The sequence below is a fragment of the Vibrio sp. T11.5 genome (genome assembly GCF_027587155.1).
Classification (GTDB): domain Bacteria; phylum Pseudomonadota; class Gammaproteobacteria; order Enterobacterales; family Vibrionaceae; genus Vibrio; species Vibrio neptunius.
This window is the reverse complement of record NZ_JAPPTP010000006.1, coordinates 1-57671: the sequence shown is the minus strand read 5'-3', so window position 1 is coordinate 57671 and position 57671 is coordinate 1. Positions and strand designations below refer to the sequence as shown.

At 43.6% G+C, this 57671-nt stretch carries 57 protein-coding genes and 2 tRNA genes (1 of these 59 running past the window's edge); 38 read left to right on the top strand and 21 right to left on the bottom strand.

Annotated features, from left to right (window positions below):
* The 4 genes from OH455_RS08490 to OH455_RS08475 all read left to right on the top strand — a co-directional run.
* Positions 1-19, top strand: partial view of a hypothetical protein gene (locus OH455_RS08490; protein ID WP_269981071.1) — the end only. Its footprint begins 188 nt before the window's first position; 19 of the gene's 207 nt are visible here — the last part of the coding sequence; its start codon lies beyond the left edge, outside the window; its stop codon occupies positions 17-19.
* 388 nt (positions 20-407) lie between these two features.
* Positions 408-728, top strand: a complete 321-nt coding sequence (locus OH455_RS08485; RefSeq protein ID WP_045974873.1) for a (2Fe-2S)-binding protein — start codon at positions 408-410, stop codon at positions 726-728.
* The gene (locus tag OH455_RS08480) at positions 725-2107 is read left to right on the top strand and encodes an FAD/NAD(P)-dependent oxidoreductase (protein ID WP_269981070.1); all 1383 of its coding nucleotides are present in this window, start codon (positions 725-727) and stop codon (positions 2105-2107) included. Before OH455_RS08485 ends, OH455_RS08480 begins: the two co-directional genes overlap by 4 nt.
* The gene (locus tag OH455_RS08475) at positions 2107-3360 is read left to right on the top strand and encodes an NAD(P)/FAD-dependent oxidoreductase (RefSeq protein WP_045974871.1); all 1254 of its coding nucleotides are present in this window, start codon (positions 2107-2109) and stop codon (positions 3358-3360) included. Before OH455_RS08480 ends, OH455_RS08475 begins: the two co-directional genes overlap by 1 nt.
* Positions 3361-3541: 181 nt before the next feature.
* Here the strand turns inward: OH455_RS08475 and OH455_RS08470 are convergent, their stop codons facing one another.
* Positions 3542-3949: a GFA family protein gene (locus tag OH455_RS08470; protein ID WP_269981069.1), complete on the bottom strand. Its 408-nt coding sequence runs from the start codon at positions 3947-3949 to the stop codon at positions 3542-3544.
* Between the two features lie 69 nt (positions 3950-4018).
* Between OH455_RS08470 and OH455_RS08465 the strand changes: the two genes are divergently transcribed.
* From OH455_RS08465 to ompW, 4 genes are all read left to right on the top strand, one after another.
* On the top strand, positions 4019-4636 hold the full coding sequence (locus tag OH455_RS08465; protein WP_443088592.1) for a hypothetical protein: 618 nt from the start codon (positions 4019-4021) through the stop codon (positions 4634-4636).
* Between the two features lie 100 nt (positions 4637-4736).
* On the top strand, positions 4737-5036 hold the full coding sequence (locus tag OH455_RS08460; RefSeq protein WP_269981067.1) for an isoamylase early set domain-containing protein: 300 nt from the start codon (positions 4737-4739) through the stop codon (positions 5034-5036).
* Between the two features lie 217 nt (positions 5037-5253).
* Positions 5254-6507: a peptidoglycan DD-metalloendopeptidase family protein gene (locus tag OH455_RS08455; RefSeq protein WP_269981066.1), complete on the top strand. Its 1254-nt coding sequence runs from the start codon at positions 5254-5256 to the stop codon at positions 6505-6507.
* A 259-nt stretch (positions 6508-6766) separates the two neighbouring features.
* Positions 6767-7414 (top strand): outer membrane protein OmpW, encoded by a 648-nt coding sequence (ompW, locus tag OH455_RS08450; protein WP_269981065.1) that lies wholly within the window; start codon positions 6767-6769, stop codon positions 7412-7414.
* Positions 7415-7488: 74 nt separating this feature from the next.
* Here ompW and OH455_RS08445 read toward each other — a convergent pair whose 3' ends face one another.
* Both OH455_RS08445 and OH455_RS08440 read right to left on the bottom strand, forming a co-directional pair.
* Positions 7489-7965, bottom strand: coding sequence for a PaaI family thioesterase (locus tag OH455_RS08445; protein ID WP_045974865.1), 477 nt, complete (start codon positions 7963-7965; stop codon positions 7489-7491).
* Positions 7966-8153: 188 nt separating this feature from the next.
* A complete protein-coding gene (locus tag OH455_RS08440) occupies positions 8154-8723 on the bottom strand; it encodes a hypothetical protein (RefSeq protein WP_269981064.1) in 570 nt (189 codons plus the stop codon).
* 460 nt (positions 8724-9183) lie between these two features.
* Here OH455_RS08440 and OH455_RS08435 point away from each other — a divergent pair, with 460 nt between their 5' ends.
* On the top strand, positions 9184-10896 hold the full coding sequence (locus tag OH455_RS08435; RefSeq protein WP_269981063.1) for a S8 family peptidase: 1713 nt from the start codon (positions 9184-9186) through the stop codon (positions 10894-10896).
* 59 nt (positions 10897-10955) lie between these two features.
* On the opposite strand, the gene OH455_RS08430 is transcribed toward OH455_RS08435, so the two are convergent.
* The gene (locus OH455_RS08430) at positions 10956-11669 is read right to left on the bottom strand and encodes an SDR family NAD(P)-dependent oxidoreductase (RefSeq protein WP_269981062.1); all 714 of its coding nucleotides are present in this window, start codon (positions 11667-11669) and stop codon (positions 10956-10958) included.
* 268 nt (positions 11670-11937) lie between these two features.
* Between OH455_RS08430 and OH455_RS08425 the strand changes: the two genes are divergently transcribed.
* Positions 11938-12531, top strand: a complete 594-nt coding sequence (locus OH455_RS08425; protein ID WP_269981061.1) for a cysteine dioxygenase — start codon at positions 11938-11940, stop codon at positions 12529-12531.
* A gap of 49 nt (positions 12532-12580) precedes the next feature.
* Here the strand turns inward: OH455_RS08425 and OH455_RS08420 are convergent, their stop codons facing one another.
* Entirely contained in the window at positions 12581-13138 is a 558-nt protein-coding gene (locus OH455_RS08420; protein ID WP_205622470.1) for a helix-turn-helix domain-containing protein, read from the bottom strand.
* Between the two features lie 161 nt (positions 13139-13299).
* On the opposite strand from OH455_RS08420, the gene OH455_RS08415 reads away from it, so the two are divergent.
* On the top strand, positions 13300-13908 hold the full coding sequence (locus OH455_RS08415; RefSeq protein ID WP_269981060.1) for a LysE family translocator: 609 nt from the start codon (positions 13300-13302) through the stop codon (positions 13906-13908).
* A 41-nt stretch (positions 13909-13949) separates the two neighbouring features.
* Here OH455_RS08415 and OH455_RS08410 read toward each other — a convergent pair whose 3' ends face one another.
* The 4 genes from OH455_RS08410 to OH455_RS08395 form a co-directional block, all read right to left on the bottom strand.
* Positions 13950-14957 carry a Gfo/Idh/MocA family protein gene (locus tag OH455_RS08410; RefSeq protein ID WP_269981059.1) on the bottom strand — a complete coding sequence of 336 codons (1008 nt, stop codon included), beginning with the start codon at positions 14955-14957 and terminating at the stop codon, positions 13950-13952.
* A gap of 144 nt (positions 14958-15101) precedes the next feature.
* A complete protein-coding gene (locus OH455_RS08405) occupies positions 15102-16850 on the bottom strand; it encodes an ABC-F family ATP-binding cassette domain-containing protein (protein ID WP_269981058.1) in 1749 nt (582 codons plus the stop codon).
* A gap of 330 nt (positions 16851-17180) precedes the next feature.
* Positions 17181-17771, bottom strand: a complete 591-nt coding sequence (locus OH455_RS08400; protein ID WP_269981057.1) for a GNAT family N-acetyltransferase — start codon at positions 17769-17771, stop codon at positions 17181-17183.
* A 71-nt stretch (positions 17772-17842) separates the two neighbouring features.
* On the bottom strand, positions 17843-18664 hold the full coding sequence (locus OH455_RS08395; RefSeq protein ID WP_269981056.1) for a helix-turn-helix domain-containing protein: 822 nt from the start codon (positions 18662-18664) through the stop codon (positions 17843-17845).
* A gap of 406 nt (positions 18665-19070) precedes the next feature.
* On the opposite strand from OH455_RS08395, the gene OH455_RS08390 reads away from it, so the two are divergent.
* The 7 genes from OH455_RS08390 to OH455_RS08360 all read left to right on the top strand — a co-directional run bounded on the left by OH455_RS08390 (position 19071) and on the right by OH455_RS08360 (position 27115).
* A complete protein-coding gene (locus tag OH455_RS08390; RefSeq protein ID WP_269981055.1) occupies positions 19071-20120 on the top strand; it encodes a hypothetical protein in 1050 nt (349 codons plus the stop codon).
* A gap of 52 nt (positions 20121-20172) precedes the next feature.
* The gene (locus tag OH455_RS08385; protein WP_269981054.1) at positions 20173-21216 is read left to right on the top strand and encodes a hypothetical protein; all 1044 of its coding nucleotides are present in this window, start codon (positions 20173-20175) and stop codon (positions 21214-21216) included.
* 77 nt (positions 21217-21293) lie between these two features.
* On the top strand, positions 21294-21584 hold the full coding sequence (locus OH455_RS08380; RefSeq protein ID WP_019277988.1) for a hypothetical protein: 291 nt from the start codon (positions 21294-21296) through the stop codon (positions 21582-21584).
* Between the two features lie 95 nt (positions 21585-21679).
* Positions 21680-23743 carry a cache domain-containing protein gene (locus OH455_RS08375; protein WP_269981053.1) on the top strand — a complete coding sequence of 688 codons (2064 nt, stop codon included), beginning with the start codon at positions 21680-21682 and terminating at the stop codon, positions 23741-23743.
* A gap of 144 nt (positions 23744-23887) precedes the next feature.
* On the top strand, positions 23888-25708 hold the full coding sequence (locus OH455_RS08370; RefSeq protein ID WP_269981052.1) for an ABC transporter transmembrane domain-containing protein: 1821 nt from the start codon (positions 23888-23890) through the stop codon (positions 25706-25708).
* Between the two features lie 176 nt (positions 25709-25884).
* Positions 25885-26145 (top strand): DUF5062 family protein, encoded by a 261-nt coding sequence (locus tag OH455_RS08365; protein ID WP_269981051.1) that lies wholly within the window; start codon positions 25885-25887, stop codon positions 26143-26145.
* A gap of 589 nt (positions 26146-26734) precedes the next feature.
* Positions 26735-27115, top strand: a complete 381-nt coding sequence (locus OH455_RS08360) for a hypothetical protein (RefSeq protein WP_045977571.1) — start codon at positions 26735-26737, stop codon at positions 27113-27115.
* Between the two features lie 131 nt (positions 27116-27246).
* Here OH455_RS08360 and OH455_RS08355 read toward each other — a convergent pair whose 3' ends face one another.
* Positions 27247-29517, bottom strand: coding sequence for a hypothetical protein (locus OH455_RS08355; protein ID WP_269981050.1), 2271 nt, complete (start codon positions 29515-29517; stop codon positions 27247-27249).
* Positions 29518-30447: 930 nt separating this feature from the next.
* Between OH455_RS08355 and OH455_RS08350 the strand changes: the two genes are divergently transcribed.
* From OH455_RS08350 to OH455_RS08335, 4 genes are all read left to right on the top strand, one after another.
* The gene (locus OH455_RS08350) at positions 30448-31206 is read left to right on the top strand and encodes an isocitrate lyase/PEP mutase family protein (protein ID WP_269981049.1); all 759 of its coding nucleotides are present in this window, start codon (positions 30448-30450) and stop codon (positions 31204-31206) included.
* A 299-nt stretch (positions 31207-31505) separates the two neighbouring features.
* Positions 31506-32537, top strand: a complete 1032-nt coding sequence (locus OH455_RS08345) for a DUF1176 domain-containing protein (protein WP_269981048.1) — start codon at positions 31506-31508, stop codon at positions 32535-32537.
* A 339-nt stretch (positions 32538-32876) separates the two neighbouring features.
* Positions 32877-33761, top strand: coding sequence for a S41 family peptidase (locus tag OH455_RS08340; protein ID WP_269981047.1), 885 nt, complete (start codon positions 32877-32879; stop codon positions 33759-33761).
* Between the two features lie 128 nt (positions 33762-33889).
* Complete coding sequence (locus tag OH455_RS08335) at positions 33890-34792, top strand: AraC family transcriptional regulator (protein WP_269981046.1); 903 nt, start codon at positions 33890-33892, stop codon at positions 34790-34792.
* A gap of 96 nt (positions 34793-34888) precedes the next feature.
* Here the strand turns inward: OH455_RS08335 and OH455_RS08330 are convergent, their stop codons facing one another.
* A complete protein-coding gene (locus tag OH455_RS08330) occupies positions 34889-35488 on the bottom strand; it encodes a LysE family translocator (RefSeq protein WP_045977579.1) in 600 nt (199 codons plus the stop codon).
* 121 nt (positions 35489-35609) lie between these two features.
* Between OH455_RS08330 and OH455_RS08325 the strand changes: the two genes are divergently transcribed.
* Both OH455_RS08325 and OH455_RS08320 read left to right on the top strand, forming a co-directional pair.
* On the top strand, positions 35610-36092 hold the full coding sequence (locus OH455_RS08325) for an Lrp/AsnC family transcriptional regulator (protein ID WP_045977593.1): 483 nt from the start codon (positions 35610-35612) through the stop codon (positions 36090-36092).
* 246 nt (positions 36093-36338) lie between these two features.
* Complete coding sequence (locus tag OH455_RS08320; protein ID WP_206373985.1) at positions 36339-36641, top strand: Fis family transcriptional regulator; 303 nt, start codon at positions 36339-36341, stop codon at positions 36639-36641.
* Positions 36642-36906: 265 nt separating this feature from the next.
* Here the strand turns inward: OH455_RS08320 and OH455_RS08315 are convergent, their stop codons facing one another.
* The gene (locus OH455_RS08315; protein WP_269981045.1) at positions 36907-37770 is read right to left on the bottom strand and encodes a hypothetical protein; all 864 of its coding nucleotides are present in this window, start codon (positions 37768-37770) and stop codon (positions 36907-36909) included.
* Positions 37771-38034: 264 nt separating this feature from the next.
* The gene (locus tag OH455_RS08310; RefSeq protein WP_045977583.1) at positions 38035-38838 is read right to left on the bottom strand and encodes a helix-turn-helix transcriptional regulator; all 804 of its coding nucleotides are present in this window, start codon (positions 38836-38838) and stop codon (positions 38035-38037) included.
* A gap of 99 nt (positions 38839-38937) precedes the next feature.
* Here OH455_RS08310 and OH455_RS08305 point away from each other — a divergent pair, with 99 nt between their 5' ends.
* Complete coding sequence (locus OH455_RS08305) at positions 38938-39654, top strand: glutamine amidotransferase-related protein (RefSeq protein WP_269981044.1); 717 nt, start codon at positions 38938-38940, stop codon at positions 39652-39654.
* Between the two features lie 176 nt (positions 39655-39830).
* Here OH455_RS08305 and OH455_RS08300 read toward each other — a convergent pair whose 3' ends face one another.
* Positions 39831-40763 (bottom strand): ABC transporter substrate-binding protein, encoded by a 933-nt coding sequence (locus OH455_RS08300; RefSeq protein ID WP_045977585.1) that lies wholly within the window; start codon positions 40761-40763, stop codon positions 39831-39833.
* 364 nt (positions 40764-41127) lie between these two features.
* Between OH455_RS08300 and OH455_RS08295 the strand changes: the two genes are divergently transcribed.
* The 5 genes from OH455_RS08295 (at position 41128) to OH455_RS08275 (ending at position 45351) form a co-directional block, all read left to right on the top strand.
* The gene (locus OH455_RS08295) at positions 41128-42300 is read left to right on the top strand and encodes an RNA ligase RtcB family protein (protein WP_269981043.1); all 1173 of its coding nucleotides are present in this window, start codon (positions 41128-41130) and stop codon (positions 42298-42300) included.
* Positions 42297-42935, top strand: a complete 639-nt coding sequence (gene prfH, locus OH455_RS08290) for a peptide chain release factor H (RefSeq protein ID WP_206373991.1) — start codon at positions 42297-42299, stop codon at positions 42933-42935. The genes OH455_RS08295 and prfH overlap by 4 nt, the downstream gene beginning before the upstream one ends.
* A 23-nt stretch (positions 42936-42958) precedes the next feature.
* Positions 42959-43294: a low molecular weight protein tyrosine phosphatase family protein gene (locus OH455_RS08285; RefSeq protein ID WP_269981042.1), complete on the top strand. Its 336-nt coding sequence runs from the start codon at positions 42959-42961 to the stop codon at positions 43292-43294.
* A 160-nt stretch (positions 43295-43454) separates the two neighbouring features.
* The gene (locus OH455_RS08280) at positions 43455-44105 is read left to right on the top strand and encodes an RNA ligase family protein (RefSeq protein ID WP_206369201.1); all 651 of its coding nucleotides are present in this window, start codon (positions 43455-43457) and stop codon (positions 44103-44105) included.
* On the top strand, positions 44089-45351 hold the full coding sequence (locus tag OH455_RS08275; protein ID WP_045977589.1) for an AAA family ATPase: 1263 nt from the start codon (positions 44089-44091) through the stop codon (positions 45349-45351). Before OH455_RS08280 ends, OH455_RS08275 begins: the two co-directional genes overlap by 17 nt.
* Positions 45352-45446: 95 nt before the next feature.
* Here the strand turns inward: OH455_RS08275 and OH455_RS08270 are convergent, their stop codons facing one another.
* The 5 genes from OH455_RS08270 to OH455_RS08250 all read right to left on the bottom strand — a co-directional run bounded on the left by OH455_RS08270 (position 45447) and on the right by OH455_RS08250 (position 49094).
* Positions 45447-46289 carry a nucleotidyltransferase domain-containing protein gene (locus tag OH455_RS08270; protein WP_269981041.1) on the bottom strand — a complete coding sequence of 281 codons (843 nt, stop codon included), beginning with the start codon at positions 46287-46289 and terminating at the stop codon, positions 45447-45449.
* Between the two features lie 9 nt (positions 46290-46298).
* Positions 46299-47525, bottom strand: coding sequence for an RtcB family protein (locus OH455_RS08265; RefSeq protein WP_206369198.1), 1227 nt, complete (start codon positions 47523-47525; stop codon positions 46299-46301).
* Positions 47526-47599: 74 nt separating this feature from the next.
* Entirely contained in the window at positions 47600-48772 is a 1173-nt protein-coding gene (locus tag OH455_RS08260; RefSeq protein ID WP_269981040.1) for a slipin family protein, read from the bottom strand.
* Positions 48773-48953: 181 nt separating this feature from the next.
* Positions 48954-49030: transfer RNA gene (locus OH455_RS08255), tRNA-Lys, on the bottom strand.
* Positions 49025-49094 (bottom strand) — tRNA-Phe (locus OH455_RS08250). The genes OH455_RS08255 and OH455_RS08250 overlap by 6 nt, the downstream gene beginning before the upstream one ends.
* Before the next feature lie 255 nt (positions 49095-49349).
* Here OH455_RS08250 and rtcR point away from each other — a divergent pair.
* The 6 genes from rtcR (at position 49350) to OH455_RS08220 (ending at position 54846) form a co-directional block, all read left to right on the top strand.
* Complete coding sequence (gene rtcR / locus OH455_RS08245; RefSeq protein ID WP_269981039.1) at positions 49350-50942, top strand: RNA repair transcriptional activator RtcR; 1593 nt, start codon at positions 49350-49352, stop codon at positions 50940-50942.
* Between the two features lie 581 nt (positions 50943-51523).
* Positions 51524-52018 carry a hypothetical protein gene (locus OH455_RS08240; protein WP_269981038.1) on the top strand — a complete coding sequence of 165 codons (495 nt, stop codon included), beginning with the start codon at positions 51524-51526 and terminating at the stop codon, positions 52016-52018.
* A 405-nt stretch (positions 52019-52423) separates the two neighbouring features.
* Positions 52424-52780 (top strand): hypothetical protein, encoded by a 357-nt coding sequence (locus OH455_RS08235; RefSeq protein WP_269981037.1) that lies wholly within the window; start codon positions 52424-52426, stop codon positions 52778-52780.
* Positions 52781-52928: 148 nt separating this feature from the next.
* Positions 52929-53456, top strand: coding sequence for an ATP-binding protein (locus OH455_RS08230; protein ID WP_140076768.1), 528 nt, complete (start codon positions 52929-52931; stop codon positions 53454-53456).
* Between the two features lie 156 nt (positions 53457-53612).
* A complete protein-coding gene (locus OH455_RS08225; protein ID WP_269981036.1) occupies positions 53613-53900 on the top strand; it encodes a contact-dependent growth inhibition system immunity protein in 288 nt (95 codons plus the stop codon).
* A gap of 157 nt (positions 53901-54057) precedes the next feature.
* Positions 54058-54846 (top strand): DUF2971 domain-containing protein, encoded by a 789-nt coding sequence (locus tag OH455_RS08220; RefSeq protein WP_269981035.1) that lies wholly within the window; start codon positions 54058-54060, stop codon positions 54844-54846.
* 22 nt (positions 54847-54868) lie between these two features.
* Here OH455_RS08220 and OH455_RS08215 read toward each other — a convergent pair whose 3' ends face one another.
* The gene (locus OH455_RS08215) at positions 54869-55825 is read right to left on the bottom strand and encodes an IS110 family transposase (protein WP_269981034.1); all 957 of its coding nucleotides are present in this window, start codon (positions 55823-55825) and stop codon (positions 54869-54871) included.
* A gap of 323 nt (positions 55826-56148) precedes the next feature.
* Here OH455_RS08215 and OH455_RS08210 point away from each other — a divergent pair, with 323 nt between their 5' ends.
* Complete coding sequence (locus OH455_RS08210; RefSeq protein WP_269981033.1) at positions 56149-56688, top strand: hypothetical protein; 540 nt, start codon at positions 56149-56151, stop codon at positions 56686-56688.
* A 364-nt stretch (positions 56689-57052) separates the two neighbouring features.
* Positions 57053-57433, top strand: a complete 381-nt coding sequence (locus tag OH455_RS08205) for a hypothetical protein (RefSeq protein ID WP_045977233.1) — start codon at positions 57053-57055, stop codon at positions 57431-57433.
* Here OH455_RS08205 and OH455_RS08200 read toward each other — a convergent pair.
* Positions 57423-57554 (bottom strand): hypothetical protein, encoded by a 132-nt coding sequence (locus tag OH455_RS08200; RefSeq protein WP_269981032.1) that lies wholly within the window; start codon positions 57552-57554, stop codon positions 57423-57425. The two genes, OH455_RS08205 and OH455_RS08200, sit on opposite strands and share 11 nt — an antisense overlap.
* Between the last annotated feature and the right edge of the window lie 117 nt (positions 57555-57671).

Below are 57671 nucleotides of genomic sequence, written 5' to 3'. Positions count from 1 at the left end.
CCAAGCATTGGGTGACTGATGAGATGCAATACCGACCAGTGGAAAGGTATCTATAAGTTCTAACGAGAAGAGGCTGAGAGCTGAACTAGGAGACACTGGAGATAGGTTTTACTTTAAAGAGCTTAACGCTCGAAACCTAGCTCATGTCATCGAAAATTAATTTTTCTAATTCACTATTATGAGTCGTGGTCATAAATTTTCTGTATGAATCCTTGTGTTTTTCGGACAGATTATTCTGCCAAACTCTATTTTTGCAGTGGTCTGATGAGATATTGAGTAGTAGCACAAGTATTTCCCACAATAATTGTGATGGCTCTTTTTAAATTGAAAATGCGTCTTTTTTGATCATTTCCCTTAATTTTTTTATGGGTATGATGCGTGTGCGCTTTGTTGCATTGGAGAGGTATATGAATTCTATAACAAAAAGAAACCAAGATATTACTAAGGTGCTCGATAAGCCCTTCACCATCAATGTTGACGGAAAAACCATTCCGGCTGTTGAAGGTGAGAGTGTACTCAGTGCTTTGTTAGCTTCAAACATTCGTCAGTTAATGAAGAATGATTATGGCGCTGAATCAGGCGCATACTGCGGAATGGGAGTGTGCCATTGTTGCTTGCTGCACATTGATGGTCGTCACAAGCAAAGAGCTTGTCAGACGATCGTGAAGCCAGATATGAAGGTGGAAACTAGCCGCAATTTGGTGATGGAACAAGGGGGGGAGATATGACTAATAAAGTCGTGATTGTAGGAGGTGGGCCGGCAGGTATGTCGGCGGCAACCGAACTGGCACGCTTTGGTATTCATACCACCGTCATTGACGAAGCACCGAAAGCTGGAGGGGTTATCTATCGTGGGCCGTGGCGCAAAACAGCGGACATGCCCCACTTAGATGAAAAACTCACCAAGGCGATGGATAAGCTTCAAGAAGATTACCAGAGTAACGCGTCTTCTATCGATTTAAGAACTCAGACAAGAGTACTTGGGCCTTTAGGAGAAAACAGCTTGTTGCTGACGCATGATCACAAGCTTTCTCGCATTGACTATGACCACCTGATATTGGCCACTGGGTGTCAGGAAAGAAGTATCCCTTTTCCGGGATGGCAGCTTCCTGGAGTGATGCTACTAGGCGCTATACAGCTTCAAATCAAGAGTGGTTTAGTTCGTCCTGGGAAGAAGGTCGTGATCGCGGGCAGTGGACCACTGTTGGTGCTCGTCGCTTGTCAGTTACACAAAGCTGGTTGTCAGGTTGAAGCGATTTATGAAGCGGCAAAGTTTTCGTCAATAGCCAAGGAAACATTTGCAATGCTCAATCGCCCTCAGCAAGCGTTAGACGGGCTATCAATGATGTGGTACCTAAAGCAACACAATATCCCTCTCCATTACGGTTGGGGACTTGTAAAAGCAGAAGGCACCGACCAACTCAATGAAGTCACTGTTGCTCCTTATGATAACAACTGGTTCCCAGATCACTCTCAGGCTGTGACTCATGTTGTTGATACTTTAGGTGTGGGCTATGGCTTTGCTGCTCGCTCACAATTAGCCCAGCTCATCGGTCTTAACATAGAGTATGACCACATGAGCGGGGCGATCCCCGCCGTTGATAAATGGCAAAAGAGCAGCCAGGAAAACATTTTCTGCGCTGGTGATAGCGCTAAAATTGCAGGTGCAGACGCTGCCATGCTTGAAGGCAAGATTGCCGCAAAAGCCATTGCTTGTGAAATGGGAAAACTGGGCAGTGCGGATGCAGAGCAATACATAGTTGAGATACGATGTAAGTTATCTCGTCTCTATCGTTTTCGTCAGGCATTCGACAATGCGGGTTTCCGTGAGTTAGGCCTACTTTCTCTACCAGAAGAAGATACGGTGATATGTCGCTGTGAACAGGTTAAGAAAAAAGCGATAGATGAGGCGATAGCTCAAGGCTGCCGCGATATTGTGACTCTAAAAATGCGTACCCGCGTAACTATGGGTGACTGTCAGGGCAAAACCTGCGCTCACTATTGCTACGACAGATTGAAGAAAGAAGGGTTCAGTCAGGAACAAGGCTTAGTACGTCCTAGATTCCCACTTGATCCAATCCCATTTGCAGCGCTGGAGGAAGAATAATGAAAGCGTATGATGTAGTCATTTGTGGTGGCGGTGTTATTGGTGCGTCCATTGCTTATTTCCTTAGCCGACAGAAAGATCTAAAGATTGCCGTCGTTGACTTCAAATATCCAGGGAATGCGTCTCGAGCATCGGCAGGTGGGCTGTGGGCGATGGGCGAATCGACTGGACTTGGTTGTGGTGTCATCCTTTTTAAGACGTTGTCGAAACAAATGCAGGAGTCTGGGGTTAGCGAAGCGCCGGAAATGAATCCTCATATAATGCCAAAACCTTTTTTTGATATGGCGATGATGTCGAACGCTATGTATCCCGCTCTATACGAAGAGTTAGTTGAAAACCACGGTGTTGACTTCAAGTTTGAACGCACTGGGCTTAAGTTTTTGCTGTTCGATAAGTACGATCGTATGTACGCTGAGCAAATCGCAGCAGCAGTACCGGATCGTCATGATCACGTCCGCTGGGTAACTCAAGATGAGCTGCACGCTGAAGAGCCGAATGTTTCCAAGGAAGCCATTGGGGCGATGGAGTTTGACTGTGACCATCAAATTAATCCGTATCGTCTTAATGAAGCGTATTTAGAAGCCGCACGCCAAAATGGGGCTGAGCTGTATCTGAATACCAAAGTGACAGGCATTGAAAGACAAGGCAATCGAGTTACTGCGGTAAAAACCGAGCAGGGTGTGTTGCCGTGTAAAATGATGGTTAATGCTGCAGGTGCTTGGGCAGAGACCATTAGTCAGTGGGCAACCGGTTATAAATTACCCGTGTTCCCGGTGAAAGGACAAGTGATCATCACAGAGAAACTGCCTAAGCTACTGAATGGTTGTCTGACAACCAGTGACTGTTACATCGCGCAAAAAGACAATGGTGAAATCTTGATTGGTTCAACGACTGAAGAGCGCGGGTTTGATACCAGTAACGACATTAAGTACATCAAGCAGTTAGGTCAAGGTGCGATGAAATCCATACCAGCGCTAAAAGATATGAACATCAAGCGTTGTTGGGCGGGCTTGCGTCCGGGGTCTCCAGATGAGCTACCGATTATTGGCCCTGTTCCGGGTGTTGAGGGCTACCTCAATGCATGCGGACATTTCCGCACGGGTATGTTGACGTCAGCGATCACTGGGCGAATTCTTGATGAGCTTGTGAGAAGTTTGCCGACTTGCGTTGATATCTCGCCTTTTTCTTACCAACGCTTCCTAAATAGCGAAGGGGAAATGATTGGCAAATACCAACTGGATCACGCGTTGTAAACACGCTCGCGTGTAATTAGAGCTGAGCCAGCAACCAAGCTGGCTCAGCTTCTGGTTAAGGGCGTCCCTTACTACGCTTATTCAGTAGTCAGTTCGTCAGTAGATATCAAAATCCAGCCTTCTTCACATTCACAGTCAAGCCTAAATCAAGACAAGGTTTGTCGTTCAACACTTCATTCAATTAGTGATGATGTTCCATCTGGCAGTCAAATTTCACCCAGCCGTGTTGCCTTTCTTCGTAAACAGAAAAGCTTGGGGTATGAAAATCTTGTTCTTGAAAAATACCAACAGGTATAACAATAAAATTTCGGGCTGCACTGAGTTTGAGTGACATTGTCGTACTGCATCTAGGACAAAACGAATAGGTGACTTCATTACCTGAATCACTGATGCGAGTGTATTCGACAAGATCTCCGCTGAAAGAAACTTGCTCTTGCTTGAATCTAGCTTGAACTCCGAAAACGCTCCCCGTTCGCTTTTGGCATTCAAAGCAGTGACACACTGACGTTCTCACTGGCTCACCTCGGCAAACCAGATTGACCTGCCCACAACTGCAATCGGCCATACGTATTTTCTGCTCGTGTTCCATTTTATCTCCTTGTCCTTGCTGCTAACATGATGCCACTGTGTTCATGTATTTGATAAGACATACTACAAGATGAAAAAGCGCCTTTTACCTATTCCTCTGATTCTTTTGATTCCGATCTTCTTATTAATAGTAGTCACAATCGCTGGCCTCTACCGATTCAGCCTTTCTGATGAGGAGATCATGGCAAAGTTTCCTAATCAAATGGCGAGCAGTGATGCTGTGATGAAGTCTGTTTTTGGTCTTTCGACTATGAATCCTTGGACGGTGAAAGTACCTGAAAGCCAAGCTTATACGTTTATGGAAGAGCTAAACCCAACGACAGGGCTAGCAAGTGGCACTTATGAAGACGGTGAAGAACGTGGTGTCGTTACTGTTGATACCAGTAAGTTGCTCCAGGTTACCCCGACTATTTATACCTCGATTATGACTGTCTCAAACCAAGGCTCTGGCGTGTTCTACTATTTGGTAACGTTTCACTATGATGAGTTTAGAAAACGCATGATTTCAAAAGAAGCTCAATTCCTAGGGGACCGGATCATCGTAGATTTGCTAGAAAAACAGCAGCACAATATAGTTGTAAGAGTTAAACAACGTGATGCTGATCAATCAATGTCACAAGAGCCTGTCATTTCAACGACTATACTTTTCAAGTTGAATGGGCAGGATAGTCTAGAACGTGTCGAGTAATCAGTGTTCAATACGGTATTGTGCATAGGGTACAGATTGCTTATTCTTTAGCCTAACAAGTGATGAGATGGATTTGTTTTTGTCGTTAATGGAGTTAAACATGATCAATAAGCGATTCTTTAAAACCAAAGATGAAGTAGAAGTGACGTTCGAACTTTCAGAAGAGCAGGTCGGGCAGTCTGTCGCTATCGTAGCCGATTTTTTGGACTGGCAGCCAACACAGATGAAAAAAGGCGCTAAATCAAAATCATATAAATTCAAAACACGTTTACCGAAAGACCGCCAATTCGAATTTCGCTACTTAGTGGATAATGAGAAGTGGATTAATGACCCCAATGCAGATCAATATCAGCCTAATGGTTTTGGTTCAGATAACGGATTGGTTTCAACTTATCAGTAATCTGAATGCATGTGAAAGTGGGTGATTACTATCATTCATAAGTCATACTGATACAGGCGCGTTTGCGCCTTTTTTGATCCAAACATGACATTCCATAGGTGACAAGCTAGGCATAAATTCGTAACATCAGGCCTTTCTTAAAATCAAGTAATAAGGTCAAATTGTGCAATCCAAAAGATTGGCGTCTCGCTTTCGAGAACTCTCCAAGTCGAGAAAAATGATGCTTTTGAGCCTTCCTGTTGTTGCTGCATTGGTTTTATCTGCAACAAACAAAAGCAACCATTATCAGCGCACTATTGATCTTTCGCTGCCTGAATCCAGCATTGTGAATGACTTGTTTACTGACATTCAAGTGGTTCATGACATGCCAAATTACGAGTACGTAATTCAGAAAGGCGACAATCTAAGTTCCATTTTCAGTAAGCTGGGCTTTGGTTACAGCGAACTGATGAAGATTATGGAAACGGATCTTAACTATCTTGCGCTGGATACTTTAAAGCCGGGAAATACTCTCAGGTTTTGGCGAGATACTGAAACGAAGAACTTAGCGAAAATGGAGCTAGAGTTCAGCATCGTCGAACGCGCCGTTTATAAGCGCCACGATGATGGTAGTTATACGTTTGAGGATGTGAAGATCCCCGGCACATGGAAAGAACAGGCGCTGGTGGGAGAAATCGCAGGCAGCTTCTCTCAATCTCTGCACCGTTTGGGGCTGGGAAGTAGTGAGAACGAGCAGATTGTGTCGCTACTCAAAGATAAGCTGAATTTTGCTCGTGATCTTCGTGCTGGTGATGTGTTTGAAGTGGTTTTGTCGAAACAATACGTTGGCGAACAACAGACGGGTAATAAAGAGCTTCAAGCAGTGAAAATCTATAACCGTGGCAAAGAAGTGACGGCTTATCTGCACTCTGATGGTCAGTATTACGACAAAAATGGAAATAGCCTGCAACGCGCATTCCAACGTAAGCCCATTAATGCGAACTACAGGCTGAGCTCTAACTTTAACCCGACACGGAAACATCCAGTCACTGGACGAATAGCCCCGCACAATGGTACTGACTGGGCTGCTCCAACAGGAACGCCGATTGTATCAACGGGTGATGGTGTCGTTGTGATGACGCGTAAACACCCCTATGCGGGTAACTATGTTGTGATTCAGCATGGTAGCCGCTACAAAACGCGTTATCTGCATTTGAGTAAAATTCTCGTTCGAAAAGGGCAGAAAGTATCACGTGGTGAAAGAATTGGTTTGTCCGGTGCAACGGGTCGAGTGACTGGCCCTCATATTCACTATGAATTGATTGACCGTGGCAGGCCTGTTAATGCCATGACGGCTAACATACCAATGGCGAGTTCTGTTCCGAAAAGTGAAATGACCGCATTTAAGGTACGTCGAGATGAACTTGACGCGATGCTGCGACAACAAGAGATTCAACTTGCCAAACAAAGTGAGCCTGAAACCACAGGCTAACCGCAAAAATATCTAAACAAAAAGCTCCTTCGGGAGCTTTTTTTGTCTGTGATACACACAAAGGCTGCATTACATAAATGTCATCATATTGCATTGAAAAGGTGATCAAGTCGAAACAAATGTAAATCGCTAATCAATAAAATTCACAAATTGATTTCCATCAAAAGAGTAAGGTCTTTGTGTGTTAACTTGCAGGCCACAATAAATAAGATTCCCTCAATCATTAATTAAAAGAAAGCCCTACGTAAGGAAATCAACAATGAATAAAACAGTATGTGGTTTGGCAGTCGTTGCTGCCCTTGTTTCCGTTAATGTTCTAGCTCACCAAGAAGGTGATTTTATTGTCCGCGCAGGTATCGCAACCGTAGCACCAAACGACAGCAGTGGTGATGTACTAAATAACGCAGGTTCTGAGTTCGGTGTAGATTCCAACACTCAGCTTGGCCTGACTTTTGGTTATATGCTGACTGACAACATCAGTCTGGAAGTACTTGCGGCGACCCCTTTCTCGCACAAAATTTCAACTAACCTTAATAACTTAGGCGACATTGCTGAGACAAAACATCTGCCGCCAACCTTTATGGTTCAGTATTACTTCGGTGACGCGAGTAGTGACATTCGTCCGTATGTTGGTGCAGGTATCAACTACACGGTTTTCTTTGATGAAGAGCTAAATGGTACGGGGACTGGTGCGGGTTTGAGCGATCTTTCGTTAGATGACTCTTGGGGCCTAGCTGCAAACCTTGGTGTGGACTACATGCTTAACGAAGACTGGTTCCTGAACGCTTCTGTTTGGTATGCCGACATCGATACAACAGCGACTTACAAAGCTGGCTCTACTGAGTACTCAACAGACGTACAAATCGACCCATGGGTATTTATGATTGGTGGCGGTTACAAGTTCTAATGACTGGTTCGACATAATAAGTCGGATGGATTAAGTAAAGCCGGTGACGTGAGTCACTGGCTTTTTAGTCGTGTTTATCTGCCTTCAAACCACTCATTGGGGACTTTGACGGCTACAACCCGGCTTTGACAGCAAAGTGTGTTACCAGAAAACAGTTCGCATTGGAGCTCTATTTTGTTGTCTTTCGCGTCAATGATAGAAGCGATAAGCTGAACGTCATCGTCTATGGGAACCGGTCTGAGGAATTTGACATCCAAACTTCCGGTTGCAAACCAAATCATCTCTCCTGCTCCTATTTCTCTGCCTTGCATTTCATAGCCTTTCGCTATGGCGGTGCAGACACAGTGGCAATCAATGATGGTTGAGATGATCCCACCATTGAGGAAATGCAAAGGCCCAGCACTGTGATGAGCAGAAGGAGTAAAAGTACAGACAGATTCATTGTCTCCATTCCAGTAGCTTTTGATTTGTAGCCCCATCGCATTTTCGGCTCCACAGCCAAAACAATGGTTATTGGGGATCTGTTCCTGAAAGGCGTTATTCTGCTCCATACCTGCTCCTGAGACGTTAGTGTTTTTAGATTTCAAAGAGTTATACACAGTGTAGTTAAGCAGGAGATGACCAGACTTCAAGCTTATCTAGCAATTCTGTGAAGGCTTGCTCAATGCTTTTTCCTGCGGTATCAATCCTGATGACGTCATCAGGCCATGGTTCAAAGCGTTACCATACCTAAAATCACTTAAAGCTTGTTAGCCAGCTTCTTAATGTAATCTTTTGCCAAGGTAGTGTCATCACGACTCAACCATTTGATGCAATCGAATAACTCCCAAATAAGCCCTTGATCGCCGCTAGTATAAGCCGGGAAGTCTTTATGCTTGGGTGCCGGCGCATCAGTAAGGCGGGAGGTGACGATATCTGATTTATCAAATAATACCTTGAAAGGTTTTGAGAGCATGAAAGGCTCTTCAAGATCGAGGCAATGAATTTCAGCGCTGGTCATATCATTGAAGATATATTTTTTAAAAAAAGCACGGTCATTGTGGAAGCCATCGAGACAATAAAAAATGTCTTTGTTATTTTCAAAGGCTTGGTAAGCTCGTTCAGATCTCCGATGGAAACCGTTGGTCGTGAAGACAACAACATCGGCATCAGAAACCCTGTCGCCTGTCTCAGCGGCCAAGGAGCCCAACAATACTGCAGCAAGCACGTCTTCGTCGTCGATAAAAGCGTCAACGACCGAATCGACTAGAGCTTGCTGAAGTGGTAGGTTGGATAAATTGAGGTTTGGTACAGGCTGTCTATGAGGCATATCTCTTACCTATTGGTGATGACAAATAGCCAAAATAATTGAATCTTGGTTCGATTACCACATGTCATAGATAGGCAATCTCATTAGTGTTAAAAAATTTCATTATCTACATTAAATTACCCTTTATTTACATTGGTTTTTTAACGATTCAACAGTATGAGTCAGCATCGAATATTAATTTTTATTGACCATTTTGATATTAAATTTAGACAATTTTTGAACTGATGTTTTTAAATGAATTTATATATTAAGATTATGAATTAAAAGGATAATTAAATAGATATCGTGCGTTATATAAATGTTAATATTATTAATAGAATTTATCTCAAATTTTGAGCGATAAATATCTCGCTTAGTGAGATCTTAAACTCATTTAATTGATTTTGTGAATGATCTTGATTGAGTTGCATTTTATCTTTTGAACGCTTTGTAAGCGTATAATTAAATAGGATGTAACAGAATGATAAACGGATATAAGCTTTCCGCACTTGCTGTCGCTATGATGGCTTCAGCGTCGGTTTCAGTCAGCGTTAGTGCTGAAACAGTTCCAACAAACTCACCTTTCATCAAAGATGTGAAAGGCAACATTGTTGAAGATTACTCGCCTAAGCCAGTACAACCTTTCGCCTTGTTCTCAATGCGTATGATGAGCAACCCATCAGCCGATCGTGGAGACTGGTTCAATGCTTCAGCAAATTATTCCAGCCTTCAAGGTGTGGGTGCCGACTATGTTTATGAGTCATTGCTTCCACCATTAAAGCCACAACCTGTTATTGTTGCGGTTCTTGACTCTGGTGTTGATATTGACCACGAAGATCTTAAAAACAAACTTTGGACCAATGAAGACGAAATTCCAGGTAATGGTATCGATGATGATGGTAATGGCTACATCGATGACGTTCACGGTTGGAACTTCCTTGGTAACTCTTTAGGTGTCAATGTTGATCAAGACACGCTAGAAGTGACTCGTGAGTACAAAAAATACCTCAAGTTAAAAGAGGGTAATCACTGGATTCCGCGCAAAAAACGCGAATACTACAAGGGCGTGGAAGCGGACTATCTAGAATCAGTTGAGTACAACCAGACTTCTCTTAATCAAGTGACGGAAGCAACTGAGCAAGCGAATCAGTACAAAGATAAGATCAGTCAATTAACCGATCACAAAGACTTTACGGTAGACGGTCTACAAGTCTTGCTTGACCACTCAAATACTGAAGTCGTTGAAGCCGCTAAAGGGTTACTTGGCGTATTTGAATCTTGGTATTCTTTTGATTACCTAGAATCACGCAGAAGTCGTTATCAAGAGTCTCTAGATTATCACTACAACCTAGAGCTTGATACACGTCGTGACATCGTGATGGATAACATCAATAACCCTTGGGAGAAAGGGTATGGCAACAATGATGTGAAAGGCCCTGTTGGCGCTCATGGTACTCACGTAGCTGGTATTATTGCTGCTGAACGTCGCAATGGCATTGGTATCGATGGCCTTGCTGATCATGCGCAAATCATGGCAGTTCGTATGGTACCAAATGGTGACGAAAGAGATAAAGATATTGCTAACGCGGTTCGCTACGCTGTCGACAATGGTGCCAAGATCATCAACATGAGTTTTGGTAAGAGCTACTCGCCACGTAAGTACATCGTAGACCACGCATTCCGTTACGCAGCGCGTAAAGGTGTACTGATTGTACACTCTGCAGGTAACAGTCGTAACGACAACGATATTAAGCCTAGTTTCCCGAACCGTTTTGCTAAGCACTCTTGGTCTAAGCCAATCTCAACATGGATGGACATCGGTGCATCGGCGAAATATGCGGATGATTCATTGGTTGCGAGCTTCAGTAACTTTGGTCAAGAGACGGTTGATGTCTTTGCCCCAGGTTACCGTGTTCTGTCTTCAACTCCAGACAACAACTACGCTGCGTACAGCGGCACGAGTATGGCAGCGCCAGTCGTTTCTGGTGTCGCTGCTATGGTATGGTCACACTATCCAGACCTGTCTGCGGTTGAGCTTAAAGAGCTGCTGAAGAGTAAGGCGCGCACTTACCCAGAATTATTGGTTAAGAAGCCTTCTACTCCTGAAGAACTTGTCCCGTTCAGCACACTGTCAATCTCTGGTGGTGTTGTTGATGCGGAAGCGATTTTTGAAGAGTTAGAAAGTCGCAAATAACTTAATGTAAAAATGCTAAGGGCTACAGTGGTAGCCCTTTTTTATTGCTTCATTACGGATCAACTATTTTCCAAGTCGATGACTTTACAGCGAATAGGTAATATAGACATTGCTGCTCCTGTGGACAGGCTACGGGCAAAATCTATCGCTTTTGCTAGGTCTTGAGGTTGTATTTTTAGTTCGTTTTCGATTCGCCCATCATTGGTCATATCGGTATCGACAACGCTTGGGCATAAGCAACACACTTGAACATTGTGCGGTAGTAGTTCCTGATAGAGGGACTGGCTATAGCTTACCAATGCTGACTTAGTGGCTGAGTAAGCCGCAATTTTTGGTACCGGAGATAGCCCAGCAGTCGATCCTAGATTGTAAATTTCTCCAAACCCCTGATGTTTCATTCTTGCTGCCACGGCATTGCACACTGCGATAGTGGAAAGTAAGTTGACGTTGATTAACTCAGATAACTGTTCAAATGTCAGATCTATATGGCCTGCTTTCAGCACGCCCGCACTGTTTACTAAAACATCAATTGTTTCTAGCTGATTGAGGATCCCCTCAAAAGAATTTACAGCGATTTCGGGTTGCGCAAAATCTAGATGGTGAGTTTTTATGCTGAGATGAGGATACTGGTCCTTCAAATCATCAAACAAACGGTTGAGGTTGGCTTCTTGCTTGGCAATCAGCACTAAGTTGTAGCCTTGGTTAGCAAAGTAGTGAGATAGCGCTTTGCCAATCCCCCGACTAGCACCTGTGATTAAAGCCGTTTTGGTCATTGAATGTTGTCCTTTTGAGTTTATGCATACTCTACAGCGATTCTCATTGTGGCGTAAGCGATGTCTCAGAGGTCGTAGCAGATGTATACAGCATTCAAGGTTGTGAGGTAATTTTTTCGTTTGTTAATTACTTGTAAAATGGTGATGGCCTTCTCTGAATGACATTTCTATGTGACACTTTTTATGCAGCTCATTGTCTATTCATGCAACATCTAAAGACAACTAGGTGTATTTGCCAAAACATAACAGGATGTGTGAGGAGGACAATTTGCGACACTCTGCGATAACTCAAGAGCAAGCACCAGCACTATCGGCATTACTTGATAGTGACTATCGACTTAATTTTCAGGGGTTTATAGAGCAAATTAAGTTGTCTAATAAACCATTGTCGCTTGCAACGATCAGATTCATACTTGAAAAGGTGGCATTGGATGACACTGAGATAAAGGCGTTATCCAGTTTTGATCAAGACAACTATTGTCGCAGGAGATTGTTCAAAAACGACCACTGTGAAGTGCTTATATTGAGTTGGCTAAATGGCCAGAGAAGCAAAATTCATGATCATTTAAATACCGCCTGTGGCGTACGAGTTCTGCATGGTGAAGCGACCGAGACTTTGTTTGCAACGGCAGCGAATGGTCATATTTATGCATCCCAATCCTACCATTACCAACAAGGTAGTGTCACTGTTAGCAAAGACAACGATATTCACCAAATTTCTAATTTACAGGCCGATGATGAACCTCTAGTCACACTGCATGTCTATTCTCCACCGTTACAACAATTCCATTTGTATCAGTTGGAAGGAGGCGAGCCAGAGTTGTTGGACTTGCAGCAAGATTCTTGGTTCTATGAAATTTGATGTCAGGCTGATAGCAGAAAGGCGAGCCATATTGCTCGTCTTTCTGCCATCAGCGGTATTCAGAAATCAGCATCGCTCGAGTCTCTTCTTCGAGGGCTTCAAACATATGTGGTAAGTCTCCGGGGTACGAAATGTAATCCCCTTCGCCAAGTTCATAAGGATCGGTTTGCAATCCGAGCCTTGCACGGCCCTTAACGATCACGACATGCTCAACAACTCCAGGGTTATGTGGCTTGGACAAAAACGGTTGGCCAGGTTTAACGTCAATCCAGTAGATGTCTCGACAAACATTTGCTGGACTGGCAGCTAGTAATATGGCTTGGTAATCCTTTTGCTCTGAAAATACGCTCACTCCTTTACCATAGCGAATAACTTTGGTCGTAGGTGCTGGTGTTTCAATTAGACGAGAAAAAGGAATATCAAGGACAACGCAGATGGACCAGAGCGTCTCAATACTCGGATTTCCAACGCCATTTTCGAGTTGCGAGAGCGTCGATTTTGCGATGTTAGCGCGTCTTGCTACCTCGGCGATACTTAAGCCAGCATTCAACCTTTCAGCATTCAGAGTGGCAGCGATTTGTTCGATTGGCGGTTTACTTTGATCCACAATGCTCTCTCTAGTCAGTGTATTTCCGTTCATTATAAAAAACGATGAAATGATTTGACAAACGTTTTTTTGGTGTTCATTATAAAATTCTAACGTTCATTATAATGTTTAACTTCGGTTGCAATCGGTGACAGTAACCACTAAATGTCGAGGCTTTTATTATGGAATACCTACTCTCCGTCGCTTTGTTTGCCGTTTCATCTTCGGTGACACCGGGGCCAAACAACATCATGGTGATGACATCTGGACTGAATTTTGGAGTCAAACGCAGCCTGCCGCTGTTAACCGGTATTTGTGTTGGATTTACTTTGATGTTGCTATTGGTAGGGTTGGGCTTTGGTGAACTTTTTTCTTTGTTCCCGCAGCTCTCTTTGACGGTCAAAGTCATGGGAACACTTTACCTCTTGTATCTCGCATTGCAGATCGCCATAGCTGACAGAGTGAGTGCTGAGAAAGGCCGAAATCGACCGCTTGGTTTTCTAAATGGAGCTCTGTTTCAGTGGGTCAATGCCAAAGCTTGGGTTGTGGCAATTGGTGCGATATCCGCATTTACGACAATAGGCGAAGGGTATATGACTCAAAACCTCACCATCGCTTCAATGTTTTTTATTGCCTCGTTTCCTTGTGTTGGCGTGTGGTTGGTGTTTGGTTCTTCGTTACGCCGATACATAGACAAACCAGCCTATTTGAAAGCCTTCAATAGGCTGATGGCGTTGCTGCTAGTCGTCTCTGTCTTGCCTGTTGTTGGAGAGATCGTTAGGCAACTATGATTGAAAAGCGCCAAGCGAAAAGTTCGGCGCTATGATTAGTGTTATTGATGAGAGGCGTGAAGCAAGTGCGAGAACCCATTGTCTTTCAGGCTTCGCTCCATGAAAGCAATCACCTGGCGACTGGTTTGATGAGGAACGAAGTTCGAGCTCGATTTACCATCAATGATCAGCTGGGATAAGTGAGCAGCTTCAAACTCAAATCCACCGCCTGCAGGTATGTGTGAGATCTGGGTATGTTCATCTTTGTATGTGATATCAATGACGGTTGGATTCCACCACTTATCTTGGATAACAATTTCAACTTCGGGACCACGTATTGTCGCAACACGTTTTAGGTCTTGGCTGATTGAAGCGCCAATCTTGCCCTTGATACCGTGATTAAACGTAAACTCCACGGTTTCATCGACCTTGGATTGAGTATTGTGCTTCTGATAGGTCACCGATGGCGGTTGGATCTCACTCTGTTGGAGTTGACAAAGATCCGCGTACAGCCAGAGCGCATAAACACCGACATCTAAAGTCGCACCGCCGCATAGGTTAGGGTTAAATATTTGCTGTTGAATATCAAACTCATGCCAGTTGCCGAACGCCGCTTCGACTGATTCTATCTCAATGCTATTGTTTTGAATGAAATCTCGTAATGCTCGGTAAGCAGGGAAAGTGACTGACTTCATGGCTTCCATGAGCAATAGGCCTTGTCTATCTGCCAGTGCCTTCATGTCGTCCCAGTCTTGGGTGTTAGTGAACGCTGGCTTTTCAACCAGAACGTGCTTGCGGTGTTTCAAGAACAGCTCAACCATGCTTTTGTGAAATGGATGGATAGTCGCAATATATACGGCATCAACATTTGGGTCTTCTGCCATGGCTTGGTAAGAAGAGTAAGCGTGGGCAGCCTGATAGTTCTGGGCAAAAGCATTCGCGCGCTGTTCATCTCTGGCTGCGACGGCGTAGAGAGTCGCGTTATTGACGTGCTGAGTGAGATCGGCGGTAAAGCGATGGGCAATTTTCCCAAGGCCGGCAATACCCCAGCGTACTTTTTGTCCTGTCATATCAATTTTTATCATTCTAGTATTAATGAGGCTGATACTAGCGATGAGTGCGGGTTTACGTCAAATAGAAGTCGTTGAACTAAAAAAGAAAGCCGCCTTGAGTAGGCGACTTTTGCTTAAAGAAAGTCACTATCAAGCTGAGAGCTATTCAATTCCCAGTTGTTGATTAATCAGAGCAATCTCTTTGCGCCACAAAGCCTGAAGCTTAGGCTTTTGGTGCTTGGTTTTTCTCGACACATCTTCCTCCAGTTTTGTTTCGAGGTCATAGAGTTTTTCAATTAACTGCTCTTCATCAGCGAGCCCGTCCGTTAGAGGGAAAGGAGTCGCTACTTGAGTTTCTTCGATTGCTGTTTCATTTGAGGCAAGAGATGACTCTGAACTCATTGCTTGGTAAAGCTGTTGCGGGTCTAACCATTCCTCCAGAGAATTCCCCTTGATATACCAAAAGCGATTGCAGCTTGCTTCAATCAATTCTCTGTCATGAGTGACAAGCAATAATCCACCTGAAAAATTGGCCAACGTTTCTGCCAGTTCTTCTTTGCCTTTGAGATCCAAATGATTGGTTGGCTCATCGAGCAAGAGAAGGTGGTAGTTTGCTAGAGTTAACCCGATAAGCAACAAGCGAGATCGTTCACCACCACTCAGTTGATGAACTTTCTGATTGTGTCTAAGGTACGGGAATCCAGCGCTGATCAACGCCATCTTACGCTTTTCTTCTGGTACAGAAGTGAAGCTCGCCAGAGCATCCAATAGGGTTTTGTTATCGTCGAGTTGCTTAAGGCTTTGATCGTAAAAACCAACGTTGGCCCTAGGATGAAACACAATACTTTGTTGTACCGCATCATCCTGATGGTAGCTTTGCCATAGCGTTTTCAACAAGGTTGATTTCCCCCCTCCATTTTTGCCAACAATGGCTACCCGATCGCCACTTTTCAATTGGTTAGCCACGATATTGAATAAGCATGGAGCTTTAGGCGATGGCGAAACATCCAGATCGGATATTTGCAGTAAGCGGTCCGCTTTTAAACGTTCGCCTTTTAACTCCAACTTCCATGGTGTCCCACACGTGAGTATCGTCTGGTCGCCTTTTAGCTTCTCAACGCGTTTTTCCATGTTCTTGGCTTTTCGCGATAAGTCTTCATTGTCGTAAACATGTCCCCAAACAGCGAGGCGTTTCGCACTTTTCTCAATACGGTCGATTTCTTTTTGCTCCGCTTGATGACGTTGCATGTCAGCGTCATCACGTGCCTCAAGCATTTCCAAAGCTTGGGAGCAGGGCAGTTGAAAGAAGTGCAGGCTATTGTCACGCAGTATCCAGGTGCAATTGGTGGTGTTGTCCAGCAACCTTCGGTCGTGTGATACGAGTACGAAACTCCCATTCCAGTTCAGCAAGAACTGCTCTAACCAAAGGAGTGTTGTCAGATCAAGGTGATTACTTGGTTCATCCAGTAAGAGTAGGTCGGGTTCCACGATCAATGCTCTAGCTAACAGCAAGCGCGTATGCTGACCGCCACTTAAGCCAGAAGCGGCTAATGACCATTGTGATGAATCGAACCCCATTTCTGAAAGAATGAGTTCAGCTCGCCAACGTTGACTGAGTCGTTCACTGTCAGGTAAACGATCAAGTACAGCGTCCATCATTGACTGGCGCAGCAAAGATTGTGGAAGGTGTTGCTCCACGCATTCTAATTGGCAATGGCTTGCTGTTGTAATGGTTCCGGCATTTGCTTGAATTCCACCATGAAGTAGATTCAGAAGGGTACTTTTACCGCAACCGTTGTGACCGACTAAGCCGATTCGGTCGCCTTTTTTTAGAGTGAAAGAGATGTCTTCAAGCAAAGGAGCTGAAGTCGTTTGATAAGAAATAGATTGTGCAGATAGTAAAGTGCTCATAACTTACTCAAGAATTACAGGCATGAAGATGCCTTTCGTCAAACATTGCTGACGATAACCCTGTAAGCCAGAGAGAAGAGACTCTAGTCTGTATGTATTAATCTTCGCTCAAGCAAAGGTTATCGCAGCACGATACCAGTAAAACTTGAGCTTGCACGTTCGCTGAAGAAGCGTGCGAAATGCAATTCACACTTAGTCATGGGGGTTCCTCCTTATTTTGATTGATGGGCCCAGTGACGAGAGTGTAAGGGAATGCCCTGCTGTTGGTCTAGCTTCACTATTTAGAAACGTTGCACAGTTGGCAATATTTGTGACCCATCTTGAAGATGTTTATGTGCTCAACACGTTGAAGTATTGATTAGCGGTGATACCGTAATACACCTTGTCGTCGAATCCTGACTCAACCTTGTAGTAGTCAACTTGACGGCCTTCAAATGAAAAACCGCACTTCTCCATCGTTTTGTATGAACCTATGTTAGCGCCATAGCAGTCTGCACTGACTTTGTGGCTACCTAACTCGGTGAATGCAATATCGGTGAGCAAGCGACAGGCGCGAGTAGCGATCCCTTGGCCCCATGCGTGGACGGGAAGTTGATACCCAACTTCGTAGTTGCCTTCGAGAAACATGACTTTAGACAACCCGCACATGCCCATGTAGTGGCCTTGTTGGTCTCGAATGACAAATGTTGGGCTGTCTGGCCAACTTCCTTTTTCAGCCGCTTGCTCAGTGTTTTCAATAATGGGCTCAAAAAACGCCTGATACATGCTGTCCGCAGCTGGTGCGAAGAACAAATAGGCATTCACCTTATGGTCGTTGAGCATAGCGATTATATCGTTTAGGTCGTCACGTTGAATTAGTTGGATGCTTAGCGTGTCACTTAAAGGGAATGATTGCCCACTTTGTAATGCTGTGTATGTCATTGTGTACCTCTCCATTTGCTCAGCATGGTAGATCAGGATCTGTACCGAAAATTGGATATTTGCGACAAGTGCTATTGGAAATCGCCGTAGATGTCGATAGTCAGGTCTCGGTTTTTGAGATACTTAGCTGGTGTCCGATTGAGCTGATTTTTGAGCTGGCGAATTAAATGGGATTGATCACTAAAACCAAATGCTTGTGCAAATTCAGCCCAGTCGGGCTCGGTATCCTGAGCATAGATAGACAGCACCATCTCTTCCAGTTTCATCATCATGAGATATTGCTTGACGCTAAGCCCAGTCACTTGCTTAAAGTGCCTTTCTAACGTGCGCCTAGAACATGCACACTGGTCTGCAATCTGATCGATGTTCCAATCAGATAGGCGACTTTCTACCATTGTGGTGACTTTCTGTGTGATAGAAAAAGCGCGGTCTTTTCTCTTATCAAGGTTGAGCTGGAGGAAGTGATGATGGAGCACATCAAGCAGGTGTAACTTATCGTTTGAACTCCACAACTGGTTTTGTAACGAGGGGCCAAACATTGTGGCCAGCCAATCGGGCCAGTCACAGTGATTTGTATTCAGGCTGCTAGAGGGAGCAAGAAGGTAGAGCCCTTCAGGTCTAAATGTGATACCGATACGTTTTAATGGGGCTTTGTCTTCTAATGTCAGTAACTGATCACTAATAGAGAGTAGATGACTGCCTCGACCTTCCAGTTTAAGTAAGTCATTCTCATAGCAATACTGCTGTTCATCAGGGATAAATAGCAAGTGAGGTCTGGGGTTAGGGATCAGCTTAGGTTTTTGTTCTCGTATTTCACCAACGCCTAATTCGAGATACCAAACTTGGTGTATTAACCATTCGAAATCTTGTAGGGGTTGCTTCCACGTAATCATTGCAAATTCAATTGAGTTCTTTCCCCTCCAGTGTACGTGATAACGGTGCACTTTCGCAAAGCTACCTTGTTATATACAGCGGATAAAAAATCATTTATTCCGGATGGTTAGGTGTAAATCTGGCTGATCCCTGTATCAATAAAATATGTCATTTAGGTGACACATAAACGACAAACAATAAAATTCATATCTATTGTTGTGATAAACATGCTTTACCTCTCGTTTTGTGTGGATTGATGTGTTGTTTTTTTAACCTAGTGCAAAGGCTCTCATCGGATGAGTTGAATAAAGCTTATTCACTGACTAATCCTATTTTATGAGCAAAAGTGGTTTCGATGTTTGGAATTTTGCTCGCTGATGATAAAGCAAATTACGCTAATTTCAGGACGAAAAGGTTAATAACATCATGAAAATAATGACAAAAATTGCCTCCATTGCAGTGGCAATTGCATTTTCTAGCTTCACACATGCTGCCATTGGAAACTACAAAGTTGTACTGATTCACGGTTTTCAGTCTGATCAATTGAAATCCAAACCAGATGCCGCGCAGGTCGATCGAGAGGGTGAAGATTACTGGAAAGAATACTGGCTTCAATACGCGGATACACGAATCGACTGGCCCGCTTATGAGCGTGTCGAAGGTAAGATCTCCAGCGAATATGCTTGGCCTAAACTTCAAGAGCTTTCACGTAATGGCACTTGCCAGCCAGGTTGTGTTTTTGTCACCCATTCTGCAGGCGATCTCGTTGCGCGCTATCTGCTGGATAATCAGGAAAACTGGCTCACTAATGCAGGGCTAGCGCCGTTGAATATTGTCGCTACCTATGATTTTGCGGGGGCTGGTGGTGGCTCTGAGCTTGGCGATATTGTAATGAATATCATTGAAGGTGGAGGCTTGGCGAATAGTGCTATGCGCTATGCCATTTCATTGTGGCTGGGTGAAATGCCTAATCAAATCAACTCTGGAGTCCTCAATGACCTGAGAGTTTCTAATGCGCGGCAAATCGCTCGTCTGTCAGAACATCGAATTCCTCGTATTCGATTTATCGGTAACGGAACTGACTATTTCAAAACCACATCCGTTTTCCTTCCGGGTAATGACGATGGGGTTGTTGCCGCACATTCGGCATGTGGTGCCGCAGAAGCAGGCAGTTATGACAGTTGCTCAACGAGCTTAGCGATGAATGGCAAAATAGCCTCACAACGTAAAGGTGTGTCCAGCTTTATGCCTGAACATTATCCTTTAATCATGGGAGATGATTACAGTCATAGTGATGTTGTAGGGGCTAAACACAAAGGTAAAGTGACTTCCAGCATCACTGGCGTGACGTTAGCCAATGGGCAGTCAGTTGGTGTCACAACCTACCAAGATCGTGGTTGGTGGGGTAAAAAATATCTGTATGTACAAGGCTCCAACAAAGACACCATGTCTGAAATTGCCGTTGGTCTAAACTGATCAGATATTGGGCTGGACAGAGCTTCCAGCCCTTTGCGTTCTGGAGGAAGGAATGAAGAAAAAGTTATGGATATTGAGCCTGTGTGCAGCCTTGACAACGCTTAGTGTCATGTTTTGGCCAAGCCCTGTCGAGACCTCTGAATATGCCAAGTCGAAACGTAGTGATCGTCCTTCAAACGCTATTTCTCCTGTCCCTGCCACGCACTTTGAGCGTGAAACATCAAGCCGTGCTGTTGAGCTGAAAACGCCTTTGGAGTCTGAAGAGGTCACACTGAAATTGAAGCAAATCGCAATTCAACATCAACAAATCCTCCAATACCCATCCTACTCTCAGCCGATAAACAGTGAAAATAGCCTCTATTTGAGCTGGAACGCATTTGAAGTGGTTGATACCCCGGTACTGGACGGTCGATCTACCGCAAACTTGAGTATCGAAAAGTTTCGACATTTCTATCCTGAGCAGATATTGGTCGCGCTTGTAACACAGGAAGCAGTAGTTAGTGCGTCATTGGATGTCGTTTCTGTTGCGACCCAGCAAACCCTAACGACACTACCGATGGATGATATGAAGTGGCAAATCACGCCCGGGGCTGATTGGCCAGAAGAACTGAGATTAGTAGCGCGCATTGATTTTGATAAAGGTGAAGATGTGATCAGCGCTGATGTTCGTTTGTATCATTCTGTAGCGAACGTTATTTCCGTGTCACAGGCTTACGCTCAGGGACCTGATATGAAGGTTCCAGTAAGGTTACAAATCGACAAAGAGGGCATATTCAGACTGCGTGCAAACCTTTACCGACAGGGCGGGAATGCCATCGCCTCCTTGGTCAAAAAGCAACGATTATCGGAGGGCGAGCAAGTAATGGAATTACAAGCGTTTAAGCGAGTCTTGCCTGAGGGAACGACGGACCTAGAGTTACGTGATGTGGTGATTGAGAGAATGTCAGGGTACCCCGGAGAAAAAGCAGCTTATGGGCAGAGTGATGCAGAGAGTTACGCGATTGGTCGTTTTGATTCTAATGCCTTGACTGATGAAGAATACCAAATGACAGAGCAAGAAAGACAGCAAATGGCTTTTCTGCAGCAACTGCTGTGAGGTATTTGGTTAATACACTGGATAGAAAGCAATTGTTGCAATACAATTGAACGATGTTTTATTGCTATAGAGCCGCTATGTTTCGTACTAAGTTCTTTCTTTTGTTTAGTTTCTGTTGTACCGCTACAGCCTGTGCAAGTACTGAGGATATCTCTTCAGATAAAGTGACAGAAGAGCATATCGTTGAAGAAACAACGGATATCAAAGAAGTAACGACCGCAGACAAATCTGAGTCAAAAGGCAAGGGTATTGATGGACAAGCTCTGCTTGATAATGAGCCAACTCGGCAAATTCTAAGTTCACTGGAAAGTGTGACCGATACGCTCAATGTTCTGACTTTTGGCATCTTCGCTGGTGAACATCGTTAACCTAGACTCTTTGGCGCTTTACCGCTGACTTGTGTACACAGCTCATTAGAATCAGGTCTATGCTTTATTAACCGATATGCCAATAGCGGATGGTTATGCAGCTGCTTCAGACCTTTTTTCGTAAACTTTCTATTAGAAACCGACTCATGTTCGGTTATCTGCTACTGTTTTTGCTTGTCCTTAACATCGCCAATCTCTCGAATTACGTCTTGATGCGAGATCTTGTAGAAAAAGGCGTAGAGAAAGAGCTCACAACGGCAACTGAGTCTATCACCAATAATATTGCGACTACGGTCGATATTACGATCAGGAATTATTTGCGAGGTATCTCAGAGTTCAATCTGCAATATGTAGAGCAGCAGTATCGTCAATATCAGTTAGGCAATCTGTCTGAGCAACAAGCTAAGCAACGCGCCGCTAATTTCCTACTAAATCAAAAAATCGGTGTTACAGGGTACCCTTATGTTGTCGACTCCGAAGGGATCATCCGAGTCCATCCAAAGCAGCCATTGCTTGACGTGAGCTTGATGAAGTACGAATTTATTCAGAAGCAAGTAGCGGCCAGACAAGGTTATCTTGAATATCAGTGGAAAAACCCTGATGAGCTCGTTGAGCGACCAAAAGCGCTGTACATGGTCTACTTTGAACCGTGGGATTGGATCATCACTTCATCTTCTTATCGTGAAGAGTTTGCCAGTTTGGTGGATATCGAGGATTTTAGTGAGTCGATATCTAAGCTTCACTTTGATGAAACTGGGTATTCTTACGTGCTCAACGACCAAGGAGACGCCATTGTTCACCCCTATTTCGATGGCAACTTCTATAACGTGCGAGACTCAAGAGGTCAGTTGTTCGTTCAACAAATGCTTAAAGAAAAAAACGGCACGATTAAATATACGTGGAAGAACCCACAAGAGCCGGAACATCGTGAGAAAATCGCAGTTTTTCGATATTTGCCTGAGTACAAATGGTACATCGTTTCCTCTACTTATGTTCAAGAACTTAACCAACCGCTGTTCGACCTTAAGGTTATTCATGCCATTGTGCTGTTAGTCTCTATTTTGCTCATCGTACCGTCTAACTTACTTCTCAGTCGCTCTATCGTATTGCCGTTGAAAAATGTCATGCAGTGGATAGGTAAGGCCTCTGATGGTAACTATAGCGTGCGAGTGGAAGATAATTCGGGCTCGAATGATGAGTTAGCTCAGTTGGCAAATTACTTTAATCACTTTCTCTCGGAGCTGGAAAAATCAAACCAAGAGCTTTATCAGGAAATTCAAGAGAGGGTCAATGCTCAGAGTAAGCTAGAAAATCTCAATGAGACACTTGAAGAGAAAGTCGCAGAACGAACTCTGGCTTTAGAGCAAAGCATGGAGCAATTGAAGAGAACGCAAGAGCAGTTAATCGAATCAGAAAAGCTATCGGCGTTGGGTGGATTAGTCGCGGGGATTGCTCATGAGGTCAATACGCCATTGGGCATTGCGATCACGTCCTCGTCACTTATTCATGAATCTAATACCAAGCTCAAAGCTGCTTTTGAAGCTCAGTCTCTGACCAGTGAACAGTTTGATAACTATGTGACTCAACAGGCGCAGGCCATCGAATTGCTGACGGACAACCTGAATCGGGCATCTAAATTAGTCCAAAGCTTTAAACAGACGGCAGTCAATCAGGTTTCTGAGCAGTGTACGGACTTCGATGTCAACGACGTGCTTCAAGCGTTGCTCGCCAGCCTGCATCCAGAGACTCATAAAGTGGGAGTAACACCGCAATTGGTTGTGGAGCCTGGGCTGACAATGCACAGTTTGTCTGGTGCGTTAACACAGGTATTTTCCCATCTGATCCTGAATAGTGTCCACCATGCGTTTGATCAGCAAGCTGATCCAAAGATCCTTATCGACGTCCGGCTTGAAGAGGATGAGGTAGTGTTTCGGTTCGAAGACAATGGTTGCGGTGTGGAACCAGAGCTACACAAAAAGATATTTGAGCCTTTCTATACCAGTAGAAGAGCACGCGGCGGGACGGGGATAGGCTTAAATTTGGTGTTTAACTTGGTGACCCAGAAGCTCAAAGGAACGTTGGAGTTTGCCTCCAGCCAAGGTGTGAGTTTTACCATCCGATTGCCAAAGCGGTTATCGAGTGGTATCGATAATGATTAATTGTTGTTAATTGCAGCAAGATAGAGGAAGGTATTGAATGATATCAATACCCAGTGGTAATCTCAGCAACAGTTCTCTCGCAGAGTATGGTGAAAGTAGGCCTTTGCTTTTGACCTGAACTGCCCACTCATTCAAGGCGTATTTATGCAAAGTTCTGAGCAGCATCAGGCGGGTGCCACTCCTAACCAACAAATCAGCTCATCTTCCCAAGGAAAAAGTAAGAACCTCGGAATTCTTCTAGAACTGATTAAATTCATTAGGCCATATCAGTGGAACGTTATCGCCGCGCTTGTGGCGTTGGTTTTTACTGCGTCATTGACACTGTCTGTCGGTCAAGGAGTGCGTCTGTTGATCGATCAAGGTTTTGCTCAGCAGTCGACACAAGAGCTGAGTAGTGCGATTCAACTCATTGTGGCGTTGACAGTGATGATTTCAATCGGGACATTCTTTCGCTTTTATCTCGTTTCTTCGGTAGGGGAAAGGGTGAGTGCTGATATCAGGTTGGCGGTCTTCAACCATGTCATTAACCTGCACCCTAGTTATTTTGAAACCAATGGTAGTGGCGACATTATGTCGCGTATTACAACCGATACCACGTTGCTGCAAAGCATTATTGGTTCATCGTTTTCAATGGCGATGCGTAGCGCTTTGTTGTGCGTTGGCGCAGTGATCATGCTGTTTGCCACCAACATCAAACTGACACTGATCGTTCTAATCTCTGTCCCTTTTATCCTGGTCCCTATTTTGTTTTATGGTCGGCGGGTAAGAGCTTTGTCCCGTCAAAGTCAGGACTCGATGGCCGATGTGGGCAGCTATGCTGGTGAAGCGATTGAGCACATCAAAACCGTTCAGAGTTACAGTTATGAAGCTCAGGAAAGAGCCGCATTTGCTAAGGAAGTTGAAAGAGCATTTGAGATTGGACGACAAAGAGTTAAGCAACGAGCGATATTGATTTCTGGGGTGATTGTTATCGTCTTCAGCGCAATAGCAGGTATGCTCTGGGTCGGGGGGAGTGACGTCATTAATGGCACCATGTCTGGTGGTGATCTGGGGGCGTTTGTCTTCTATGCCATTATGGTGGCTTCTTCCCTAGCGAATATTTCTGAAGTGATGGGAGAGCTACAACGCGCGGCAGGGGCTACCGAAAGACTAATTGAAATCCTGCAGGTTGAAAGCCATATTATTGCACCAGCGGATAAGGTGGTATCGACCGAGCAGCTCGCGAGTGAAGTCATGTTTGATGATGTGACTTTTCATTACCCATCCAGACCCGAACATGCGGCGATTGAGCGCTTAACGCTCAAGGCTGAAGAGGGAAAAGTATTGGCTTTGGTTGGCCCCTCTGGCGCAGGCAAAACTACGTTGTTCGAGCTTCTGCAACGTTTTTATGACCCTCAGTCAGGGCAAGTCACTTTGGGTGGCGCTGACATTCGTCAAATGGCGCCAAGTGCACTGCGACAACAAATGGCTCTGGTGCCTCAACAACCTGCTTTGTTCAGCAATAACGTGCTGCACAACATCCGTTATGGTAACCCTGCCGCAACAGACGAGCAGGTGATAGCCGCCGCGAAAAAAGCCCACGCTCATGATTTCATTATGCAGCTACCACAGGGTTACGATAGCTTCCTTGGTGAACGGGGAGTGCGATTGTCAGGCGGTCAACGTCAACGTATCGCCATCGCACGGGCGATTCTTAAAGACCCAAATATATTGCTACTGGATGAAGCGACCAGTGCTCTGGACAGCGAGAGTGAACACCATGTTCAACAGGCGCTGGAAGCACTTATGCGCGATCGAACCACACTTATTATTGCTCATCGCTTGTCGACCATTAAACACGCCGATCAGATTGCCGTTTTAGATCAGGGTAAGCTGGTGGATGTGGGTAACCACAGCGATCTAATGCAGAGTTGTGAACTATACCAGCGTTTGGTTGAGTTGCAGTTTAAGCCAATTGACCGATAGTCTGATCAACACGGACGATGACAAATTAAGGGCGTTCTTTACTGAGTTGCGTCAGCGAGTACAGCGTTAAATTAGGCGTACATCTCATTCTTTATTGTTCGATCTGAGAGTACGCTAACACGCTGAATGCGAAGCTTCATGTATTCTAGGTGAAGTCAGGAAAGAGGATGTAATTCATGTCAAAAAGCTCAAAGCTTCACAATGAAGACAAACTGGTCAAGAAAGCGTTGGAAATCGGTGAGAAAATGGCCAAGATGCAAGGCTTTGATCTGCCGAAGTCACCGCAACCAGTCAGAGTGAAAGCCGTATATCTGTTTTTGGTTGGTGCCAAACAGATCACGCCATTACCTGACAGTAAACTTGATGGTGCCAATATCAAGCACAGACTTGCGCTTTGGATTCATAGTGCATTGCCTGATGATGACCCATTAAAGTAAATGTGTGTCAGTGGCTAACGCATCTAAAGTGTTTAGCGTTGGCAGAGAATAAACAAAGGCAACCGTTATGTTGCCTTTGTTTATTTTTTTCTTTGAATTTTTATAAAATACTCGAAAGCTTAACATCATAAAATCGGCCCCTTGATTTAAGCAGGAGTTTAGGGCTAATAGTATTCATTCCTGAGGCATAAGCACGCAAGCTAATTCAGTGTCTGTGGTTTTGGTTGTTCCCGCCTAGTTGTGCTTGAAATGCCTTATTTACTATTCATTGATCTAACACTTTATGTAGCGAGCGTATCTAGTGACTACCCTGTCGCATACTAGCTCAATATTTTAGCTATCGCTTAAACATTATTGTCATCGCTTTTCTGTTTAAGTTGCTTATTAGTATGAAGTTTTTACGATTGAGATGCTTTCCGTTATGATGGGTTTCGAAAAAATGATGGTTTGCTAAGTCGATGGCGATGATTTTTGTTGAGTCAGGATTCTAGCCTATTAAATAGGGCGGACGCAGGGCTCATCGCCATATTAAATGGTCGAGGAAGTATTTCATCGACTTAATGTCATCTTTTATGGACAAGGAGAGTGAATGTTTAGAAATAACCACATTCATTATCAATTTAAGAAAGGGGAAGTGATTGCCACTCACCTCCAAACCAATAAATCGGTCACTAAACGGTGCGAAGCATTGACGCATCCGAGGACATTAATGGGTAATTTTTATGAAATTGACCATTGTGTGAAAGTGATGTCTAAAGAAGTGTTCTCAAAATCTATCTTTGATAAAGCACCTATTGCGATTGTTCAATTATTCGGACCATCCGACGGCGGCTACACGAATGTGGAACTTCGAGCATTTAGAGAAGTGATGTTTGGCTCAGGTATTCGTGACGTCTATTTCCCAGATTCAACCTTGTTACTTTCGGGTGTAGATATGATCAATAAGAACTACACCTGCTTCGAAGATTAGAAGGGACAATTGGTAGAGCCAGTTATTCAGCAGTAACTTTGCACGCGTTTTATTTAAATGAAAAGGCCCTTTCGCTACAGAAAGGGCCTTTTAGTATTGATTCTATCTGTTAAATGAAATAACAGTCGTCACTATCTAATCCATGCATCTTGTGCTTTAGCCGGTTTGCCTTTGCGAGGCTGACCACTCAGATAGTAAGCAAGGAACAATAGCGCTACCAGTAAGCCAAAAAATGCGATTAAACTCAGGTGGATAATGGTATCTAGTGCTTGCTTTGCGCTGATTTTGTTGGTGACTGTCAGCGTAATACGACCGTCGTTATTAGCCACGCTTAAAATGGTCCCTTCGATATTTTGCTGTGCGGCTGCGGTTTGTAATACCAGCAGTTCTTTTAGCTGCTCGATGCGGTTGTTTTCATAGCCTCGGTCTAGCTTAGAGCGCAGTGTGATAACCTTGTTCATGTCCTGATTATTCTGTCCAACCCAATCAAGAGTGATAGACGCTTGTTCAAGAGGGGAAAGTGCTAGTGATGCTTTGGCTAATTGCCAAATCTCATTTTTCAAATGGCGCAAGCTTGAAAAGTAATCATCTTCTCTGTTTGTTACGGCCGTATCCTTGACCAGTACTACCCCTTGAAGTGCTTCTTGCCAGCACAATGAGGTATCACATGTACTGGTTGTTGCTTCCTGCCATAGCATCCCAAATTGTTGTTTAAAATCGGTGCAGATATCAGTTAATTGAAGGCTGTTGAATGATGGATTTCCAACTTGATGACTTTCTGTCGATGGAGCGTCGAGGGGGCAATACTGTGTGATGTGCTTGGCGATCTTTTGTAAACTTTCAGGCGTAAACATATTCATTTCACTGCGGTCGCGAATACGGTCATAGCCTCCAATATTATATCCGTAGCTGAGACCTAATCCTTTACTCATTTTTGCTAGTGATACCATGTAGTTGTATACATTTTGCGGCATTTCGGGTGCAAAGTCAGGCGCGTTGGTAACAAAATCTATATACGCATCTATGACCGAAGCATCAGGGGTAACTTTAAAATCTCCTTCAGCTAAAGGGTATTCGAATTGTTTGCAGTACACCAACCTGTTGTTTTTATCGTGGCTATCCAAACATAGGCGCGGCTGAGTAATGGATAGCTGATCACCAGGTCTAAGCTCGTTTGTTGGCCAGTCAGAAGCGCTGTTAATCTGATAGGAAGAATGATTGTCTAAGATTGCTAGGCTAGCCTCTCGCCATTCAAAATGGGTATTGGCTCCAATGAAAAAGGTACCAAATAACAGGCCTATCGCTGCAGCGATGTATCGTGGTTTTTTCTTAACGGAATCTTGCTCCGAAATAGTGTTCAAACCGATGCGCATAACAGCAGATTGGCTCTGCTCTATTTCAAATTGAACATCACAATCTAAAGCTACTGTGTTTTGCCATTGGTTTGGTATCCAAGCCTCCTTGGATTCGCCATTTGGCGCGATGAACACGATCCATGTTTTATTCTCTTTCGTGTTTGTTGCGATGATTTTACCAAAATATCGTTTCACTGACAGAGTGGCCGGATCGGGTTTGGACCTTTCCATTATGAGCAAGAGGAGTGTGGCACTACAAAAGGTAGCGAGAATCACGGCAGAAACCCAATTTGGCCACAGGGTGAAGCCAAGATCAGTGATGCGTAAGAAAATACCGATGGCAGCGATCAGCAGCACTGGCACAAGCAAGTTGTAAAAAGGCTTAGCAAGATGGATATAGCGCGCTTCAGTGGGCGTCACAGGGCGTTCAGATTTGAATACCGCAGGTTCTATTGGCGCATTGTCTTCTGGTGTTTGTATTAATGTCTCAGGCTTTACTTCCCCATCTAGAAGGCTACCTTGTTTATCGGAGTTCGATGATTGATCCAAAACGGTTTGCTCTGAAGCTAATTGGTTTTCTGAGCGAGCGTCACTTACCTCTGTATTTGGCGCTTCGGTCAGGGTGTCATTAACCTCATCGGCAATGCGATAATCGTTCAGACCAAGTATAATGAGTATATCGTCGAACAAAACTACGTCGGCACATATTTTCCCCTCTTCGATATAGTCTATCGCTTTTTCACTCATCATGATGGGATAATTAGCCAGTGCTAAGGCATACATATCCTCGCCTTTGCTATCTTCAGAGGGAATCGCATGAATTTCAAACGGTTCATCAATGCAATATACCTCTGAAGAAGTGACTTCCAATTCCCAAAGTTCGGAGATAGCGGAGCGCTCTTCTTCAGAGAGATCGGTATCTCGTCTATTACTAAACAGCTTTGCTCTTTGCTCTTTTATAAGTTTTTTTTGGTTCTGATATGAGAAAAAAGTCGTGATGGCGTACAAAAGTAGACCGATTTTAACTATTATTAATAACTCTTGCATGAAAGGTAAACCTTGACTGTTATCGAGTTGCAGTCCAAATGACTAATCAAAAAAATTTGCTATGTATAATCTCACTCTTTGGCCAGTATTGTGAGACTTATTGCAATAAACGTGATTTTCTGCGGAGTTTATTTGAGTACACGTCGAATATTATTTTCCTATAAATAGAATTAGCCTTTATTGATAGTTTTAATTTTATTTTCTTCGCTCAAATACATAGTGAGTAAATTGCTCAGACAGTGGATTAAGAAATGAAGATGTATTGCTTTCCATCTCAATGGTTTGAGGCAATAGAAACTCAATGTAACTAACTAAAAATTAGCCACTGTTTAACATTGCTTTCCAATTTTACTCTCTGTTATTTGTTGTGATTGAACGGGTGTGCGGCAGTCAAGGTATTATAATGTTTCACATTTTAGTTTTACGTGGTACCTAAACGTCAATGTCATCATAAAAATGCGTTAGTTTAAACTTAACTCAAATGAGCTAAGCATGTATATTAAAATAAAGTCATAAAATCAGGTATAACACCAGATGTCATTTATAATAAAAGATACACAGTTAAAAGTATTTCCAACAACGGTCGCACAACAAGTAGCAGAGTTTTCTTAAATCCGTAATACTCATTCAAAGCCAGCAAGCATTTAAAGGTTCACAATGCTTGCTTTCGTCATCCTATCTAACCACGTCTTTCTGAATGGCGCTAGCGGCCTTGGCTAGCTCATTTCTACTCCACTCGTTGAGTCCCATGCCAATAGACCAACGACGAAAACAAACATAAACCTATTGGATAACATTCCGCACAGAGCGTTTGAACTTAAGCACGGTCGACATTTATCATTCAGTTCCGAAAATGACGCATCTTATTTGTCTTCCGTTGTTAGCATCGACTTGTACTTAATCATACAAAAAGCAACGGGAGTATAAGACATGTTCAAGAATCTGCATGAAATGGTAGAGCCACTTGTTATCGGCAATGTGTGGGATGTACCAAGTGCGAAGATCGCCGAGAGCGTCGGGTTTTCTGCCATAGGCACGTCGAGTGCAGCAATCGCTAAAAATCTCGGTAAAGAAGATGGAGAAAACATCAGTTTCGAACACCTTTTATCGCTTGTAAAAGCAATGGTCACCGCGACAAAATTGCCATTGACCGTCGATCTTGAATCTGGTTATGGAGCGACGCCTGAAATCGTCGCAAACAATATTATTCAGTTAGTTAATGCTGGTGTGGTTGGCGTCAATATAGAAGACAGTGTCGTGATAGATGGTGTAAGAAGTCTGCGTGATAGCGCTCTATTTGGAAAAACGTTACAAACAGTTAGAGAATGTATTCGCAAAGAGGGTATTGATGTTTTTATTAATGTTAGGAGTGACGTGTTCCTACTCGATGTTGAACAACCTGTTTCAGCAAGTATCGAGAGAATTAAGCGATATGAACAGGCGGGTGCTGATGGTATTTTTCTACCAGGCATCAATAAAAAAGACGATATTAAAGCGGTTGTCGATATCACCTCACTACCCATAAATGTGATGTGTTTACCGGGATTACCTAATTTTTCACAACTGAAAGCACTAGGTGTAAAGCGGATAAGTATGGGCAATTTTGTCCATGAGGCAATGCTTACGTCTTTATCTTCTATCTTACTCTCAATTAAAAGCGAACAGTCTTTTGAGGCATTGTTTGCCTAGCCTAACTATGTTTCAGCCAGGACTGGCTGAAACTGAATTATCTCTTTATCTTCTCGCTAGATCTATCAATCTATATTTAATGGTTGTCTATAGTTTGTTGTCGCTTGTTCAACATAAAGTTTTGAACGCTGTGATTATTTTCAACAAGCTCTTCTAACATCAGTCCAATTTGTTAAAGTACGTCTCGGCCGAGGAGTGAAAGGTACCGAATAGTCACAGGAATAGGGTATTGGTAATACTGGTAAAGAGCCAAGCACTCATTGACTGAAATATACAGGTTGTATTAAGGAAATCAGATTATGCGCTATATTCGCCCTGCTATCTATTCATTAGGTTTGGTAGTTTTTTCTGCAAACGCTTTTGAAGGAGAGAGTTTTCAACATAAAGACTGGTATCTAGCTTGCGATAATACAGGTACCTGCAGGGCGGCTGGTTATTCAGACATTGGGAGCCTGAACCCTGTAGCGGTGATGTTTACCCGTGAAGCCGGTCCTGCAACCCCGATAACGGCCAAGGTGTTTCTGGGGGACGATTATGATTTCGAACATTGGCCCGAGCAGACCAATCTTTATATCGATTCTCAGGATTTGGGGCCGATAAAGCATGACATCCTAACCGCGATGCAGGTTCAGGCGATTCTTGCGGTGGTGACCAAAGACGCACTTATCGAAATTGGTGATGGGCAATCTAACTGGGTGTTGTCTAGTAGCGGTGCCAGCGCTGTATTTCGCAGAATGGATGAATATCAGGGCCGACTCAATACTCCATTTGCCATTGTCGCAAAAGGTCAGCGTGCTGAGTCTAAGGTCAGTCGAGCTGAGGCTGCTCCCAAACTGGTCAGTGTTGGCGGCGATGCTGCAATGAAATCGCTTGATCCTGAGTCGGAACAGTATGAAAGATTACTGCCACAACTGCGCGCGAGCTATCAGGTTGCGGAAGATGAGCTCGGTTGCCATAGGCTGTTTGAAGAGACGCCGTCTATCTCGATTGCCAAGCTTAACAACGGTCAGTCGTTAATTGAGGCATCCTGTTGGTTGGCCGCTTATAACTATGGTTCAAGTTATTGGTTGTTGGCTGAAGGTAACGAGGCGCTACCTAAATATCTCAACATCTCCGGCAATGAGTATTCGCGAGGCATCGTATCTTCCGCTCATAAAGGCCGCGGGTTGGGTGATTGCTGGAGTTTTGAAAGTTGGTTGTATGATGGCGAAAAAATGGTTCGTTCAAGCGATAGGAACACGGGGTTGTGTCGCGGAATTGCCGCAGGAGGCATAGACTCAATGCCTACCTGGGTGAGCGAAGTGGTCTTCGCACAAGATTCGAATAAATAACCATGTTGTTATGACGCAGGCCAAGTTAGTCAGTGTTTTGAGGGCCTTGGGACCAAGGTTGTACCAAAACCTCATTTTAAGAGGTGCTTTAAACTTAAATTCACATTTATTGGCCACGTTCGTTTTAGTTGTTTGAGCGTGCTCATTGCGCAATTTCCACCATTTAACTTGGCATCATGGCTGTGCTATTTGCCTTGCTAACTTCTCACGTTAAATACAGGCCACGCCAAGTATGTTTTTGATGAGCGGTCGATTAATCAATGTAGAGTCTGGCATTTTGCCAATCTATGAATAGGTCGATATATCATCTGGCACACTGCTGGCTTTAGAGGAAGCTAAATGAAAGAGATAGAAAAACTACAAGTTGTTGATTTGCTTGGTCGCTTACTCGAAGAGCACTATGTTTTACCTTTGGTAGGTAAGGCGTTGAACTTTATGCTTCAGCAAAACTATCATCGAGGTAGATATCATGATGATACCTTGATAGAGGGCTTTATAGAAAAGTTAACGCAGGACGTACTCGCGCTGTGCAAGGATAAGCATTTCAAGATTATAGTTAATGGTTCTCTAGTTCCTCCTGAACAGCGATTCATGAGTACAAACTTTGGCTTTGAAAAATTCGATTTTATTACCACCGAAGTTGCTTACTTAAAGCTATCTCGCTTTTGCTCTCCTTCTTTTGCTTCGCAAATTGCTCATGAAACTATGGGTAAAATGGCAGGCGTGAAGCACCTTATTATCGACGTTCGAAAGAATGGAGGAGGGCACCCTGATATGGTTAAGCTAATCACGTCATATTTTTTTGATAGTAATCAATCAATTTTACTTAATACAATTCATTGGCGAGATGTGCCTAGTCCAGAGGAATGGTGGACGGAGACGGATATTAATAGCTACCCTGATCTGAATTTATATGTGTTAACGAGCCGAGATACCTTGTCTGCTGCTGAAGAGTTCTGTTACAACCTCCAATGTTTAGAGCGAGCTGTGTTGATTGGTGAAGTAACAGGCGGTGCTGCTCACCCTTGTCGGTTGTTCGAGCTTACTTTAGGCTTATCGGTTGCCATTCCTGTCGGTAAAGCAGTCAATCCGATTTCTAATCGAAACTGGGAGCAATGCGGAGTGATCCCCGATATTGCCACAAATTCAGAAGATGCACTGAAGGTAGCGTTCGAGAAAATAGGTTTAAAAAATGCAAATTTGGACTTTCTTGATCAGCATTAAAAAATAGCACAACAAACCCTTCAAACTGGAGTCGTCGGTACACGCCCAGACATTTATCCGATCATCACTTTGAAATCAGCTTGCTGTGGGATAGGCTTCTAACAAATCAAGCAAGGATGTACTAAGTAATGCGTGTTGATTACAAAAAGCGGTTAATTCCAGTGATTCGATATCTGGAAAAGCATTTCAACCAGCCTTTAAACCTGCCAGAGGTCGCTGCCTTGGCTAACCTTTCTCCATACCATTTTCACCGTACGTTTAAAGCCGTGCAGGGTGAAACTTTGGCTGACTATATTCGCCGACTCAGATTGGCCGCTGCTGCTGACGATTTGTTTAAGTCTAAACAGCCGATACTCAACATTGCGCTTGAGTATGGTTTCTCTTCTTCGCAAAGTTTGGCTAAGGCCTTTAACCAGCATTTCGGCGTCACTCCAACGGCATTCAGAGACTGTGAAAACTATCAAGAGTTTTCCGAGTTAGCACGAAACAGCAAGATTGGACACACATTGCGCAAGAATGGAAACGAAGTCGAGAGAGGCGAACCATATACTGACTCCGAACCAGCAATATGGAGCAAGACAATGGAAATTCAAAACTTTGAAGCAACAAAATTAGCTTACGTTCGAGTGACAGGACCTTATGGCGAAGGGTATCAGGAACCATCCAGTCGTCTTTATCAGTGGGCCGGAATGAAGGGGCTAGCAGGGAACACCTGCATCTTTATTTTTCACGACAATCCGGAAGTGACACCGAATGATAAATGCCGCACCGATATCTGTTTGATGGTGCCAGAAGATACTGAAGTGCCGAGCAATATTGAACTGCAAGACTTTCCGGGGGGTGATTACGCGGTGATGCGTCAGAAGATCACCGAGCATACTCAGTATTCTAAAGCATGGGATGACCTAATGAGTAACGTGATTGATTCAGGAATTGAAAATGATGATCGTCCCTGTTTCGAGCTTTATCACAGCTATGACCCAGAGACTCAGCACTCTGATGTGAGCTTTTGTACTGCGATTAAACAGTAGTAGTCTGCGCTATTGAACAAACGGCAAACAACAAGCCTTCAAACTGGAGGCTTGTTGTCTGTTTTCACTATCCACTAGGTCATGGCTCAAGTATCGTTAGCTCGGTTGAATAACCAGAAAAATTGCCACCGCAGCCAAACTTGCTCCAAAGCTGCGATTGATTGCCACCATCTTCCTCGGCGACTCAATAAAGCGAGTCAGCATTGAGCCGAAGTAGGCCCAAATCAACATACCAATAACACCTGTTATCACCATCACTCCAATAATAAAGACGACCTGAACGACATAGTTGCTGGCTGGCGAAACGAATTGAGAAAACACCGTGATGGAAGCGACCCAACCTTTTGGGTTAAGGATTTGTACCATTATGCCGGACAAAAAGCCGGACTTTTTCACACTGGCATTGTTGTCGAGCTCCATATTCGCAATCCCCCATGCCATATAGAGCAAATAAGCCGCACCAAGCCACTTGAGGGCCAAGTAAAGAGTCGGATAGAGAGCCAGTAGTCCAGCCAGTCCGACACTCGCTCCCGCCAGAATGGCGATCACACCAACGGCGTTACCGACAATAAAAGGTAAGGTCGCGCTCACTCCATAGCGGCTGGAAAGGCCAATCAAAGCGATATTACCCGCGCCTGGTGTCATAGAAATTGATACTGCGAACAGCAGAAACGCTGTCATCAACTGAGCACTCATTGCTCACTCCCGTAAAGTCATGGTTTCAATATGAGACTCAGTCTACCGATATTGGTAGGAATAAAATTGCTATTTGGGTTATGGTAATAATCAATTTGAGCAAGTAATTTCTAAAAATACTATGAAAAAGAAAGAATCCACCAATGTTGAGTTAGATAGTACTGATTTTTCCATTCTTGAACGTATCCAGCGAGATGGCCGCATCAGCAACAGCAAGTTAGCTGAAGAGGTCAACCTCAGCGAAACACCATGTTGGCGACGTTGGAAAAAAATGGAGCAAGAAGGCTACATCGAAGGTTATGCAGCAAGACTCAACCGTAAAAAACTTGGTTTTCAGGTTTCGGGTTTCACTTTGGTCACACTGGGAAGTCATGAAGTAGAAAACACGGACCCGTTTGAGGACTATGTGGCGGAATCAGACTGGATTACCATGTGCCACTGCATTGCTGGTGGGGCAGATTACATCGTACAGGTAGTAGCAAAAGACTTAGATGAATACTTTGAACGGATCAGTTCTATACGACGAGTTAAAGGCGTGAGCGCCATTCAGTCCAACGTATCGGTTAAAGAGATTAAAAGTACATTCCAACTGCCTTTAAATTAAAGGCGATTTTACTGGTCGTTAGATCCAAGACCATTCTGATAGAGGGTCAACTTCGGGTCGTCAGGGTATAAATGGTGACCACTTATACCCACTGCCTTCAAAAAGGGTCAGCGGTTTGCTTCACGCTATGAGATTTCAGGAAATAACATAGCAACTTTGCGTTGAAAACCGTCATAATGCCCGATATTGATTGAGACAATCTGGCCAAAGAGCCATTGTCATAAGTGTTAAATAGGAATGTGCTTGATGCGTAAATCAGATAAGAAGACTGAAAATCAAATTAGAGAAGTGTTAACCGAAGTGTGTGAAGATACGTTAAAGAGCTACGATGGCTTTCTTTGGGTGACTCATACGGTCAAATACGCTTCTTTTCCTCAGAGCTTAGAAGTTGTCTGCGTATTCGACACGAAGCAAAATAGAGCTAACTTCTTAGTGGGAGAAGGCCCGCAGCATGTCTCACTCACTATTCAAAAGGCATTCAATAAGGTTGGCGTCCGGATTAAGAGCGTAGACAAGCAAATACGCTATGATACTCAGGAAAACGGATAGTGCGCTCAAATCTAGTTGTCGCGATAATACAAGGTTTTGTATTGGGAATGTCGATATAAACTCTGTGGTTGAATATGGTCCTTTTTCGATATTCAAATACGTATTTGTTTTCGGTACAACATATAGGGAGAACAGCACAGCGCTATTCTCCTCCGAAGAGTAATTGCCGTGGTTTACTTTTCTCTCCTACTGGATAGCAAACCACGGCAGCGTATGCCAAGTGGGTCAACAAACGCCACTTACGCTCCTTTAAAGCGTTTTAGACTCAAAATTTCAGCCAATATTTATCCGGAATATTTCGCGTGTCATCGGATAAATTGGGGTTGGGGATATTGAACACGCGACGCTGTTTCATTTGTGCTTGTTCAAAGGTTTTCTTCACTAAGGCTGAGTTGTTGAAAAATTCCACAAAAGATCCATCTTGATAAGCTTTTTCAAAGCCAGAGTTCAGGAGATCAACAACGGCTTTGTTCTCTGCGGTCGGTGAGACGAACAAGAACATAGGAAATTTGTAAACCAGCATCAACTGACTATCGACGACTAAGTTTGGATACTGCTTTCGTTGTGCCAATTCACTGTAGGGTTCAATGACGGCTCGAGGAAATAAGTCCGCGCGGCCAGCGTCGACGATTTTGAAAATGCTCTCAAAACTGGGTACTTCTTTTACCTTAAACCCTCCGGCTGAAAGTACGCCGACATCTGCCCAACCTTCGCCTTGAATCATGCTAAGTTTTTCAAGTTCCGCTTTGGTTGCTACATTCGATAACTTGGCTTGTGTGGTTTTATTGGTAATGAAGATTCGATGTCCTAGTAAGCCTCGAAAAACCGGGTAACGAATTGGCACAAGTTGGCTTTCGAGTTTCTTATCGGCTCCCAACCAATCAATGGTCATTTTCCCCTCTTTGAGCAACTGTACTTTTCTCGATTGGGAATCGACTGGGCGAGAATAGGGCTTGATGGTCACTTGCTGCCCTGATTTGTTGGCAAGAAAGCCAATCAGTTCGATGGCGTATTTGTCGAGATCTGAACCATCACGTGGGATCGGGTGAACAATTTCAACGGCCGAGATACTTGTTGACGAAAACAGCATCAATACCGCATAAAGCCCGTTGCGAAATAGTGTACTCATCAGACATTCCTTTTTTGCTTGAACACTTTAAAACCTAGTCAACAAATCCTTTGTGTCAAAGTTATCAGTTATGGTGTTTGCGTGCGTATAGAGGTACATACTCTAGAAGAAAAGAAGAAGGCTCAAACCGCGCTCTGAGTGAACCGCGTCAACAGCGGGAGAGGTAACCATCTGATGTTGGGATGTTTATGGGTTTAATCAAAAAAGCCAGTTCGCTCCCTAGTTGTGAGTTGATTTTCAAGGGGCTTAAAGACCGCGTACAGACTAATTTGAGTGATGACTGAGTGTCAAGCCACGCTCTAAGCTGTCAGTGCGGTATTTGCTTGGTGTCTGATTAAACATTTTCTTGAAAGCGTATATGTAGGCAGAGTCAGACGCGTAACCTAATTCGATAGCAATTTCTTGAATACTCTTGTTTGAACTGAGTAATTGCAGAGATAAAACCAACCGAATGTTTCTTCGCCACATTGCAAAGGATTGGGCAAACTCTTTTGCGCATAGTCGCGACAGAGTTCGCTCAGAAGCCCCTACTTTTGTTGCCCAATCTCGCAGTGTGAATGACAAATCAGGTTGCTGTTTAAGTTGGACAAAAATAGATAAAAGACGTTTATCTGTAGGAATGAGCAGGGGTATCTCGTAGCAGCTTGCCAATGCTATTTGATCTTGCAATACCATCAGCAAATGGGTGATGTTGGACTCGGACTGTGCGCGAGTACCGTTGTCAAACAAAACAAGTATCAACTCTTTTATGAATGGGCTGACAAAACAAGATTTCGGTTGAGCGCCATACTGAATGAATTTGTCTGGGTTAAGATAAATCGCTAGAAATTGAGTATCGGTAATGGCGATGGACTTGTGAACTGTGTTAGCAGGGATGTAAAGCATGCCATTGTGAGGCACTACCACACACTTCCCCCCTATATCCGATTGCAATAACCCTTCAATAGGAAAGATGATTTGATGCCATGAGTGCGTATGAAAGTCATCAACGTAGCCTGAACTCATCGCCGTTGTTTTGGTAATGAATTGCTTCTCAGGAAATTCTAATATTAGATCGTTGGCTTGCATAGTTGTCTGTTTATCTATATCGGTCGTCGGGTAGTATAAAGTGCACCATATCGATTTGATATAACATCGTCAGCCAATCGTCACACACAAGGCTGAAAGATGCATATTCACTTTATTATTCATGAATATTTCGAACCCCCAGGCGCCTATGAGGCTTGGGCAAAAAGTCACGCTCACACCATTACCTATTCTCGGTTATACCAAGGTGAAACGCTTGCTAATGATGTCCAAGATATCGATTTTCTGATTGTGATGGGAGGGCCTCAAGATCCAGTGACAACCACTGAACAATGTGCTCATTTTGATTCTAAAAGGGAACAGGCAGTGATTCGAAACGCCATTGACGCTGAAAAAGTGGTCATTGGTGTCTGTTTAGGGGCGCAATTGATAGGTGAAGCTTTAGGAGCCCAATACAACCACAGCCCAGAGCCTGAAATTGGTAAGTTCCCGATCACGCTAACCGATGCTGGCTTGGCACACCCGCTATTTGACCACTTTGGCAAGGAGCTAGAAGTAGGTCATTGGCATAACGACATGCCAGGAGTGACCACTGATGCACAAATCATTGCTCACAGTGAAGGGTGTCCGAGACAAATTGTTGCGTATAGTGATCGAGTCTTTGGTTTTCAGTGTCATATGGAATTGACTAAAGATGTCGTCGCATTGTTGATTGACAACGACGATCTCAGTCAAGCGGCAAGGTATCGATTTGTCGAGGAACCAGACGTATTGCTCAGCCACGACTATGAAGAAATGAACCAAAAATTACAGGAGTTTTTAGATAAGCTACAAAATGTTTATCTATCAAAGCCCTAAATAACGATGTACTCGTTTTTAATACAAATACGGCTCAGAAGAGCCGTATGTGTCCCCAGTGAAGCTCATTAGATGGGCCATAAAACCACACGGCATTGTAAACATGCATAGCGATGTGGTTTATGGCATGTAGACCAAACAATTAGCTACTGGGTTGGTTGTTAAGCAAGGACAGGTTAGCTACAAGAATTGTGCGTCAACCATTTATCCACTTGCCCCTGATTTTGCTCCAACCAGCTTTTTGCTGCGTCATCAACCGACATTTTTTGATAGTCAACTAACATCGCGGCCAGAGCGATTTGTCCGTTATCCAGTTTGAACGAGTTAATAATATCCGTTGCACATTGAGATTTTTGATTGAGTTTATTTGAAATGGCGATTTTCAGCCACCCGCCAGTTGGGTTGCCACAGTCCCATTTGAAATTTGGGTTAACACCCCATGAGGCTTTTTGCTCGCACTGTTCATCGTATTTAGGGAACTCAACAAACTTTCCAGGATATTTTGCTTCAACCCAGTTAGGAGACCAGTTAAAAATGAGTAGCGGCTTTTTCGCGGCAATATATTCATCAATCTTGGCATTGATTTCTGCACCATCTTTCAGGGTTACGACATCAAACTTGAGGCCAAGTGCTCTGATCCGCGCTGCATCTGGCTTCTCCCAAGGCCCTGTATAGTAAAGCCCTAGTTTTCCACCTTCCGCAAACTGTTCATGGCAGCTTTTCAGGGCATTCCAATCCGGTAGTCCGGGGCAGCTCTGCTCAACATAATCAGGGTACCACCAATCCTCTCGTGTGGTTGCTGTATGAGTCCCCCCATCAACAATGTTGCCCTTGTCGATGAGTTGATAAAATTTTGATGCCATTGAGCCTTCCCACACTTCAACTTGTACATCAGCTTCATCGTGAGAAAGTTTGTACCACTGCGCTCGCGCATTCGCATCAACATACTCGATGGGAACGCCCTTTTGACTGAGTAGATCCCCCAGCACTTTGGTCAATACTTGCTGGCTGGTCCAGTCAAGAGAAAGAAGCCTGACGGGTTCACTGCTGTGTGAGCTGAAAGATAACCCTGCAAGCGAACAGGCTATCAACGTACGTACTGTATTCATAAATGGTACCCCTTCCAGATTGACTCTTATAGTGAAGGAGGTGATAGCAAAATTTGCAAGTCGGGCGCATTATTATGCTGGATGCCGATAATAAGGTTAACCGTTGAACGGCATTTTTATTATTGCTTTGTGAGTCCCATTTGCGTATTATGCGCCCGCTTATTCAACTATCAACTAACTGTAAAGGAGTAAAAAATCATGACAAATACATCATTATCCTTTGCAGGTCTTGTCCTATAAGTAGCAGGAAGCTCTCTCATAAATCCCTTTTTTAAGGTATTCGCTTTCTTATAAAGCTACGCCCTAGTCAACTGACCTGCCAATACGTTTTTCGTTTTAAATCCTATTTAAAGGTATTGGTACTATGGGCAAATCCGTCCAAAAGATCACTGAAAACGTTAGCCTTATTGCGTCTACTGATACGTGGATTGAAGGGCTAGCAATACAACAACTGATTAAAACATCAAAATTAACAGGCATGCAGCAAGTTGCTGGTATGCCGGACTTGCACCCTGGAAGAGGTTATCCGATTGGTGCAGCATTCTTTACAACCAGCAAAATTTACCCTGCATTAGTGGGCAATGATATTGGTTGTGGTATGTCGCTTTGGCAAACGTCAGCAAAAGTATCCAAGGTTAACTTAGATAAGTTAGCGAAGAAGTTTGGGCATGTCGAACAGCCTCTAGACGATAGCTGGGCAGAGCACATTGCCGCGAGAAAATCAGAAAAAAGCATTACCACGAATGCGTATGACTATGCACTAGGCACTATCGGTGGCGGTAACCATTTTGCCGAGTTTCAGGCGATTGAAGAAGTGTACCAACAACAAGCTTTAGATGAACTTGGGTTAAACAAAAAGCATCTACAGCTACTTGTGCACTCTGGCTCTAGAGGTCTAGGGCAATCGATTTTAGTCAACCATGTAACCACCCATAACCATGACGGCATCGAAGTCGGAGACGCGGTGGGCAATTTCGCAGATTACCTGCAAAAGCATGATGAAGCGGTACGTTGGGCTGAGCTAAATCGAGAACTTATTGCCAAGCGATTTCTTGACGCTATTCGTGCCAAAGGTGAGTGCGCTCTGGATGTGAATCACAATCTAGTTTCAGCCAAAGAAATAGAGGGCCAGCAAGGTTGGTTACACAGAAAAGGAGCGACCCCAAGCGACAAAGGCTATGTCGTCATTCCAGGTTCACGCGGAGATTACAGCTATTTAGTCAAGCCCATTGAAGGTGCAGATGAAAATATGGCAATCAGCCTTTATTCACTCGCCCATGGCGCTGGCAGAAAGTGGAAACGCGGGGAATGTCATGGCCGGTTGGGGCATAAATACAAGCGCGAGGACTTATATCGTACCGCTCTGGGCAGCCGTGTGGTGTGTGGTAATAAGGAACTTCTTTATGATGAAGCACCGCAAGCGTATAAAAATTGTGAAACCGTCATTAACGATATGGTTGATGCGGGGTTAATCGAGGTCGTAGCAAAATTACGCCCCGTGTTAACGTTTAAAACCAATGGAGAGTGTTCATCATGATATTACTCCAATTATCGTCAGGACAAGGTCCTATCGAATGTTGTAAGGCCATTGGTTTAGCGCTAAAAGCGATTGAAAAAGAATGTCGGGCTGAAAACATAGAGCTGGATGTCGTGGATATCCTTGCTGCCGATGATAAGGATTGTTTCAGATCCGTACTGCTAAAGCTGGATTCACCATTTGAGGAGAGAGCCAAGCAATTGGCTTTCTCTTGGCAGGGCGCCATGTTGTGGGTGTGTCAAAGTGCCTTTCGACCTAAACATAAGCGTAAGAATTGGTTTTTCAGTGGCCAAATGTTCGAAGTCGATGAGTCAAGCCTAGATAGCGGTGTAACGTATCAAACGTGCCGGGCATCGGGGGCTGGTGGTCAGCATGTCAATACAACCAATTCGGCGGTGCGTGCCACTCACACGGAAACAGGTGTTTCCGTGCGGGTTGAAAGTGAACGTAGCCAACATGCCAACAAACGGCTAGCCAGAGCCTTATTGTTTCAAAAACTAGAAATGATGAAGCAAGAGCAAATGACTTCTCAAGAAAAAGCACGTTGGCAACAACATCGGGAGCTTGAACGGGGCAACCCTGTAAAGACATTTAAAGGCGAAAAGTTTGTCGCTGTGACGAGAAAAAGTCGCTAAGCCCAAATCAACGAGGATTGAATATGACAAACTTACTTTTTATATGCAGTCGAAATCAATGGCGTAGCCCGACAGGAGAACAAGTGTGGAGAAACCACCCCAAAGTCTCCGTAAGGTCAGCTGGCACGAGTCCTAAAGCACGCAAGACTGTATCCGTTAAAGACATTCAATGGTCTGACATTATTTTTGTGATGGAAGAAAAACACAGAAGTCGCTTAAAGTCTCAGTTCACTCGACTTTTAGACTACAAAGACATCCATGTGCTCGATGTTCCAGACGAGTATCAGTATATGGATGAAGAGTTAATTGAAACTATGAAGCAATCGGTTAGCAGCTATATAGGAATAGCTGCACCATAAAACCCACAAATTATTAGAGGATAGAACAATGTAACTCCATCAAAGCACAGCAAATGAGTAATCTCGCAAGCCACAAAAATGCGGGAGAACGTGCTGTGCCTATTTCAATGACAGCTAAGCAAGTTGCTTAGTGTTAGTTAAATAGACATGGAGTTATAACATGAGATTTAAATATCCTCGCACCCCTCATTTACCTTGGTCACCGGGTGCTACAAAGGATGATATCTACCAAGGCGATTTAAGTCACTTTGAAGGTAAGACAGTCGTTGTTACTGAAAAAATGGACGGCGAAAACACCACCTTGTATTCAGATTACGTGCATGCCCGATCTATCGATAGCCGCTTCCACCCATCGAGAACGTGGGTTAAGGCTTTGCAAGCTAAAATCGGATATCGGATTCCAATAGGATGGCGTATTTGTGGTGAAAACCTCTATGCAAGACATTCAATTGCTTATGACGCGTTGACTAGCTATTTCATGGCTTTTTCAGCATGGAATGACAGAAATGAATGTTTAAGTTGGCAAGAGAGCAAACTATTTTTCCAACAGCTAGGGCTGGAAACACCAAAAGAACTCTACCTGGGGCTTTGGTGTGAAGAGACGATCCGCAATATTGATTTAGATATTGAACATCAAGAAGGTTATGTGGTGCGAATTGCTGACCGCTTTCACTTTAATGAGTTTCCTCAGTGTGTGTCGAAATGGGTGAGAACTGATCATGTGGTCACGGATCAACACTGGATGCATGCTGAAGTGATACCTAACGGACTAAAAGATACGACAGGAGGCGAAGGTGAAAAGATTGAATAGATGGCTAGAAAGCTTAGCCTTAGATCATTCGCCTGATTTCGCAGAGTGCAGATCATTTTTAGCGAGCCATTTTCCGTTGTTGAATGAGTTTGAAAATACAGAGCAAGATAAGGAATGGCACGCGGAAGGCAATGTTGCTATTCATACAGACATGGTGCTACAGGCGCTGTATGCCTTGCTATCTTCAAGGGCCACGCATATCCAAGGAGCACAAAGACAAGTCCTAATTTTGTCGGCCTTGCTTCATGATATTGCTAAACCACTCACAACTCGACGGAGAGACATTGCAGGTGTTGAACGAGTGGTAGCGTCTGGGCATGAAGAAATAGGCGCTAGCTATTTGGCAACGCGTTTAATGGAATTACCCCTTGCTTACAAGTCTGTAATGCAAATTATGGGGTTGGTCGGCTTTCATCAAGTACCGAAACTTTTGGTGGTTAAAAACCAAGGCTATAGTGATTATTTTCGTTTATCTTTAAATGCCAATTTGGAGCTCTTATATTGGCTTGAACAGGCTGATATGAAAGGACGAACGTGCTCTGATTTAGATAAACAAATTGATTTACTTGAACAGTTTCGATTGTTTGCAGAAGACTATCAGCTTTGGGGTATCGAGGATCCTATCGAGTTTCATCTAAGAAAAATACAGCTTAAATCTTGTCAATCTGAGCAGGCTTTTCTAGATGGTTATGCCATCCATCAGCTTTCACATGGGGATATTAGTACGGTTGAACAGGCAATAGCGAAAAACTATGAGCCATGCCAGCATTACAGTCATTTATACCTGATGTGCGGCATGAGTGGCAGTGGTAAATCGACTTGGATCGAGAAGAACTTAGAGGGTTACGACGTGATCTCTCTTGATCAAATTCGCAAAGAGCTAAACGGAAAACGTGATTGCCAAAAGAATCGAGGGCAAGTTTTACAGCTGGCCAAAACTCGATTGAAAAAAGCGTTGGCAAATAAGCGCAACGTGGTTTGGGATGCTACCAATATCCGCAAAGATTTCAGAAATACTATCTGTGAACTGGGTGAGAACTATGGAGCGTTAATCACTATGGTTGTTTTCCAACTTAAGGAAAGTAGCCTCCGTGTGAATAACCGCAATCGCCAATACGCGGTGGGTGATGAGGTAATCTCTAGTCAACTGACCAAACTTGAATGGCCGTGGCCAACTGAAAGTCACCGATTTTTGGTCATTGGGGAGAATGGCTCAGAGTTATACAGAAAAGGGACCTTTAGTTAATATCTAGCCTCTAAGCTAACAATAAATTTAAGTTACCTAGGCGAATGCCTAGGTAACTTTCATCATTTAGAACAGTGTATCACCCGCTAGCTTTTTTAAAGCAAATTTGCCTCGTTCCTTTCCAATACAGCTTTGAATAGCAAATTCAGTGACTCAAATTGAGCCTCTCGTCCATTGTTACTCCCCACATAGTGCTCATGCCGAAGTAATTCAGACTCGATAAATTCATTGATGACTGGCACCGCAGGCGCATACTCTTTCTCTAAACTGACTCTCTTACGCTCTAAGAGAGCAGTAATAGCTTCATCTAAGGGAATGTGTTCGGCCACTAATTGGCGCAGTTGGTCAAATTCAATGGGCGCGGGGTTGTCGTATTTTTCTAGCCACTGGATGGCGAGCAATGGTCTCAACACATAGAAATACTTCTTCAAAGGGACTAAATCCCTTTGTAGATATCCTCGGAAGTTACCTTTAGCCATGTGTAAGTAGTGATGTATCCCTTTGTGTGAAGAAGCGATAGCCGGCATTAACTCCCTCGCCCTTTGAGCGAAATAGCCATCATCTACATATATAATTGGAGACTGTAACCACTCAATAAAAGCAGGGTTCGACTTCCAAAATAGGTTTAACGCCTTACGTAAATCCCAGCCATTGATATCTATTTCGTCGACTATTGGATATTCGATAACATCGCGTCTATCTTCAAGATCGATGGATAGGTACCAGTCTTTTTTACGGACATAGATAAAGCGCACATCGTAATCACTATTCGGGCTGGAAAACCCCCACGCTCGACTGCCAGATTCAACCGCGTATATCACTTTAATATCATGTTCTTTTTCAGCTGCGGCTATTCTGCGCAATATTTCTTTTCTGATCTTCGTGTCTATGACTTGTTTCGATTCAGCAAATTCACTGACTCTTTCATTCATTGCCATTTTACTTCCTTAGCCTTTTACACAAACGATTTGCTTCAGTGTGTAAACCACTTCCACCAAGTCTTTTTGAGCTGCCATGACTTTTTCAATATCCTTGTAAGCATGGGGAATTTCATCAATCACAGAGGCATCCTTTCTGCACTCTACTCCTTCGGTTGCAGCAATTTGATCATTAATGTTGTAGACCTTTTTAGCTTGTGTTCTCGACATCACTCGTCCAGCACCATGACTACAGCTATTAAAACTCTCAGGGTTTCCTAACCCACGAACAATAAAAGAGCGAGCCCCCATGCTTCCTGGAATAATGCCCATTTCGCCTTTTTCGGCTCTTACCGCTCCCTTACGAGTCACATAACAATCCTTGCCAAAATGCCGTTCCCTAGAGACGTAGTTGTGATGACAGTTCACCGCTAACTCAGCGGTAGAAAACGCGACTGGTATTTGCTTTTTCAGTGCAGATATAGCATTAAACATCATTATTTCACGATTCTTGGCGGCAAAATCTTGTGCCCATTCAACCGCTTCCACATAGTCATCAAAGTATGCGCTGCCTTCTTCCAAGTAAGCCAAGTCCATATCAGGCAAGTTAACTTGATGGCGTTGCATTTCTTTCTTTGCAAGCTCTATAAAGTAAGTGCCAATTCTATTTCCTACACCGCGACTTCCTGAGTGCAACATGATCCAAACCGCATCGTTTTCGTCTAGGCACAGTTCTAAAAAGTGATTACCCGTGCCCATGGTGCCTAAATGCTTAACATGGTTGCTTTTTCTTATCGCTGGGTGCTTGTGACAAATAGTTTCAAATCTTGCTTCGAGCTTTTTCCATTCGCCAGCAACGACATCTGGAATATTGTGCCAAGCTCCTCTGTCTCGGGCTTTTCCCCTTCCTCCAGTACGACCATGAGGTACTGCTGCTTCAAAAGCATGTCTGATCCCTGATAAATTATCGGGTAACTGGCTGGCCGTTAACGTTGTTTTTGTTGCTAACATACCGCATCCAATATCGACCCCGACGGCTGCGGGTATGACAGCATCAACAGAAGGAATAACACTTCCAATCGTTGCGCCTTTACCAAGGTGAACATCCGGCATCACCGCAATATGTGAATGGACTAACGACATACCAGCGATGTTGTTCAACTGCTCTTGAGCTTTGTCATCAAAAGGCACCCCTTTAGTCCATGCCTTGATGGTGGCTCTTCCTTCATTTTCAATAACGTTATAGTTTCTACACATTGTTGCTTCCTTAATTCTTTAATCGCCGCGCAAGCGTTCGCCAATTCATAGCCGCTCAGTTTCTATCGATATGCCTACGCGACTTTTACAACCCCATTCATTAAACCTTCTAGGCCGCCATAAACCGTTAAGCTATCAATTTGGTCTGCGATTTTTTCTAACGCTTCAAGCTCTTTTAAGCGCATTAAAGTCGGGTTGTTTTCCATGACTTTTGCTGTGTTGTGTAAGCTTCTTGTCGCCGCAGTTTCTTCACGTCTTTTGATCACATTGGCTTCCGCTGCTTTTTGCGCTTCGACCACTTGGTTCAAAATGGCTTTCATCTCTCCGGGTAAAATGATGTCTTTAACGCCGACATTCATCAAAGTGATGCCCATTTCATATAGGCGCTCTGCGACGAGCTCTTTCACTGTTTCATTGACATACAATTTATCCAGCAGGATATCGTCTAATGACTTTGTGCCAACCGCTTCTCTTAAGGCTAATTGCAGCATTTTGTAAACAAAATCATCAACGTTATCGACACTTCGTGCCGCTAGTTCAGCATCATGTACCTTAATGCTTGCACTCAAATTAATTCGTAGACTTACGCGGTCTTTACTCAAGATTTCTTGACCAGAAATCTCAAGTAGTTGAGTTCTGCAATCAAATGATTTCAACTCAACGGAGTGGTTGAACTGCCAGAAGCCATGTCGTCCAGGCGCGAGTCTTTTTAGCAGTTGGCCGTTGACATACAGCAAGCCAACATGGTCGTTTGCGACCGTTAGATCAGCGATGGGTTTGGTTGCTATCGTGCTTTCGCTTCTGATCAAACGTGAGGAGGTATTAGCCCCAGCACGATTGATTAAAAAAAGTGTTTGTTCTTCAACTTCAATCTCTTCATCTATGGTCACTTTCTCCAAGCGAATGTCACCTGCGTCTTTCCATAGGTATAGTTGCTCGCTAGGGGCAACTACGCCACGTAGCAAATCGTTAACGTATAACAAGCCAGCTTCATTGCTTTTTAGTTTCCAATGCGAAATGTGTTCACGAAGTAACTCATTATTTTTGTACAGTCTTTCGGCATTCTCCTCAGAAAAAAATAAAGAGTTAATATCGAAAGTCATGAATTCGATTTCGTTTTTCAAATCCCATATTTTGTGCTTGCCTTGTGTTAATACGGAATCTAGCTTTTGATTTTTGAACACTAATACTCTTTGGTTTTCTGCTACTGATACTGTTTTTCTTAAAGATAGTGTTGTTCCAAACATCTTAATTTCCTTCGTTTCTTGCCATATACCGATGTGGTGATGTTAGTAAGGGTTAGATACGTGATTAATAAAGGCCTCAAGCTGCACTTCAGTAGGGAGCATCCTGCTTGCTACTGATTATTCACTCTGGCGCTTATCTACCATTGGTACCAACGGCTTACTAACGTTTTAACTACTCATTGTAAAAAGGGTGGGACTCGAACCCACAACAATCGAATTAAGCATTCGAGGCTCTACCAATTGAGCTACCTGCATTTAAGATGGGATTCGAACCCATGACTCACGAAATTTCTTCGCTGCTCTACCTCTGAGCTACTTAATGGTTATCTGATAAGGCATACGCAGTCACAGTGTTCAGCGCACCGGAGTGACCTTTTGAATCACAACCAAATCATCAGACAACTAGGTAATATCAAGCTATGTGCCAAAATGGTGATCTTTCTTGAAGTTAATTTTTAAGTGTATGTATTTATTGGTAAAAATATATATTCCTTGCTCTTTTAGATAAAAGTGCGTTGATAACAAAAACACAAAAATATAACCTAATGGATAGCTAAGTTATCTATATGGATACGATATGAGTAAGAGAACAGTTGCGATAAGTCTTATTGGAACTCAATTGGATTTTGTTGGTAAAAGAGTGGACCGATGGGCAAGGTGGCGGCCCAATGTGAGTTTGTGCAGTCAGCAAGACTTGCTGGTCGATGAGCTACACATGCTGCATGATAACCACAGCTATCGCTTGGCAAATAACGTCGCTGTAGACATCGAATCTGTGTCTCCAAAAACCAAGGTGACACTGCATTCGATTAACTTTTCCGATCCGTGGGATTTTGAGGAAGTCTACGCCAAGCTTTTTGATTGGTGCCAACAACAAGAATTCGATACTGATAACAACGACTACCTTTTTCATATCACAACCGGCACACACGTTGTTCAAATTTGTAGTTATTTACTTACCGAGAGTCGTCACTTTCCAGGGCGTTTAATTCAAACCTCTCCTGATCACAACAATAACAACAAGTCGATTGGACGTGTGCAAATCATAGACCTTGATTTGTCGAAATATGACCAATTGGCGACCCGTTTTGATGTCGAACATCAAGAAGGCAAAGAGTTTCTCAAAGGGGGCATTGAAACACTTAATACAGGGTTTAACCGATTAATTACTCAGTTAGAAAAGGTCGCGATACGTTCTGAAGACCCCATGCTATTAACGGGCCCAACCGGAGCAGGCAAAAGCCAATTGGCGACTCGCATCTACCAACTGAAAAAGAGACGTGCAATGCTTTCTGGCGCTTTGGTATCCGTAAACTGTGCGACGCTAAAAGGCGAAAATGCTATGGCGGCCTTATTTGGTCATACCAAAGGTGCATTCACTGGCGCTCAAAAATCACGAGATGGTTTTTTGCTTACAGCCAATGATGGCGTTTTGTTCTTAGATGAGATTGGTGAGCTGGGCCTCGAAGAGCAAGCCATGCTACTGCATGCGATTGAAAATAAAACATTTCATCCGGTAGGGAGTGATAGCCCCGTACAGAGTGATTTTCAATTGATTGCGGGTACCAATCGAGATCTCAAGCTCGAAATTGAAAAAGGCACGTTTAGGGAAGATTTGTTAGCGCGTATCAATCTTTGGACTTATCAGCTTCCTGCATTAAAAGACAGGAAAGAGGATATTCCTGCCAACGTTGATTATGAAATTGATTTGTACGCGCAAAAATCAGGACAACGGGTGCAGTTTAACAAAGAGGCGAAGCATGCTTTTATCAGTTTCGCTACGTCCAACGAAGCGTTATGGGTTGGAAACTTTCGAGACTTAAGTTCAGCGATCACAAGGCTTTGCACCTTAGCAGACTCTTCGAGAATTTCCGTTGACGATGTAAAAGATGAAATTGAACGACTAAAGCGCGCTTGGTATCCCACTTGTCAGCAATCTAAGCTCACGCATGTAGAAGCGTGTTTGTCGGTGGCTGAGGTTGAACAACTGGACCAATTTGATGCCAACCAGTTAAATTTTGTGTTGTCTGTATGTCGCCGGCACAGCAGCATGGCTTCTGCTGGTAGGGAGTTGTTTAATGTGAGCCGAACATTGAAAGCTCAAACTAACGACTCAAGTCGGTTGCAGAAATATTTAGCTAAGTTCGGATTGAAATGGGCTGACCTATAGATCTGCATTCTTGCCATTAGGGTTGGCTTTGATGTTGGGAACAGCGCCATATAGGGAGTCGGTATTGACAGACATTATTAATCGGACGTCACCAACCATCAGAGATAACTGAGCGCAACACTCCAGCGTACCATGCCCCCTTTTGTTTATGGGGTATTTTCTGTGACGGCCTTTTCTAAACCCCATTCTTTACTCGACACATTGTTAACACACTCCTCTATAAGAACCTGATTTTTGACCAGTTAATCGGCCTATGCGTTGAATCCGTTGACTCTTCTGAACCCCAGCGATATCCTGCAAAAGCACTGGCAAAATCCAGTGTCGGGATTAGCACCCCGCCTCAATTCACTAGTCGCATAGAGCGTCAGCAAAACGCTGCTCCCTATGTGCTGCCTTGGCGCACCTGTAGAAAACGGATTGGTTTTTGTTTGAACAATCCTGTTGGTATTACGGTGAGCTGGGCGAGGCAGCTTCGGCTGGCCGTTTACTAGTGAGCGGTAGTGCTAACCTTGTTCAGTTCACCACCCTTTGTTATGGGGTCTCTGTGTGGTGATGGAAATGTTTTCCTGTTGGAGGTTACTATGCCAAAGCTCACAGATGATCATGTTCTGAAAGTCCTCAATTCTATTTGTTACCGTATTCACACCGAGCCTGAATCGATTCGCTCCCATATGCGTGATTTATCGACGCTGCTCAATGGGCCCGACCCTAAACAAACGTCTAAATACAGCTGGCTCGAGGCGATTATTAGACAAGCGCAACTCAACCGCTTTACCGAGCACTGCTCCCCATCTGGTGGCACTCCCGATCTTTGTTTAATCAAGATGCAGAACCAAAATGCCTATAACTTGTGTTTTACCCAAGACGTTGACCAATGTATTTGTCGTTTGCAGTCTTTGTGCGCACAGCCGATTGAGCTGGTGGCTTACGGGAAAGCGAAACTGAGCCCAGATGCACTGCTTGAGGTACTGTCTGAACCGCAGATCCAGAAGAACCGCTGGTTTCCATTGAGCGATAGTCAGCGAGACGGCATCGTTAAGACGCTTAAGGCAGAGCAAACTCTCACCTCGCGTTGATTGGCTATCAACGGGCAGGTACAGAATCACTGAAGTTTGGGGTAGGGTGGTTGCTCTAAGCCTTTCTGCGCTTCATTTATACCGTTTATTGGGGTTAGACTAGGTTTGAGTATGAAAAGTGGCTTGTTTTGTTGGGAGTTCAGTCTTGTTTAGCAGCTGAAGGGTTTTATAAGTTATTGTTAGCCATAAGATTAGCGCAATTCTTGCCAAGATAACGCGCATGGTTAAAAAGTGATAACACGCACGCTCGTTTTTTTGTGATGGCAGGGTGTGCAATATGACGTATATTCGATAGTTTTTAATGAGTTATGGTAAGTTGATAAAAAGTCAGGTAGAGAGAAAAACGAGATTGCCTGTTATTAAGAATGTTAAGTGTCAAAATGTACAAGAGTGATGAGCAAAAGTATGGATGAATTTGGAAAGTTATTAATAGAGAAACTTCGAGATGTCTCGATAGAGCTTTGCGAGGGGTTGACGGAATCTCGATATGAATCCCCGGGTCACAAAGAAATTCAGAATGAAATCGAGGCTTGGTCCCCTGAACAAAAGGCGTTGCTTGTAAAAACTGTCACCTATTGTATTGATGGTGGAATAAACGATTTCCTTTTCAATCTTGACAAGGCGATACGAAAATCAGAAAACATAGCACTTTCAGTAGGCGGTCAGAACATTACTACTAGTAGCGAAAGTTTGGTTTGTAAGCTCTATGGTGACGGTGGGTGGCAAAAGAAGTTTAGCAAATATGGCAAGCCAAACACTTAACAAACTGCTTAAGGCGGACTATCAACGCTCGGCAATTTTGGTTCTAGTTTGGTACAGTGTTTACGGTGGCTAGTTTAAATGTTGTGGTTTGCGTTGCTAGCCACTTAGCAGGGCGTTATGCGATTCGGTAAAGCTGGGAGATAGTTGTATGAAGTTAGTATGGTTGCATGGAGCGCCAGCAGCAGGAAAGTTAACGGTAGCTAAGGAGCTAGCTGAGCACTTTGGGTACAAGTTGTTTCACAACCATTTGACAGTAGATTTGAGTCTATCAATCTATGACGAGTTTGGTGATAAAGACTTTTTCGAGTTCACGAACCAAATTCGTAGAACGACACTTGCGAAAGCCCAAGAAATAGGTGTGACCCATCTAGTGATGACCTATATGACTTGCTATGAAAGTGACTCCGTGGAAATCAACAAATATCTAGAGTTCTTTGATGACAACGGTATTGAAGTGTATCCAATTCACTTGAGTCCAAGCCATGACATAATTCGAAAGCGTTCTCAGTCTGAAGAAAGGGTCAACTCTTACAAGCTTTCATGCCCTCAAACGATGGACAAGTTGCTAACTGATATGAAGTTCATTGGTATTAAACACGAAAACACTATCTCAATTGACAACTCAAACTTACCTGCCCATCAGGTGGCTGAAAGAATTGTGGCTCATGTGGGATAGAATCGCATAACAATAAATTTAAGCAGATTCGCAACGCTTGGCACTTTTGATTTGAATCAGCTTTAGTGTTTACGGCACAATGGATTAGGTTAGGTGGTAGCGTTGCTCACTACTTAATTTGGCGTTATATGAATCCAAGTGTTGAAGATAAAGTTTATGAATATCGAGCAAGAATTAAGTTCACTTCGCTATTTTTTTAGCACTTATCTATACCAATGCGCTCTTGAAAATTCGTCTCTAGACGAGGTGGTTTATGAATTTGTGGCCACAGAAAGCACTGAATTAGTAAAAGGGCTCATCAGGGACTTAGACAAAGCTATTTTATTAGATCTAACTGTAGATGAAATTAAGGAGTTGGGTTCAAATTATGGTCCAGGGTTTAATCAAACAGTAGACGTTTGGTTAGGCTTTATCCGTCAGATAGTTGCGAAATACGAACAATGATGAATAATCGCATCACAAAGCGTTTAAGGCGGATTCGCAACGCGTGGCATTTTCGGTTTGCTTCAGGTTAAGTGTCTACGGCACAATACTTTAAGTGCAGTGGTTTGCGTCGCTCACCACTTAACGCGGCATTAGCACTCTATTGGGGAATATCGTATTGCTATATAAATATCTATCTTTATCTTCATTGTCGTATAAAAGCATTATTTGTGAACAACAAGTATATTTTGCGTCTGTTCTCAGTATGAATGACCCTTTTGAAGGGCTACCAAGCTATAAAGTACCAAGTCGCCAAGAAGTGAAGCGTCACCTAATAGCAAAAGGAGCAAAACGTAAAAATGTAAATAAGCTGTTACCGCTTGCAATGGAAGATATCCAGCATAATTTTGTTAATGCACGGTCATTAGATGAAGCTCATGCAGCTGAAACAGGTTTACTGTGTATGACTCCACATCGAGATAACCTTCTAATGTGGAGTCATTATGCTGACTCTCATCAGGGGGTATGTATTGGGTTTGATATAAAGCGGCCTTTTGATGAAGAGTTTGGTATTGGTTATGACGTTGAATACTCCAATAAGTATCCCGAGATTTGTCTTCTTCAACGGGATTGGCTTATGACAGAGGCTAAGGTAGGAAGAACCCTGTTGGATAAGCAAGCTCGTGAAGACTTAATGACAAAACACTATTTTACAAAGTCTACAGAGTGGGCTTATGAAGATGAAGTCCGTTTTATGAGACCTGCCCTAGGTGCAGGTGTGGGCTTGATGCCCTTTCCTAGTTCTCAGATCAAGGAGGTTATTATTGGTTGCAGAGTACCAGAGGAGAAAAAGGCGGAAATCATAAGACTAGTTTCAGAGCACTGTCCTCACTCGAAGATAATTCAGTCGAGCATATCGAAATATACGTATGGATTAGACTTCGAAGTAATCTCACCAGAGTGCTAACAAGAGACTATGGCGTCAACAGTTAGTTTTTGGCGCTATTCTGATCCCACATAACACCGTCTCTTAGCATCGAATTTAAGATCACCACCATCTTTCTCATACAGGCGACTATCGCTACTTTTTTAGGTTTTCCTGCCGCAAGTAATCGTTCATAAGTAGCCTTAAATACCGGGTTGCATTGGATCGCCGACATCATTGCCATGTACATGACTGTTCTAACTTGAGGTCGACCTCCTTTTATCATCCGTTTGCCTTTGAAGCGTCCGCTCTCTCTTGTTATAGGTGCGACGCCAATGAGAGAAGAGGCTTGCTTGTTAGTGATACAACCGAGTTCGGGTACATTGCTAATTAGTGAGGCGGCTAGGATCTTTCCTACGCCAGGCATGCTTTGAAGGATGGTGCTCTTAGCTTGATACTCAGGGCAGCTCTCAATCAGCTTTTCTATCTTTGCCTCTACTTTTTCAAGCTGATTTTTTAGAGCGGTTAGAATCGGAGTAATAGTCGATGAGATGTTCTTGGGTAATATTTGTAGTCGGTTTCTTTCCATCGTTTGCATGGTGAGTAGTTGGTTCCGCCTCGTGACTAAGTCACTCATAAGGCGTATGTTTTCGCTTTTTAGCTTGGTAAGTTCGGGCTGAACTCGTTCGGCATAATGTGCGATGAGTTCGGCATCTAAACGGTCGTTCTTAGCTCTTTGTCCGATAGCACCAGCGAACCTTTTTATCCTCAAAGGGTTAGCGATGACATAGGGTAGCTTTGCTTGGTCACAAGCAAGGATGAAGGGCATTTCTAATCGTCCAGTAGCTTCAATCACGACACGCTGAGGTTGGTGTTTAGCGATAGTTCTGACGGCTTCTTTGATGCCTTTGTCATTGTTAGGAACGGTGAAGTAAATGTCGAGCGGACGGATATAAATATCTAATTGTGATTTGCCAGTATCAACGCCGACATTAATGTTTTGAAGTGTGTTTGTATTCATAATAAGCTAACTCTTGCTTGCAAATGCGGGCTCGAGACCCAGAAGACTATTCGAGTGTGGTGCTTGGAGTTCTATCTGACGTTCGTACTTGTTATCGGTCTCTCGATAGAGGAGCCATCATTTAATCGAACTATCATATAGAAGAACTTTAGTTGCAGCTAAAGCCTGGGTCTCACCTTACCCGATTGGAGTGCTTATTATCCATACAAACATTTAAGAGTGATTCACCACGCTTGGCATTTTTGGTTTGGGGCTAGTTTAGTGATTAAGGCGCTCCAGTTGAGTTTTGTGGTCGCGTGGTTCACACCTTAATTGGGCGTTAAATGGCTATGGAAAAACGAGAATTCGAAGAACAGTTTGATAATGTAGTCTTGCGGCCTCTTCTTGAATCAGGATTCAAATGTAAGAATAAAAGCATTTACTATATTGACGATGAAATAAATATTAGTCTTATTCGCTTAGGTGGAAAAATGGCAACACCTGGTGGGATTTCACATGTTTTGTGTTTTAGGCATACTTACCTTCCTAATCTGAGTGGTGAAGTGCCAGATGACTTTGAAAATGATGTGTTTTCTTATCCACTAAAACTGAAGCCAAGTGAGGTTCGAGGTATTTGGGGTGTTAAGGTTTCATATGAGCCCAAAAACCTGAGCTATGATTTTGAAAGGATTGAGTTTAAGAGTAAATCTCGAGCTATCTTACTGCAGGACTTGGAAAGACTTAAAAAGGACATTCTTGCTTTTCTAAAATGGGCTAAATCCTCTGAAGCATCTAAGTTACCGCAACAAATTCGACAGAATGGTGAACAGGCTTGGGTTGAGGGCTTATGGTTGCGAGCTTACGAGTCAAAAATTGCCATTTAACAAGGCAATCAAGGTGACCCGTTACACTCGGCGGTTTTGGTATGAAGTTCGGTGTGCTTTGCTAGTTTAGCGTGGGGCACCTTATTGCAGGCGTTATGTGTTTTTAGGACAAAAGTATTAAAGTGTCTGTCCCAATTAGATTCTAGAGTCTTCTCCATTTTTGGTTTCGTCGCCTTCCTGCTTAGTCGAGAGGCTAAGTTGGAGGAGAAGGCTCAATGAGTATCAAACTGTTTAAGAGTGATTCGCAACGCTTGGCATTTTCAGTTTGATTCTGCTTTAGTGTTTACGGCACAATGCTCAGAATCGGTGGTGGCGTTGTTCACCCCCCCCCCATTAACACGGTGTTATATACTAGGAGGTAAAATTGAGTTTTATCAATATGTTAATAGAGGAAATTGAATCGCAAGATCGTACGAAATTGTGCTCTATATGTATGGGCCGTGGATCGACTTTAAGTTTTTCTTGGGCTCGGTTCAGAGAAAAATATGGTGACTGGGCAACTGATGTTGATAGTAAATACTCTGATGTTAAGAGAGCTTGGGAGGAAGCCGATAAACCACCTTTTGAACAGTTTGAACAGACGTGTTTAGATATTGGGCTAGGTAACCAAGAAGCTAGAGACACATATGAGCTTTTTCTCACAAAGGAAAGTAAAGAAAAGTGTCATAACTGCAAGAATGGTCGTGAGCTTACAGAGCACGGTCTAGAAGTTGCTAAGTTGAAGAAATTACTAACTAATCTTTAGCACGTACATAACACATATGAGCCTTCTGCCTGTCAATAGGCAATAACACCTTGTTGGCTGCGCGAGCAGCCAATGCTCTTCGAACAACAAAGTTATCTACTTCGCTTGTCATTTCGGTCATTACGCATTGCTTACGACAAACACATATTGAGGATCTCTTATTGGGATTGTTCAGGAGTGTTAAGGTGTCTGTCCCAATTAGATTCGGTCTTTTGGTGTGTGTCCTGAATTTAATCTA

Excerpts from the sequence above, each read along its gene's own strand:
- OH455_RS08270 (WP_269981041.1), bottom strand. The coding sequence starts at position 46,289 with ATGGCAATGAATGAAAGAGTCAGTGAATTTGCTGAATCGAAACAAGTC.
- OH455_RS08240 (WP_269981038.1), top strand. The coding sequence starts at position 51,524 with ATGCCAAAGCTCACAGATGATCATGTTCTGAAAGTCCTCAATTCTATT.
- OH455_RS08440 (WP_269981064.1), bottom strand. The coding sequence starts at position 8,723 with ATGCCTCATAGACAGCCTGTACCAAACCTCAATTTATCCAACCTACCA.
- OH455_RS08320 (WP_206373985.1), top strand. The coding sequence starts at position 36,339 with ATGCGTAAATCAGATAAGAAGACTGAAAATCAAATTAGAGAAGTGTTA.
- OH455_RS08265 (WP_206369198.1), bottom strand. The coding sequence starts at position 47,525 with ATGTGTAGAAACTATAACGTTATTGAAAATGAAGGAAGAGCCACCATC.
- OH455_RS08280 (WP_206369201.1), top strand. The coding sequence starts at position 43,455 with ATGAGATTTAAATATCCTCGCACCCCTCATTTACCTTGGTCACCGGGT.
- OH455_RS08365 (WP_269981051.1), top strand. The coding sequence starts at position 25,885 with ATGTCAAAAAGCTCAAAGCTTCACAATGAAGACAAACTGGTCAAGAAA.
- OH455_RS08480 (WP_269981070.1), top strand. The coding sequence starts at position 725 with ATGACTAATAAAGTCGTGATTGTAGGAGGTGGGCCGGCAGGTATGTCG.
- prfH (WP_206373991.1), top strand. The coding sequence starts at position 42,297 with ATGATATTACTCCAATTATCGTCAGGACAAGGTCCTATCGAATGTTGT.
- OH455_RS08465 (WP_443088592.1), top strand. The coding sequence starts at position 4,019 with ATGAAAAAGCGCCTTTTACCTATTCCTCTGATTCTTTTGATTCCGATC.
- OH455_RS08485 (WP_045974873.1), top strand. The coding sequence starts at position 408 with ATGAATTCTATAACAAAAAGAAACCAAGATATTACTAAGGTGCTCGAT.
- OH455_RS08390 (WP_269981055.1), top strand. The coding sequence starts at position 19,071 with ATGAAAATAATGACAAAAATTGCCTCCATTGCAGTGGCAATTGCATTT.
- OH455_RS08400 (WP_269981057.1), bottom strand. The coding sequence starts at position 17,771 with ATGACATACACAGCATTACAAAGTGGGCAATCATTCCCTTTAAGTGAC.
- OH455_RS08370 (WP_269981052.1), top strand. The coding sequence starts at position 23,888 with ATGCAAAGTTCTGAGCAGCATCAGGCGGGTGCCACTCCTAACCAACAA.
- OH455_RS08210 (WP_269981033.1), top strand. The coding sequence starts at position 56,149 with ATGGCTATGGAAAAACGAGAATTCGAAGAACAGTTTGATAATGTAGTC.
- OH455_RS08310 (WP_045977583.1), bottom strand. The coding sequence starts at position 38,838 with ATGCAAGCCAACGATCTAATATTAGAATTTCCTGAGAAGCAATTCATT.
- OH455_RS08430 (WP_269981062.1), bottom strand. The coding sequence starts at position 11,669 with ATGACCAAAACGGCTTTAATCACAGGTGCTAGTCGGGGGATTGGCAAA.
- OH455_RS08470 (WP_269981069.1), bottom strand. The coding sequence starts at position 3,949 with ATGGAACACGAGCAGAAAATACGTATGGCCGATTGCAGTTGTGGGCAG.
- OH455_RS08330 (WP_045977579.1), bottom strand. The coding sequence starts at position 35,488 with ATGAGTGCTCAGTTGATGACAGCGTTTCTGCTGTTCGCAGTATCAATT.
- OH455_RS08445 (WP_045974865.1), bottom strand. The coding sequence starts at position 7,965 with ATGGAGCAGAATAACGCCTTTCAGGAACAGATCCCCAATAACCATTGT.
- OH455_RS08260 (WP_269981040.1), bottom strand. The coding sequence starts at position 48,772 with ATGTTTGGAACAACACTATCTTTAAGAAAAACAGTATCAGTAGCAGAA.
- rtcR (WP_269981039.1), top strand. The coding sequence starts at position 49,350 with ATGAGTAAGAGAACAGTTGCGATAAGTCTTATTGGAACTCAATTGGAT.
- OH455_RS08215 (WP_269981034.1), bottom strand. The coding sequence starts at position 55,825 with ATGAATACAAACACACTTCAAAACATTAATGTCGGCGTTGATACTGGC.
- OH455_RS08200 (WP_269981032.1), bottom strand. The coding sequence starts at position 57,554 with ATGACCGAAATGACAAGCGAAGTAGATAACTTTGTTGTTCGAAGAGCA.
- OH455_RS08395 (WP_269981056.1), bottom strand. The coding sequence starts at position 18,664 with ATGATTACGTGGAAGCAACCCCTACAAGATTTCGAATGGTTAATACAC.
- OH455_RS08385 (WP_269981054.1), top strand. The coding sequence starts at position 20,173 with ATGAAGAAAAAGTTATGGATATTGAGCCTGTGTGCAGCCTTGACAACG.
- OH455_RS08460 (WP_269981067.1), top strand. The coding sequence starts at position 4,737 with ATGATCAATAAGCGATTCTTTAAAACCAAAGATGAAGTAGAAGTGACG.
- OH455_RS08325 (WP_045977593.1), top strand. The coding sequence starts at position 35,610 with ATGAAAAAGAAAGAATCCACCAATGTTGAGTTAGATAGTACTGATTTT.
- OH455_RS08230 (WP_140076768.1), top strand. The coding sequence starts at position 52,929 with ATGAAGTTAGTATGGTTGCATGGAGCGCCAGCAGCAGGAAAGTTAACG.
- OH455_RS08405 (WP_269981058.1), bottom strand. The coding sequence starts at position 16,850 with ATGAGCACTTTACTATCTGCACAATCTATTTCTTATCAAACGACTTCA.
- OH455_RS08295 (WP_269981043.1), top strand. The coding sequence starts at position 41,128 with ATGGGCAAATCCGTCCAAAAGATCACTGAAAACGTTAGCCTTATTGCG.
- OH455_RS08410 (WP_269981059.1), bottom strand. The coding sequence starts at position 14,957 with ATGACAGGACAAAAAGTACGCTGGGGTATTGCCGGCCTTGGGAAAATT.
- ompW (WP_269981065.1), top strand. The coding sequence starts at position 6,767 with ATGAATAAAACAGTATGTGGTTTGGCAGTCGTTGCTGCCCTTGTTTCC.
- OH455_RS08380 (WP_019277988.1), top strand. The coding sequence starts at position 21,294 with ATGTTTCGTACTAAGTTCTTTCTTTTGTTTAGTTTCTGTTGTACCGCT.
- OH455_RS08455 (WP_269981066.1), top strand. The coding sequence starts at position 5,254 with ATGATGCTTTTGAGCCTTCCTGTTGTTGCTGCATTGGTTTTATCTGCA.
- OH455_RS08345 (WP_269981048.1), top strand. The coding sequence starts at position 31,506 with ATGCGCTATATTCGCCCTGCTATCTATTCATTAGGTTTGGTAGTTTTT.
- OH455_RS08300 (WP_045977585.1), bottom strand. The coding sequence starts at position 40,763 with ATGAATACAGTACGTACGTTGATAGCCTGTTCGCTTGCAGGGTTATCT.
- OH455_RS08235 (WP_269981037.1), top strand. The coding sequence starts at position 52,424 with ATGGATGAATTTGGAAAGTTATTAATAGAGAAACTTCGAGATGTCTCG.
- OH455_RS08475 (WP_045974871.1), top strand. The coding sequence starts at position 2,107 with ATGAAAGCGTATGATGTAGTCATTTGTGGTGGCGGTGTTATTGGTGCG.
- OH455_RS08225 (WP_269981036.1), top strand. The coding sequence starts at position 53,613 with ATGAATATCGAGCAAGAATTAAGTTCACTTCGCTATTTTTTTAGCACT.
- OH455_RS08305 (WP_269981044.1), top strand. The coding sequence starts at position 38,938 with ATGCATATTCACTTTATTATTCATGAATATTTCGAACCCCCAGGCGCC.
- OH455_RS08355 (WP_269981050.1), bottom strand. The coding sequence starts at position 29,517 with ATGCAAGAGTTATTAATAATAGTTAAAATCGGTCTACTTTTGTACGCC.
- OH455_RS08315 (WP_269981045.1), bottom strand. The coding sequence starts at position 37,770 with ATGAGTACACTATTTCGCAACGGGCTTTATGCGGTATTGATGCTGTTT.
- OH455_RS08285 (WP_269981042.1), top strand. The coding sequence starts at position 42,959 with ATGACAAACTTACTTTTTATATGCAGTCGAAATCAATGGCGTAGCCCG.
- OH455_RS08375 (WP_269981053.1), top strand. The coding sequence starts at position 21,680 with ATGCAGCTGCTTCAGACCTTTTTTCGTAAACTTTCTATTAGAAACCGA.
- OH455_RS08360 (WP_045977571.1), top strand. The coding sequence starts at position 26,735 with ATGTTTAGAAATAACCACATTCATTATCAATTTAAGAAAGGGGAAGTG.
- OH455_RS08415 (WP_269981060.1), top strand. The coding sequence starts at position 13,300 with ATGGAATACCTACTCTCCGTCGCTTTGTTTGCCGTTTCATCTTCGGTG.
- OH455_RS08335 (WP_269981046.1), top strand. The coding sequence starts at position 33,890 with ATGCGTGTTGATTACAAAAAGCGGTTAATTCCAGTGATTCGATATCTG.
- OH455_RS08340 (WP_269981047.1), top strand. The coding sequence starts at position 32,877 with ATGAAAGAGATAGAAAAACTACAAGTTGTTGATTTGCTTGGTCGCTTA.
- OH455_RS08350 (WP_269981049.1), top strand. The coding sequence starts at position 30,448 with ATGTTCAAGAATCTGCATGAAATGGTAGAGCCACTTGTTATCGGCAAT.
- OH455_RS08435 (WP_269981063.1), top strand. The coding sequence starts at position 9,184 with ATGATAAACGGATATAAGCTTTCCGCACTTGCTGTCGCTATGATGGCT.